The following is a 57,671-nucleotide window of genomic DNA, read 5'->3' as shown; positions in this document are numbered from 1 at the left end:
CCTATCGATAAGGACCGGCCACCCATGGATGGGGTGGCCGGTGTCTTTGTCCCCGTTTGGATAACCCTCATGCTGATCAATGCCGATTTCACGCGCCGCGCCATCGTGGCGTCCCAGCAGTGCCAATGGGTGGCTTCGCCGCAGGAGGGTGTCGAGCGCGTGATGCTGGATCGCGTGGGCGCGGAAAAAGCCCGTGCCACCAGCCTTGTGCGGTATGCCCCTGACTCCCGTTTTCCTCGCCATCCCCATCCCGGGGGAGAGGAAATTCTCGTGTTGTCGGGGACCTTCTCCGATGGGAGTGGGGACTACCCGGCGGGCTGGTACCTGCGCAATCCCCCCGGCTCCAGCCACCAACCCTCCAGTGCCGAAGGCGCTGTCATTTTCGTCAAGCTTCAACAGATGCAGGGAAGCGAGCAGCGCCCTGTGCGTATGGATACCCGTGACCCTGCCGCGTGGCGTCGGGAGGGCCAACGCGAGGTCTGTGCGTTGTTCTGTGATGACACGGAGCAGGTCAGTCTGCAACGCCTGGCACCGCGTGAAGCGATTTTCGAAACGCCGCCTGATGGCGCTGAACTGCTGGTGCTGACGGGCAACGTGACGCTGGATGGAGAAGCCTACGAGCGCGGCAGCTGGCTGCGCCTGCCTGCTGGCGAGTCTGCGAACCTCCACGCGGGCGATCAAGGCGCCACCGTGTACCTCAAAACGGGCCATTTGGCCGATGTAGCCGCAGAGGAATGAGCATGCACACCGTACGCATTGCTATCGTTGGCGCCGGGTTGAGCGGCCTGTATGCCGCTTACTTGCTGGAGCGCCAGGGCATTACCGATTATGTGTTGCTGGAGGGGAGGGAAGTCCTCGGCGGTCGTATTGCGTCCATCGACGCCACCGGCCAGACCGTGACCCACACTGCTGCGAACACCCACGCTATCGACCGCTTCGACCTCGGCCCCACCTGGTTCTGGCCTGGTTACCAACGGGAGCTTGACCGGCTAGTGGAGGCCTTGGGCCTGGAGCGGTTTGAGCAGTTCGAGGAGGGCGACATGGTGGTGGAGCGCTCGCCCGAGGCGCCCCCTGTGCGCATGCGTGGCTACGTAAATTCGCCGGCGTCCATGCGCCTGGTCGGTGGCATGGGGAGCTTGATCGAAGCCCTGCGCGACACGCTGGCCCCGGCAAACATCATCACCGGCCACACGGTGCGCCGGCTTCGCAAACACGACGGCCAGATCGAACTCGAAAGCGAAGACGCCGCAGGCCACGTCAGCGCCTGGCACGCCGAGCACGTCTTACTGGCGCTGCCGCCGCGCATGGTCGAAAGCACCCTGGTCTTCGAACCGGCCTTGCCTGCGTCCCTGGCCCTGCAATGGCGTGAAACGGCGACGTGGATGGCGCCCCAAGCCAAGTACGTCGCCATTTATGACACGCCGTTCTGGCGAGAACAGGGGTTGTCCGGCGAGGGCCGCAGCGCGCGTGGGCCGCTGGGTGAAATCCATGATGCCTCCATGCCCGGTGGCCGCGCGGCGCTGTTTGGCTTCCTGGGCGTGCCGGCGCACGTGCGCAGCACGGTCTCCGACGAGGTACTGCGCACCCATTGCCGTGCGCAACTCGTCCGGATGTTTGGTGCCCAGGCGGCGACGCCTAAGTCCGAGGCCATCAAGGATTGGGCGCAAGACCCGTTCACGGCCACTGCAGTCGATGTAAACGCGGCGCCCCAGCATGCCCGGGCGCCCTCGGCTACGGCAGCTTCGGGACCTTGGCAGGGGTGCCTGACAGGTATCGCCAGCGAATGGTCGCCGCAGTTTTCGGGCTATTTGGCCGGGGCCGTCGAGGCCGCCGGCCTGGGCCTGAAGGCATTGGCTGAACGTGCCGCCGCGCCTGGGTTGAATCCATCGAAGCGTTGACGTGAGATCGCGAGGCAAGGCGGCACTGATCAGCAGTGTCGGTATCTCCCGTTATTCATCATTTTTAGGAGCGGAGTCTATGAACGCTACATACCGTGCCATGCAAGTCACCCGACCGGGTGTTCTTGAACTGGTGGAACGTCCGACAACAGCACCCGGTATTGGCCAAGTGCTGATTGCCGTTGAGGCCTGCGGTATCTGTGGTGCCGATGTGGGTGACATCGAAGGGGCAGACCCTACGCAGCAGCCGCCGCGGGTGCCAGGCCATGAAGTGGTCGGCCGCATCGCTGGGCTAGGCGAGCACGTTCCCTCTCTCTGGAAGGTCGGCCAGCGTGTCGGCGTGGGTCGCCTGGGCGGGCCTTGCGGCGAATGTGTGCAGTGCCGCCAGGGGCATTTTCAGCTGTGCCAACACCAGCCCTTTGTCGGTGCCACCTGTGACGGAGGTTATGCCGAAAGGATGCTGGCACGAGCCTCCGGGCTGGTGTCGATTCCAGACGAACTCCTTGCCGAGGAAGCCGCGCCGTTGCTCTGCGCCGGTCTCGCCACGTTCAATGCCCTGAAGAAATGCGGCGCCCAGGCGGGCGATACGGTTGCCATCTTCGGTATTGGCGGCTTGGGGCATATGGCCCTGCAGTACGCGCGCCGCATGGGCTTTCGCGTGGTTGCCATCGGGCGCGGCAGTGATATCGCCGAGGATGCACTCAACCTAGGGGCCCATCTCTACATCGACACCCAAGCAGAAGACGCGGCGGCAACGCTCAAGAAAATGGGGGGTGTGCAGGCCATCGTGAGCACGATCAGTGCCCCTGTTGCCGTGTCGGCGCTCATGGCAGGGCTCGCGCCACACGGCCGTCTTGTGCTGCTCGGCGCGGGCAAGGACCCGTTGCCGGTGTCTGCCGGCCACCTGGTCGTGGGTGAGCGCAGCCTGCTGGGTTCGATCACCGGCTCGCCCTACGAAAACGAAAAGACCCTGGATTTCAGCGTGCTGGCCGGCGTGCGCCCAAGGATCGAAGTGATGCCGTTCGAGCAAGCCAATGAAGCCTACCAACGGATGAAGTCCGGCGACGTCAAATTCCGCATGGTATTGACCCTCGCAGTTGACCCCGCCAGTGCGCGCCCATCGACCCGTGATGACGACCTTGAGATGGGCACTCGACACCCATGAAGAACCATAACCTCAACACTGAGCCATCAAGCAGCGCATCCTCATTGCTGCCAGAGCGCGTGCAACGCGCGAACATAGGGCGACTGATGATCGCGCAGGCGCTGGCCGGGGCGAATGCCGTGGTGATCTACGCCACGGGAGCGATTGTGGTCAACACACTCGCGCCTGCACCGGCGCTGGCCACGTTGCCCATTTCCATCTTTGTGGTAGGCATGGCGGCGTGTATTTTCCCGATGGGCGCTCTGGCACGCAGGTATGGGCGGCGCGCGGCGTTCCTGGCGGGCGCGGGTGCGGGTGTACTGACGGGCGTGTTGGCGATGCTCGCGGTCATCGTCGGCTCATTCTGGTTGTTTTGCCTGGCGACGTTCCTGGGCGGGAGCTACGCGGCCGTGGTGTTGTCGTTCCGCTTCGCGGCCGCCGACGGTGTTGAGCCATCACGGCGCGCACGGGCCCTGTCACTTGTCATGGCGGGTGGCGTGGTCGCCGGCGTGGTGGGGCCGCAGTTGGTGACCTGGACGATGGACATTTGGCCGCAGTACCCGTTCGCCCCCACCTTTTTGGCGCAAGCCGCCGTCGCGGCGGTCTCGGCACTCGTCCTGCTGGGTGTGAAGCTGCCGATGCCGACGGCTGAAGCGCTTGGAGGAGGGCGCCCACTCGGGCTGATTGCGCGGCAACCGCGCTTTATCGCTGCAGCGACCTGCGGTGCGGTGTCCTACATGCTGATGAATTTCCTGATGACGGCAGCGCCGCTGGCCATGCACCTCTGCGGGCATTCGCAGGCCTCGGCCAATCTGGGCCTGCAATGGCATGTCATTGCCATGTACGCGCCCAGCTTCTTCACCGGCCACCTCATCACGCGGTTCGGTGCCGTTCGCGTTGCAGTGGTCGGCCTGGCGTTAACGGGGCTGTCTGCCGCCGTCGGACTTGGCGGGATCGACGTGATGCATTTTGACGGGTCGCTGATCCTGCTGGGGCTTGGCTGGAATTTCGGTTTCCTGGGCGCGTCCGCACTGGTGCTGGAATGCCATCGGCCCGAAGAGAAAACACGCGTTCAATCGCTCAACGATTTCATCGTGTTCGGCGTGATGGCGATCGGGTCTTTTTCGTCGGGTGGGCTGCTGTCGGCTTATGGCTGGAACACCGTACTGTGGGTGTCGTTGTTACCGCTGGTGCTGGCTGCCGTCGCGCTGGCATTGGCTGTGTCCAAGTACAAGCGCCTGTCGGTTTGATGTGGAAGGGCAAGGTACGCCAGCGATTCGAGTGCATGGATTGACTGCTTCAAACATAGAAGAGGTACACGCGTGGAGACAACGGATACCAACTGTGGGCTGCCGCCAGCTCGGGCCGAAGAAAAACTTAATGGGGTGTCCGGGATTGGTGGATCACTACACACAAGGCTTACCTGGTAGTCATAGCGAAAGAAATCAATTGGCCATTTACACGAAACAGAATTCGGTTCAGTATCGACATCAAGACAAATCACAAGAACAATCACATGACCACTCAAACAGAAAAAATGCTGCGCTTCGATGACCAAGTTGTGCTCGTCACAGGTGCCAGCCGCGGTCTCGGTCGCGCTTATGCAGACCTGTTCTCCCAGAGGGGCGCAATACTTGTAGAAAACGATCTTGATATCGTTGAGCCGCCTGAGCCTGAAACAACGCAAAGCCAACTCGCGTCGACCAGCAAAAAATTTGCGATTGCCGGCTCGGCCATTGATGGAGGCGCCTTGGTCGAGCGTGTTCTGGCGCTAACGGGCCGCATTGATTCGCTCGTGCTTAATGCTGGCTTTCTGCGAGACCGTAGCTTCGCCAAAGCCAGCGAAGCAGAACTGCACGAATTACTCGACGTTCATTTGATGGGCCCCTGGCGCGCTGCAAAGGCGGCTTGGCCAGCGATGGTCAAGCAGGGCTTCGGTCGAATCATCTTCACGACTTCACCCGCCGGACTCTACGGGGGGTTTGGCCAGTCAGCCTATTCGGCAGCCAAAGCGGGATTGATTGGTCTGACTCGCACGTTAGCGATTGAAGGCGAGAAACACGGGATTCTCGTCAATTGTGTAGCCCCCCTTGCGGCCTCGCGCCTTTCGATGGGCGTGCTGCCGCCGCCGATTGCCGAACGCCTGCCCCCCGAATCGATTGCAGCACTGGTCGCCTTTCTTTGCCATCCCTCATGCACCACCAGTGGCCAAGTTTATGAAGCCGCTGGCGGCACGATCGCTCGACAGATCATGCACCGCAATTTAGGGCTGCATCTTGGGCAGATTCCCAATCTGGAAGCGGTTCGCGACGCTTGGCAGGCGATCAACGACGCCAGCCAGGGCGAGGACCTTGTCTCTTCTACCGACGCCCTTTTACGGTTTGTAAGCCGCTGGCCCGATGCATCCCATTTAGGAGTAAATGTATGACTGAAGATCGCCGCCCCTTTGTCATCGGTGTAGGCATGACAACCTTCCTGCGTCCGAGCAGCAGTCAACCCTACGATGTCATGGCTGAGGAAGCCGGCAGGGAGGCACTTGCTGATGCGGGAATTGCCTATAGCGACGTGGGTGCAGTGTTTACTGGGTACGTTTATGGAGAATCTACCAGCGGCCAGCGAGCAGCGTATCGACTCGGCTTAACTGGCGTGCCGGTACAAAATATCAACAACAACTGCGCCACGGGCTCCAGTGCGCTCTATTCAGCACGTCAGGCCATCTTGGCCGGCGATGCCGAATGCGTACTGGTTCTCGGCTTTGAGCAGATGCCGCCGGGCGCGCTAAGCATGGTTTACAACGACCGTGTGCACCCGCTTGAACGTCATATCCAGGTACTTTCGCAGCACTTCGAACTGGAAGCCGCACCGCCCATGCCGCAGATGTTCGGCCAAGCGGCCCGCGAATGGTTGCGCGAACGCGAGCTCAGTGCTTCGGTGCTTGCCGACATTGCCGTCAAGGCCCGAAAGCACGCCGCCAACAACCCTCGTGCGGTGTTCCGCGATGCACTGACCCGGGAACAAATACTCGCTTCGCCGATGGTGTTTGATCCGCTCAACAAACTGCAGTGCTGCCCGCCGACCTGCGGTGCCGCCGCCGCAGTGCTCTGCTCGCCGGACTTCCTGCGCAAGCATGGTATTCAGGGGCGCGTTCAGGTGCGGCTCGCAGGGCAGGTAATGACGAGCGATACCGATAGTAGCTTTACTGGACGAGCAGATACGTTAGTTGGCTCACAGGTGACTGCAAACGGCGCCGACCGCCTGTACGCGGCTACAGGCATCGATCCTCGCGATGTAGACGTGGTTGAACTACATGACTGCTTCACTATTAACGAGGCGCTGGCCTATGAAGGTTTGAGATTGTGCACCGCTGATGGGCTGCCGGCTTTCATATCCGATGGCGAGGGAAGTTATGGTGGGCAGGTGGTAGTCAATCCATCCGGCGGCCTTCTCTCAAAAGGCCACCCGTTGGGCGCCACCGGCCTTGCCCAATGCGCCGAACTGGTTTGGCAGCTACGCGGCGAGGCCGGTGCCCGTCAGGTGGAGGGCGCTCGCATTGCATTGCAGCACAATATTGGACTCGGCGGCGCTTGCGTCGTTGGCCTTTACGAACGAGTGAGTTGACCCATGCTTGCAGTCATGTTCGATCAATACGGCACAGCGGACGAGTTGGAGCTGCGTGAGGTCGCACCTCCACTTCTCAAAGAGGGTCATGTGCTCGTACAGGTCATGGCTGCCAGCGTCAATCCCAAGGACACCTTTGTGCGCAAAGGCCGCTTCAGTCGGCTGACAGGGAAACGCTTTCCTCTCCCTTCCGGCTATGACGCCGCCGGCGTTGTGTTGTTAAGTTCCAACCCTGACTTCGCAACGGGAGACCGAGTCTTCGGCATGCTCAACGGGTGGCGTGGAGGAGCAGCTGCGGAAGTAGTCTCTTGGCCGGTCAAGGAACTGGCGCTGGCGCCTCGTTCCCTACCTCTTGCCGACGCCGCCGCTCTGCCAGTGGCTGCCTTGACTGCCCTGCAGGCGTTACGTGACCACCTGGCAGTGCTGCCAGGGCAGTCAATCCTGATCAACGGTGCCAGCGGCGGTGTAGGGTCGTTTGCGGTTCAAATCGCCAAGGCATTCGGTGCTCACGTAACCGCAGTATGCAGCACCGAACGAGCTGAATATATAAAAGACCTGGGTGCTGACACTGTGCTTGATTACCGCGCGGGGGCATTGTCAGGTGGGCCATATGACGGCGTCTTCGATGTGTTTGGTAACCTTTCTGCGCGCTCGGTTGCCGGCCTGATGAAACCACGAGGGCGATATGTCACCACCGTCCCCAGTCGAGCCACCGTGCTGGCAGCGCTTGCGGTCTGGAAGCGGCCACGAACGCACATTGTCAACGTTCGTTCCTGTACCAAAGACCTAAACGTTCTGGCCGCGATGGTAGATGCACAGCAGTTGCGCGTTGCGGTAGATGCACGGTTTCCCGCCACCGAGGCGGCTGCCGCACATCGGCACGTTGAGCTAAAGCACACCATGGGCAAAGTGCTGTTGATATTTGAAAATCTGCGCCCAAGGCTATTGGGCGGGCAGAAGGTGCCAACTAACTATGCCGTGCCTGTGATACTTCCTGAACTGCTGCGCCAGCGCTGTATGCGGTTCCACGACCGACCTGCGTATATCGCATTCGGCACCCGATTGAACTTCGACCGCCTGCTGCGCCATGCGGAAACATTCGCAGCCTGGCTCCAGACAGAGGGTGTTCAACCTGGTGACCGCGTGGCGCTTCTCTTGCCTAATTGCCTCGCCTTCCCCGTCGCCGCCTTTGGTTCATTGCTGGCTGGCGCTGTATTGGCACCCCTCAATCCGCTTTACACGCGACGGGAGGTCTCCGACAGCCTGCGCCGGCTTCAGCCAAAAATAATCGTAGCAAACCCCTTGCTTGCGAACTCGCTGCCAGAGGACCTTACCTGCCGTGTGGTCGCCGCCAGCTTGGGCGACTGTCACGGGATCAAGGCATGGCCTGTTCGGCGGTTGTCAGGTGAGCCAGCACCTCCTCACTTTTGGGTATCTCTCGCCCGTATTCTGCGCAGACCTGCCGTCGCAAAACATGTAAACATTGAGCCTGGCGACCTTGCAATGCTCCAGGCGACTGGCGGGTCTACGGGAACACCGAGATATGCTCGGCTCACTCAGGCAAACCTTTTGAGCGCGATGGAGCAATTGCTGAGCTGGTGCCAGAGCCGGCTACCACCGGCGTCAAGGCGCCAGGGAATGACCTCACTTGCGGCGCTCCCGTTGTATCACTCCTATGGGTTTGTGACTTGCGGCCTGCAAAACGTCGCAGTCGGCGGTTGCGCGATATTGATTGCGGACCCTCGCCGTCTTGCGGATATCGCTGCCGCATGGCGCCGGTACCCCATCGAGGTCTTTCCGGGGGTCAACACGTTGTTTCGAAGTTTGCTCGCGGAACCGAAATTCCAAGCCGCGCTCAACCACCGAAGTGCGAATACTCCGGTACTGGTTACAGCAGGCGGTATGCCGTTGACCAAGGCGACGGCTACCTCGTGGCGGTTTGCGGCCGGATACCCTATTTTGCAAGGGTACGGTTCGACGGAGACCACTTCTGCTGTCAGTTGCTCCGCACCGGGAACTGAATATGATGGCTGTGTCGGAGCGCCGCTTGCCGGTACTCAAGTCAGAATATGTGACGCGCAGGGCCTAACTCTTCCTGCTGGAAACGTGGGAGAACTTCAGATAAAAGGCGGCCAAGTAAGTCCCGGCTATTGGGATGGGGAACGGACGGAATCGAGCCTCATTGACGGCTGGTTCAATACTGGAGATTTGGCGCTCCTGGAGCCTGATGGACGGTTGCGGCTGATGGGGCGGTTGAAGGAACTGGTGATAGTCTCCGGTTTTAACGTCTACCCCATCGAAATTGAAGCCTACATTCAGCAGCACTCTGGCGTGGCAGATTGTGCAGTGGTCGGCGTACCCGATGAGCGCACGGGTGAGGCGATCATTTTGTTCGTCGTGCTGCGATCCGGTGCCACGATTCAAGACATTGAGCGTTTCGCTCGAGAAGGCCTCACAGCCTACAAGAGACCACGCCGTTATATCGCGGTGGATGCAATGCCAAAGACCCCCGTAGGGAAGATTGTCAAAGCAAAACTAATGCCCTTGGCCGTAGTGCCGGGCGGCGAAGATTTCAGGAATGGAACAACGTGATGAACGCGACAGGAGTTGGAAGCAAACGTCCGAAACGTGGCACTGCGTCGGAGCGAGTCATCGTTGCCGCCACACGCCTGCTGATCGAAAACCAGGGCTATCTGGAGATCAACGAACTGGCTCAGGCGGCCAGTTGCTCTACAGGGGCGATTTACCACAATTTCGGGTCTAAAACCGGGGTACTGACCGCCGTTATTGACCGTTATAACTCAAGCCTGGGGAAGATCATTCTTCCCGCTACCGTGGCAACCAACCGTGATACGTGGCTAGCGTCCGTAAAAGCATCGACTTACGCAACCGTTGCCTTTATGTGGGGCGAGCCGATGACGCCGGTGATCGTACGAGAGGCCATCAATGACACCGGAGCCGCCGCAGAAACCGAGCGCTGGCTGGGGCTCCACCTGGAAGCGTTGACCGCTTTCCTGAGCGAGGCAAAGAATAGCGGTTACTTGCCGCCTGCCTGCGACACGGAAGCCTTGGCGGCCGGCGTTGCGGGGGGTATGCGGCAGATTATGCGAGTTTTCGTGTCCCGCGCTGAGCCGCCCGAGATGGATCACGTGGCGCGCGAAATGTGGGAGTTCGTTGCTCGCCAGATTGATCAGCAGTCTGACGCTTGATCACTTGTGTCTGAATTTTCCGCCCCTTTGGGCGCCTACTACGGAGTTTACCCCATGACTTATTCCATCGAATCAAAACTCGGCGACCTGCTTGATAACGCAACAACAAACGCAATCCTGGAAACGTACTTGCCAGGATTAAGCAAACATCCACAAGTTGGCATGGCACGCGGGTTTACTTTGGCGGCGACAGCGCAGTTGTCAAAAGGGCTGATTCCTGCTGAAGCATTAGCGAAAATTGAGGTCGATCTTAAGTCTCTGGATAGCAAAGCCTGATTTCAAATTAGATACCTATGTCGGAGGGGTTCTCATAATTTCGCGAAGGGCCCAACCTATTCTGCCACAAGATATCTGCTTCTGATCGACAGCCTTTAAGATACGTTGGGTGCGTGAGGCCAATGCATTTTCCACTTTCGCCCAACCTCATAGGCGAAAGTCGGGGTCAAGGAGGAGGGTGGTCGTCTACTGCCAAGGAAGCGAGAAATTGGAGCCCTTGCGAAGCGCCTAACATGCATGCGCCTGTTGAGTAAGCGTCCGGCTAAGTCACCTACCGAACTCCAGCATTTAGGGCGATGGTGTCCGCGTATTTTTAGCGTACGCCATCACCCTTATCGCTGCATTGATGATATGGCTCTCAAAGCGCCGTTCAATGACGTCGGCGACATCTGCAACTACGACCTCAATGTTAGCCTGGGCGGTTGAGTTCCGGCGTGCGCGCGAAATGTAACGGGTGACGCACCAGGACAGATACCGCCTCAGCAACCGCAGGTACTGGCCACGGATACACGGGGCGATCTGAGGAAAAGCTGCCGTTTCGGCTTCGCCAACTCGGACGAAAAGGTTGTCGGCTTGACGGCCGCCAGAAGCGGATTTGTCGAATCAGTGGTTTGACACGCTCATGAACATATCTGACATAACAGATGATTTAACATAATATACATTATGCGTAATACAATGTTACGCTTCCAGGGTCAGTCCCCATTCGATTTCACGCAGCGCCCTCAGGTACTCGCAAGCCAATATCTGAAAACCTGAGGGGCTCTGCCGGTCAGATGTCTACAGGCAAAACCCCGGTGTGGCTCAAACCTGAGCAAAGCCTCCGTCGACAAACATTTCACTGCCCGTCATGAAGCTGCTCTCATCCGATGCCAGGAACAACGCGGCGGCTGCAACTTCTTCAGGCTTGCCGATACGGCTCAATGGAAGCTGCGCCGTCATGTCGTCGATGATTGCTTCCTTTTGTCCTGTGCCTGAAAGCGCCAGGTCCAGGCCGGGTGTCGAGATCGGCCCGGGTGACAGCACGTTGACGCGAATGCCCGTGCCTTTCAGATCCAGCGCCCAGCTCCTGGCGAAATTACGTACTGCCGCTTTTGTGGCGCTGTACACGCTGAATGCCGGCGTGCCCATGGTGCCGGTGGTCGAACCGGTCAGGATCACTGAGCTGCCAGCACTCATCAGTGGCAATGCTTTTTGCACGGTGAACAGTGTGCCTTTGACGTTGATGCCAAAGGTTCGGTCAAACGATTCCTCGGTGATCGATCCGATCGGCTGAAAATCCCCCAGGCCGGCGTTGGCAAACAACACGTCAACCCGACCCTTGGTTGCTTTCACCTGTGTGAAAATCCGCTCCAGATCGTCCAGATTTGAAATGTCACCCCGTATCGCGATGGCGTCGGGACCGATCAGCTGTAGCGCTTTATCCAGTGCTTCCTGCCGACGTCCTACGATCACGACCTGCGCGCCTTCAGCCGCAAAGCGAATGGCGGTTGCCAGGCCGATGCCGCTGTTGCCGCCGGTAACCACTGCAACTTTCCCGTTGAGCCTGCTCATTATGAACTCCAAAGAATAACGTTGAGGCTCAACTGTAGAACTGCGCTATTCTTTTGAATAGTATGCACCTTTTAGTAAGTACCACTCGGAGCCTGTACAACCATGGCCAACACCTCTTTCAACTGTGGTCTTGAAGCCGCTCTGGCGGTGATTGGTGGCAAATGGAAGCCCCTTGTGCTGTTCAACCTGGCGCAGAATGTCCACCGATATGGCGAATTAAGACGTGCGGTTGGCGGCGTGACCGATAAGGTGCTGATCCAGCAACTCAAGGAACTGGAGCGTGACGAGATCGTTACGCGTATGGATTTCCACGAAATACCGCCCAAAGTCGAGTACTCCCTGACGCCCTTCGGGCAATCCTTGGCCACCGCATTGGGCACGTTGTGTCAGTGGGGCACGGAACATATGCAAACGGTTGAACGCATCGCTGAACGACGCACCGCTGCCCTCTCCCAACCCTGAGCCCCCTGCCCTGATATCCAACTCAACTAAATGGATATTTAGTTGAGTTAACCTAATCAGGCCTGTACTTGTGTTAATACGTCCCTCTGATTTTTTAATCTGCCAACCATACGCAACCCATGAATAATTATTCATTAATGGCATTCTTTTATAATTCAGTGGTCAGTTGTCTCGACAACTTCGCCCCCCTGCCCAGTCATACTTGCGATATAAACTGAACGTACACTGAACCAAAAATGGAATATGTCTCAGCGGCCCGCTTATTCGCTTGACGGCATTTTAAGCCGCCTCTTATTGTCTGCAAACGCGTTACATTATTTCACTTGAAACCAGTAAAAATGCGGCCTTCAGGCGAAAATCCCGCTTTTATGAATATTCAGGCGTTTTTCAAACGGCATGGAATATTCATACGCCTGGTACGTCTAACCGCTGCAGGCAACGTTAAACCCCGCAACTTCCGCACGGTCACCCACGGGAGCCTTATTGATGATCCGATCAGTACGTATAGGGAGTAATCCAGAAGACGATTCGGTCTTCAAAGAAGGAATTATCGATCGTCCCAATGGCGCACGCGGTCATGCATTATTTCCTCACTGAAGGTAGCGCCCATGTCCAAAGCAAAAGTGTCCCGAACCGCCGACGTTGTGATGATTGGCGCCGGCATCATGAGTGCCACCGTCGCGACGATGCTCAAGGAGCTGGAACCGTCCCTTGAGGTGGCGATGTATGAGGCGTTGCATGACTGCGCCCAGGAGAGCTCGGATGGCTGGAACAACGCCGGCACCGGTCACGCCGCCAACTGCGAACTGAACTACACGCCGCTCAAGCCCGATGGCAGTGTCGATATCAGCAATGCCCTGGAGGTGAACGTCGAGTTCGATATCTCCCGCCAGCTCTGGACGTACCTGGTGCGCAAAGGCGCGATTGCCGACCCGGCGGCGTTTATCCATGCCTGCCCGCACATGAGTTTTGTCACCGGTGAAGAGAACCGCGAGTTTCTGCGCAAGCGCTTCCAGGCGATGTCGGCCCACCACTGCTACCACGGCATGGAATACAGCGAAGACCCCAAGGTGATCGCCAGTTGGGCACCGTTGGTGATGGAAGGTCGCGACCCCAATGAAATCGTGACGGCCACCCGCATGGCCAGCGGCTCGGACGTCGACTATGGCGCCCTCACCCACTTGCTGGTCGGGCAACTCGCCAGGCAGCCGGGCTTCACCGTGGAGTATCAGCATCAGATCGTCGACCTGTCGCGCAGTGACGACGGCCAGTGGCTGGTAACGGCCAAGGACCTGGCGTCCGGCACCCATGAAATCACCCAGGCCAGGTTTGTGTTTATCGGTGCCGGCGGTGCGTCGATCGAGTTGCTGCAAAAGTCCGGCATCCCTGAAGGGCATGGCTACGCGGGCTTCCCCGTCAGCGGCATCTGGTTGCGCTGTGATGTAGAAGACGTCGCCGCGCAGCACCAGGCGAAGGTGTATGGCAAGGCCCCCCACGGCTCGCCGCCGATGTCGGTGCCGCACCTGGATACGCGCATCATCGGCGGCAAGCGCTCGATGCTGTTTGGCCCGTATGCCGGGTTTTCGAGCAAGTTCCTCAAGACCGGCTCGTACCTTGACCTGTTCAAATCGATCCGCCCGGCCAACCTCGCGCCGATGCTTGATGTGGCGGTGCACAGCTGGGACCTGGAAAAGTACCTGATCAGCCAGGTCACCCAGACCGCCGATCAGCGCTTTGCCTCGCTCAAGGAATTTTTCCCCGGCGCCAACCCGACCGACTGGCGCGAAGCCGTCGCCGGCCAGCGTGTGCAGATCATCAAGCCGACCGGCCATGGCGGCGGGCAACTGGTGTTCGGTACCGAGCTGATCGCCGCCGAAGACAAGTCGATCGTCGCGCTGCTGGGCGCGTCCCCCGGGGCGTCGACGGCGGCGCATATTGCCCTGGAGGTATTGCGCAAATGTTTCGCCGACAAGCTCACGCCCGACGCGTGGCTGCCGCGCCTGCAACAGGTTATTCCCACCTTCGGGATTGACCTGAAGACCGACGCCGACGCCTGCCGCCAGTCCCGTGCCGATACCGCGCCGGTACTGGGCCTCAAGAATGTCTGAGGTGGCGCTGGAGCGCGTGGCGCAGATCACCGCGCGCATCGGGCGGATCTTGCTGACCCATGGCGCCGATACCCGGCACACCCAAGGCACCCTGACCGAGGTGGCCCGCGCACTGGGCCACACCGTGCAAGTGGTGGTCACCGCCGACGCGCTGCTGATTACCGCCGGCGCCGACGCACAGTTCCAGACCACCACCGCCCATGTATTGGGTGGAATGACCGTGGACATGGGCACGCTGATAGCCCTGCAACACGTGATCGACGCCATCTGCGACGGCTCGCTGGCGCTGCCGCTCATCGATGCCCGACTCGACGGCGTGGAGCGGGCCACGCCCCAGCATTCGGCGTGGTGCATGGCCGTGGGTGTGGCCATCACCGCCGGGTCGCTGGCCCGTCTGTTTGGCGCGGAGTGGTCGGTGGTCGCGGCAGCGTTTGTCGCGGGGTTGTTCAGCGCGCTGCTGCGTCGGGTGCTCGGCCGCTATCCGCTGAATGCGGTGGCCGTGGTGTTTATCACCGCCTTGCTCAGCGGGCTGTGCAGCATTCTGGTGCTGCATGGGTGCTTCGGTGGGGTTTCACCGGTGCTGTGCCTGACCGCCGCCGGGATGATCCTGGTACCGGGTGTGCCGTTGATCAACGGCGTACGCGACCTGGTCAGCGGCCACCCGGGCAACGGCCTGGCGCGTATTGGCGGCGGTTCGATGACCGTGCTGGTGATCGGCTTTGCCGTGTTTCTGGCGGCGGCCGTGGCGGGTGACAGCCTACCCATCGACAGCGGGCCAGGTGCGTTGCCGCTGGGCTACGACATGCTGTTCGCCGCCACGGCCGCGGCGGGTTATGCGCTGTTTTTCAACGTGCCCTGGCGCCTGCTGTGGGTCTGCATGCTCTGCGGGGTCGCCAGCCATGGCGTGCGTACGCTGTTGCAGCAACACGGCTTCGACCTGGCCATCGCGTCTTTACTCGGTGCCTTTGCCGCTGGCGTGGTGGCGCTCATCGTCGGATTGCGCCTGCGGGTACCGGCCGTCGCGTTTGCCTTCCCCGGCATTGTCGCACTGGTGCCTGGCTCCTATGGGTTCCGCGCCAGCGTCGGCAGCCTGGAATTGATGTCGCAAGGGGCGAACTCGACCTTACCGCTGATTGCCACCACCACATCGCTGGTCATCACCACGGTGATCGTCAGCGCCGCCATCGCCGTCGGATTACTGCTCGCGCTGGCTGTTCAACCTAAACGCCCTTCAACTGAGAGCTAGACCATGACCGATTCCACTGCACACCCTCCTACCCTGCAGAACATCGCCATCGGCCTCGACGCCGACGGCAAGCGCAGCGAATTCGACAGCATGGGCACGGTCGATGTGCCCGCGGACAAATACTGGGGCGCCCAGACCCAGCGCTCTCTGCAACACTTCTCCATTGGCAATGACCGCATGCCCAAGTCGGTCTACCACGCTTATGGTGTGGTGAAAAAAGCCTGTGCCCTGGTCAACGCCGAGGCCGGGCGCCTGGCGCAATGGAAAAGCGCCGCCATCGTGCAGGCCGCTGACGAAGCCATTACCGGCCAACTCGACGCGCACTTCCCGCTGTATGTCTGGCAGACCGGTTCAGGCACCCAGTCCAACATGAACGTCAACGAAGTGCTGTCTAACCGCGCGATCCAATTGCTCGGCGGCACCCTCGGCAGCCAGCACCCGGTCGGGCCCAACGATGATGTGAACATGGGCCAGTCATCCAACGACAGTTTCCCCACGGCCATGCACATTGCCGCCATCACCCTGATTGATGAACGACTGGTGCCGGAACTGGACCGGCTCGCCGAGACCATCGAGAACAAGGCCCAAGGCTGGATGGACGTGATCAAGGTTGGCCGCACCCACCTGGAAGATGCCACGCCGTTGTCGGTGGGCCAGGAATGGAGCGGCTGGGCGGCACAGATCCGCGCGTGCAGCGCCGAGATCCAGCATAGCCGCAAAGGCCTCTACGAATTGGCCCTCGGCGGTACGGCTGTCGGCACCGGGCTGAATGCCCCCGAAGGGTTTTCGGTCAACATTGCGGCGAAGATCGCCGAGCTGACCGGCAAGCCATTCGTGACCGCGCCGAACAAGTTCATGGCCCAGGGCTCCCTCGATGCGATGGTGCGCGCCAGTGCCGCGCTGCGTGGCGCCGCAGTGGCGCTGATGAAGATTGCCAACGACATGCGCTGGCTGGCCTCGGGCCCGCGTTGCGGGTTGGGCGAACTCAAGCTGCCGGCCAACGAACCGGGGTCGTCGATCATGCCCGGCAAGGTCAACCCGACCCAGTGCGAAGCCATGGTGATGATCGCCATCCAGGTGATCGGCGACGACACGGCCGTGGCCTTCGCCGGCAGCCAGGGCAACTTTGAGCTGAACGCGATGCGCCCGATCATCATCAACAACGTCCTGCACTCGGCCACCCTCCTGGCGGATGGCTGCGAGAAATTCCGCACGTATTCCGTGGAAGGCACCGAGCTGGATCGCGAGAAAATCCAGAGCTACCTGGACAACAACCTGATGCTGGTAACGGCCCTGTCGCCGGTGATCGGCTACCAGAACTCGGCGCACATTGCCGAGGATGCCCAGGCCACAGGTTCGACGCTCAAGGCCGCGGCGCTCAAGTCCGGCAAGGTCAGCGAGCAGGACTATGACCGCATCATCGTGCCGGGGCACATGGTGGGCAACGGTGTCGGTGGCGCATGATCGGCTGAGTCAGCCTGTGCCGGTGCGCCGGCACAGGCTGCTGCCACTCAGTAATTGACGCTGGGATTGCCCACCGGTATGTAGCCGTTCTTCGGCGCAATAATCACGTCCAGCGGCGGCGGGGTCAGCCCGAAGCCACCGAGCTGATCGGTCAGCCCCTTGTACCAATCCGCCTCTTGCTTCTGGCGCGCATTGTCGGCCTTGATATCGGCGATGATCGCGTAGATCAAGCCACCCACTGCCGCAACGCCGCCCACCGCGCCGGCCAGGGCGCCCGCGGCACCACCGATGACGCCGGCCGCCTCCGCCACGCCTGCGGCGACGGTGGTAATGCGCGGCACCACATAGGTGGCGACCTCCACCGCACCCGCCACTGCCGACAGGCCATTGAGGCCAGCAAAGGTGCCCTGGAAACCGGCGGCCACCTTGTCACCGCTCTGGGCCGAGTTCTTCGCCGACAGTGCGCCCGTGACCAGACCCAGTACGTTACCGGCCACGCCACCGAGGCTTTTGCCAACGTTCTCCACGTCTTTTACGTACTTGGGGGCGTCGAATTTGTAATCGCCCTGGCTGGCCCGGGTGAACTGATCCTGGACAAACTTGGACCCGCCTTCCATGAACAGGCCGGCCGCCTGGAACGACTGGCCAACCGTCTGCGCCGTGCTGCCGCCCTTGCCATTGGCAATGCGTGTGCCGATCGCGCCGGCCAGCAACACGCCGGAGACCCCGTGCATGACCCCGGCCTTATACGCCGCGCTGACGCCCGACGGCAGCTTGCCGCCCCAGGTGCTCTCGACTTTTTTGATGGCATCGTCAAACTTGGCGCCGCCGCGCATGGCGTCTTCCACCGCGCGGATGCCGCTGATGATATCGGCGGTCTTCGGCGGCGCTTCGCCGGGCACGGTAAAGCTGGCTATGTTGTCGTTGATCACTTGCTCAAGGCGCGGGTCGTTCGCGCCGGTGACGCCCAGGCCGCGATAAAAATCATCGATGGTCTGGCCCTTGAGCAAGTCCTCACGGCCAAGCTTGGCGGTCGCATCGTTGAACGTGGCGCTACCGGCCTGCACGGTCTTGTCGTCAAGTACCGCGTCGAAAATCGCCTTGTTGACGCCGGACTGAATCACCGCTTTGTCCGGTGCCACACCGCTGGCGATCAGGTCGTTGATCTCTTTGCCGGAGCTGATGTGTTCGTACTCGGCCTTGACCTTGTCCTTGATGTCTTGCGGCGCGTTTTCCAGGGCTTTTTTGTAGTCCGGCTTTTTGCCCAGCGCCTGGGCGTAGAAGTCCGGGTGCTTGATAAAATTCGACAACGCCTCGGTGGTGCTCACCGGGTTGCCGTTGGCGTCCTTGGCGGCAAACGCGCTTTCCAGGGCATCGGTGCTGGACGAAGCGTCCAGGCGGCGTTCCATTTCCGCTTTCAATGCAGGGTCGGCGGCGACCCCTTTCTGTAACTGCTCAGTGCCCTGGGTATTGAGGAACTGCTGTAAGTCCGGGTCTTGGCTGAGTTTATCGATGCGGCTCTGCACATCCTTGGTGAAGTCCTCGCGTTGCTGGCCGGGTGATTTGCCCTCACCGGACCACGATGTGTCTGAGTCCGGCCCCTGGTGGGCAAAGGCATCGGCGCCGGCCTGGAAGTTGGCCAGCCCGGTAGACAACTGGATGATCGCCGCGACTTTATCCGCCCCGCTGGCGCTGCTCTTGCCGCTGACAAAGTAGTCCGCGCCGACTTTGGACGCGTCACCGCCGGCGGCCTTGACCGCCGCCTCCGTTGCCTGGGCGTTAAGGTCCTTGATCTGGTCGTCGGCACTGTTGCCATCCAGGCCCTTGAGGTTGTCGTAGCCGTATTTGCCAAAATCCTGTAGGCGCCCGGCCTCTGTGCCGTGGCGTGCCTCGCCGTCCTTGGTGAAGCCGTCGATGCGGCCATTGCCCGCGCTGCCGCCATCAATGTGCTTGCCGGTTTCGTCGTAGTTTTCCACGTAGTTGAGCACCTGGGCCGCACGCCAGGCCGCATCCGGGTCGTGCTCAAAGTCACCGACCCGCTCGCGCAGCTTGTCCTTGACCCCGCTCTGGTTGCCCAGGTTTTTCAATAAAGGGTTGTCGTCGATGATCTGCTGGGCACTGCGAGTGTCGCCCATGGGCCGCCCCTCACCCGGCAACGGCAAATGGTTGGAGGGCGCATCACCCTTGGGCGGCGACATCGGCGCCGGTACAGTCAACGGCAGGTTGCCCTTGAGGCTGTCCCAACCGTACTTGCCAAAGTCCTGCAGACGCCCGGCCTCGGTCCCGTGCCGCGCGTCGCCGCCCTTGGTGAAACCGTCGATCTTGCCATTGCCGGCATCGTTGCGTTCGGAAAGGCGGGTGGTGATCAACTGGCCGTTTTCATCGAGTTTTTCCACGTGTTCCAGGACCTTGGAGGCTCGGTACGCCGCGTCCGGATCGTGCTCGAAATCGCCGACACGCTCCTTGAGTTTATCTTTCACACCGCTCTGGTTACCCAGGTTCTTGAGCAATGGGTTGTCGTCGATGATCTGCTGGGCACTGCGAAAATCACCCTCAGGTCGCTTCATGTCCGGCCCGAAGGTGTTATCGGCAGGTGGATTGTCCACGGCCTTGGAAACGGCCTTGTTCCAGTTGGCGTTGGCACCTTTGCTGGGGATGTTATCGACCGGGATGACCTGCATAGCGATACTCCTTGGGACTGGGCGGCGGAGACAGGAGTATTGGATACAAATTGCAACAATCAGGTTACACAACGTTGATCATCTGAGTTTTTGGAGCCTGGCACTTTGCCTCTATCTCACACCCAGCGGGGCTTGGCATCGCGGCGATGGCTTGTAAGCGTCGGGGTCGATCACTAAGCTGGCCCCTCTTTTTACCGCCGCCTGGTCGCCCCATGTCTCGAAGTATCGCCCACCTCGCCCTGCTACTGGGTTTGATCACCGCCGTCGGCCCGTTTGCCATCGACATTTACCTGCCGGCCTTGCCGACCTTGGGCGCCAGCCTGCACGCTTCGCCTGCTGCGGTGCAGATGAGCCTGACGGTGTTCTTCCTGATCATCGGTGTGTGCCAGTTGTTCTACGGCCCGATCAGCGACGTGTTTGGGCGCAAGCCGCCGATCTATGCCGGCCTGGTGATTTTCATCGTGGGCAGCATAGGTTGCGCCCTCGCCCCCTCCATTGAGGTGCTGATTGGCTTCCGGGCGTTGCAGGCCTTTGGCGCCTGTGCCGGGATGGTGATTCCCCGGGCGGTGGTGCGCGACTTGTACACCGGCCATGAAGCCGCACGCTTGATGGCGTTGTTGATGCTGGTGGTGAGTATTTCACCGATTCTCGCCCCGTTGGCCGGCAGCCTGATCATTGCGGTGTGGAGCTGGCGCGAAGTGTTTTTAGTGCTGGCTGTGGCCGCCGTGTTGTGCCTGATCATGACCATCGTGCAACTGCCGGAAACCCACCCCGCCGAACGCCGCCTGGGCAAAACCCTGGGCAGTGCGTTCGGCAGCTACGGCGCGTTACTGCGCGACCCGGTGTTTACCGGGTTGTCGGTGGTGGGCGGTTTTGGCCTGGCGACGTTCTTTGTGTTCATCGGCAGCGCGCCGTTCGTGTACATCGAGTATTACGGGCTGACACCGACCCAATTCAGCCTGTGCTTTGCCCTCAATGCCGCGTCGTTTTTTGCCCTCAGCCAACTGACGGCGCGCTTGAGTGCCCGTTTCGGCCTGGCGCCGTTGATTCGCGGGTCCGTGCTCGGCGTGGCCACGGTCATGAGCGTGTTGGCCCTCACCACGCTATGGGGCAACAGCCTGCCGTGGATGATGGCGCTGCTGTTTATCGGTTTTGGTTTCCTTGGCCTGCTGTTGCCGGCGGCCGGGGTGCTGTCCCTGGAAGATCATGGCGCCGTGGCCGGCTCGGCGTCGGCGCTACTGGGGGCGATCCAGATGATCACCGCCGCCGCGGCCATGTCCCTGGCCGGCTTGTTCGCCGACCACACCCCGGCGCCGATGTTGGTCGGCATCGCCCTGAGTGCGGTGGCGGCGATGCTCACGGTGTGGTGGACGCTGCGCCGCTTGCCGGCGCACTTGCAACCTCAGCCGCGCACTTAACCCACGGGGTCGAGGGTCCACTCCCCCGTCACCAACCGCTTGATACCCAGGGGGTTGGCGTTCTGCAACGCGGCGGGCAACAGGCTGTCCGGGTAATTCTGATAGCACACCGGCCGCAGGAACCGATCAATCGCCAGACTGCCCACCGAGGTGCCTCGGGCATCGCTGGTCGCCGGGTAAGGGCCGCCATGCACCATGGCGTCGCACACTTCGACGCCAGTCGGATAACCATTGACCAGGATGCGGCCGACCTTCTCCTCCAGCAGCGGCACCAGCCATTGGTAGTGGTGCAGGTCGCTCGGTTCACCGATGAGGGTCGCCGTCAATTGGCCGCGCAACGCCTGCACCGCTTGCTCGAGCTGCCCATCGTCTGCCACTTCGATCAGCACGGTGGCAGGGCCGAAGACTTCTTCCTGTAGCAAGGCATGCCCTTCCAGCAGCAACGCCAGGTCGGCCTTGAACAGGTGCGCCTGCGCCTTGTTGCCCTCCTGCGACGGCCCTGCCAGGTGCGCGACACCCGGGCACGTCTTCAAGGCATTGACGCCCTTCTGATAACTGCGCAGGCCCCCGGCATTGAGCAAGGTCTGCGGTGCCTGTGCCTGCAGGTGCGCCTGGAGCTGTTGAGTGAACGCGGTGAAGGCCGGGCCACGGATCCCGAGCACCAGGCCAGGGTTGGTACAGAACTGCCCTGCCCCCAGCACCACCGACCCGGCCAGCTCGCCCGCGAGGGCTGCGCCACGGGCTGCCAGCGCATCGGGCAGCAGGATGACCGGGTTGATGCTGGACATCTCGGCAAACACCGGTATCGGCTGCGCCCGTTCGGCGGCGATCTTGCACAGGGCGTTGCCACCGTGCAGCGAACCGGTAAACCCCACCGCCTGGATCGCCGGGTGCCTGATCAGGTCCGCACCGACGCCCTCGCCGAAAATCATGTTGAACACGCCCGCCGGCATGCCCGTGCGTTTGGCCGCGCGCTCGATGGCGCAGCCCACCTGGTCAGCCGTGGCCATATGACCACTGTGGGCCTTGACCACCACCGGGCAACCGGCCGCCAGCGCCGAGGCCGTATCGCCACCCGCCGTGGAGAACGCCAAGGGGAAATTGCTCGCACCAAACACCGCCACCGGCCCGACACCAATGCGGTACTGGCGCAGGTCGACCCGTGGCAACGGTTGGCGATCCGGCAGCGCCAGGTCAATCCGCGCACCGAGGAAGTCGCCCCGGCGCAGCGTCTGGGCGAACAGGCGCATCTGATGACTGGTGCGCAGGCGTTCGCCCTGGATCCGCGCGGCGGGCAGCGCGGTTTCCCGGCACACGGTGGCCACGAAGTGCTGGTCCAGCGCCTCCAGTTCCTCGGCGATCGCTTCAAGAAATTCCGCGCGCCGCACCGGGCTCAGTTGGCGATAAACACCGAAGGCATTTTTTGCCGCCAGGGCGGCTTGCCCGACTTCGTCCAGCGTGGCCTGGTGGAACGCCCACGGCAAGGCTTCGCCCGTGGCGGCATCGACGCTCCGGTGACGGGGCTCGCCGAGGCCGCTACGGCCCCCCGCGATAAACTGTTGGCCGAGCACAGGGGGCATGTTCATATCTTCGTCCATCGGGTCTCAACCTCGGCCATAGGCGGTCAGGACTTTGCGAATCGCCTGGGCGATGCCTTGCAGGTGTTGCTCCTCGAAACGGTCGGTCCACCACATGCACACCGTTTCCTTGCAGGCCTTCTCTGCCACCGGGCAAACGCTGCCGGAAAAGTCCTGCGGGGTGACACCCGGCAAGGTAAAGGGCAACCCCGAGGTGCCGAAGGTCTTGCGTTCGCGGATCACCGGGTAGCGGTACAACGGCACCTCGCCCGGGTAACCGATAAAGCCATCAATCCCTTCGGCCACCAGCGCTTTCATCACGTCCGGCATCGGCACCGTCAATTGCGCCGTGTCCACACGGAACGAATAGAAAAAGTACACCCCAAGGGTCCCCGGCAGCGGCAACACCGGCTGGATGGCCAAGCCGTCCAGCAGTTCGGTCAGGCGATCAGCCGACGCGACCCGCGCGTCGACAAACTGCTGCAGTTTCTCGACCTGCGCCAAACCCACCGCCGCCTGCAATTCGGTCATGTGGTAGTTGGGTGCCAGGAACAAGTGGTCGCGGCCACCGCGCTCCCGTGGCCAACCCTTGTCGCTGCAGGCGCGCAGGCCCCGGCCGTGGTATTCGCTGCGGTTACTGATGACCATGCCGCCATCGCCGGTGGTCATGTGCTTGGATTGCTGGAAGCTGAAGCAGCCCACATCGCCAAACGTGCCGCACAACTGGCCCTTGTAGTAAGCCAGGTGCGCCTGGGCGCAGTCTTCGATGACAAACAGGTTGTGCTTGCGGGCGATCGCCATGATCGCGTCCATGTCTGCCGGATGGCCAAACACATGGGTCACGATGATCGCGCGGGTGCGTGGGGTGATGTTCTTTTCGATGGAGGCCGGGTCGAGGTTCTGCGTCAGCGGGTCGACATCGGCGAACACCGGCACCGCCAACTGCGCGAGCACCGGAATCACCGTGCCAATGTCGGTGACCGGCGACAGGATGATCTCGTCGCCCGGTTCCGGGTTCAGGAAGATCACCGCGGTATGCAGGGCTGCCGTGCCATTGGCGACGGCGACGGCGGTCGATACGTCATACAGTTCGGCAAAGCGTTGCTCGAACTGTCGGGTCTTGGGGCCGACCAGAAAGGACAGGCTGCCGGAGCGGATCACTTCCAGCAGCAACCGTTCTTCCTCGGCACCGAAGGTGCGCCCGGACGCGTCACGGAAGCTTGGCAACGTCCCCTCGATAGCGCGGGGCCCGCCGTGGATGGCTAATTCGTTCATGATCAATCCTTCTTGCGAAATGAGTATGGCCGGTTACAGGCCAAGGAAGTCCGCCATCAACTGCACCTGGTGCTCCAGCATATGGCGCCCCAGGTGCACCCGGCAGCCGAGGTGTTCAGCCGCGATCAGCAGCGCGGTGCGCTCCGGTTCCTGGACCACTTCCGCCACGGTCATCTGTGGGGTCAGTCGGGTTACATCCAGAGGCAACGGGTCTGCGGCATGCATGCCCAGCGAGGTGCCATTGATGATCAGTTGGTGGCCGCCCGGGTCTTGGGTGCCGAGGGACACCTCCAGGGCCGGGTAGTGACGCAGCAGGCGCTCCTTGAGTTCGGCACTCTTGTGCTCACTGCGGTTGGCCAGGGTCAGGCGGCCGATGCCGGCCTGGGCCAGCGCAAACGCCACCGCATTCGCCGCACCGCCGGCACCCACCAGGTACACCGACTGGCCCGCGACGTCGATGCCGGCATGCTCCAGACCACGGAGGAAACCCACGCCATCCAATTGATCCCCCACCAGACGGCCATCGGCCATGCGCCGGATGACGTTGGCCGCCCCCACGGCGGCGGCCTGCTCACTGAGTTCATCGCACAACGGCAAGATGGCTTGCTTGAACGGCACCGTGACGATGGCCCCGTCGAAGCTCAGTAAGGTTCGCAGGCCATTGACGAAGGGTTCGAAATCTTCCGGCGCCACATTCATCGGTACCATGATCGCGTCACTGCCCCGCTCACGGGCAATCCGGTTGATCTTGGGCGGCGCTTTTACATGATCAGTGGGGTGGGCAAGAATGCCCAATACCCGGGTTTTGCCCGTCACTTCTGGCGTGTTTTCTGGCCGGTCAGGCATGTACGTGGCTCCTGTTCTGTAAAACAACCCGAATCGTTTTGCGGTGTGGACGACGCACTTGAAAACGCCGCCAAACCCGCTGGATGAAAAGTACTGCACTTCCTGGCGCACGAGTAATGACAACTGCACCCCCTGCCGATAACCACTGGCTATCCCCGCCCGCCGGTGGCTAGCGTTTTGGCGCCTGCTGATGCCTAATGCCGGGCACCTCCTCTAAAAAAAGCGTCTGCCTGATGACGATGCCAACCCTGGAAACGCTCTCCTCGCGCCTTCGTCTCAAGCAGTTGCGCCTGTTGGTTGCACTGGACGATCACGGCTCCATTCACCGGGCCGCCGAGATCATCGGCATCACCCAGCCCGGCGCCACCAAGGCCCTGCACGACGTGGAAGAAACCCTCGGCGCGACGCTGTTCGAGCGCACCAGCAAGGGGCTGAACGCCAACGCCATGGGCCGCTGCGCGATTCGCTACGCGCGACTGATCCTGACGGACCTGTCCCATCTGCGCCAGGAGATGCACGGGATCTTCCAGGGCCACGGCGGGCGCCTCACCGTGGGTACGATCATGGGGGGCGTGCCCCTGCTCACCGCGGGTGTGTTGCGCCTGCGCAAGCGTCAACCCCAGGCAACCATCGAGATCGTCGAAGACACCAGCGTCAAGCTGCTGAGCCTGCTGGACCAGGGGCGCCTGGACATGGCGCTGTGTTACCCCAGCGTGAGCCCGCGCCCCACGGCCTACGACAGCATCAGCATGAAACCCGAAGCACTGGTGGTGATGGCCAACCCCAACCACCCGCTGGTGGGACGCGAATCGCTGACCCTTGAGGAGCTGGCAGACTCAGGCTGGGTGATCTTCTCGGCGAATATGCCGTTGCGCCAGACGCTGGAGCGCGAGTTCCACGAGTCAGGGGTGAACTTCCCCGCCCACCCCATCGAAACCTCGTCCACCTTCGCCACCCTGTTGTTGCTGATCAGCGACCCGAACCTGGTGGCGGTGTTGCCCACCGATGTGGCCGAGCTGCCGTTGTTGCAAGCCATGCTGACCGCCCTGCCCTGCACCATCACCCCCAAGAGCGAGCCGTTCGCCATTGTCACGCGCACCCAGGTGGAACTCTCGCAACTGACGCACTTGTTGATCGAGGAACTGACCACGTAAGCCTTGCACCGCCGTCACGCCGATAACGCGCAGTTATCCCAGGCCGCCGGATTTTCATTACCCCCACGATCGGGCCGGCGTTAGGATCGCGCCATACCGCTGCATCCGCGTTTCCCACAGTAAGGTGCCGTAATGGAACTGATTGCCAAAACAAGTGCGCAAAGCCAGATTGCCGCCGCCACGATCCGCCTGGACCCCCATGACGATGTACTGATCGCCCGCCAGCCACTGCCGGCGGGGCTGGTCCTGGAAGAGAACGGCGTGGTGGTGCAGCAGGCGATTCCGGCCGGGCACAAGGTCGCGGTGCGCCGGATCGAGGCCGGTGAAAATGTACGGCGCTATGGCCAGATCATCGGCGTCGCGTCGGTGGCGATCGAGGCCGGTGCCCACGTCCACAGCCATAACCTCGGCATGGCGCACTTTTCCCGCAGTCACGCATTCGGCGTCGATGCCAAACCAACGCCCCACCGCGAAGCGACGTTCATGGGCATCGTTCGCCCGGACGGCCGCGTGGCCACGCGCAACTACATCGGCGTGCTGACCTCGGTGAATTGCTCGGCCACCGTGGCGCGAGCGATCGCCGATTACTTCCGGCGTGACATCCACCCCGACGCCCTCGCCCCCTACCCGGGCGTGGATGGTGTGGTGGCCCTGACCCACGGCATCGGCTGTGCAGTAGACCCCGGTGGCGAAGCCTTGGCCATGTTGCAGCGCACCCTGGGCGGCTATGCGGTGCACGCCAACTTCCATTCGGTGCTGATGATTGGCCTGGGTTGCGAGACCAACCAGATCGACGATTTGCTCAAGGCCCAGCACCTGGAAGCCGGCGCGCACCTGCGTGTGTTCACTATCCAGGGGGTGGGCGGTACCTCGAAATCCATCGCCAACGGCATTGAACAAATCAAGGCCCTGCTGCCGGCCGCCAACCAGGTACACCGCCAGGCGGTCAGCGCCAAACACCTGGTGGTCGGCCTGCAATGCGGCGGTTCGGACGGTTACTCCGGGATCACCGCCAACCCGGCCCTGGGCAATGCAGTCGACCGCCTCGTGGCCGCTGGCGGCACGGCGATCCTCTCCGAAACACCAGAGATCTATGGTGCCGAACACCTGTTGACGCGGCGTGCCGTCAGCGACGCAGTCGGTGAAAAACTCATCGCCCGTATCCGCTGGTGGGAAAGCTACTGCCAGCGCATGAATGCCGAGCTCAACAACAACCCGTCGGCCGGCAACAAGGCCGGCGGGTTGACGACCATCCTCGAGAAATCCCTGGGCGCCGTGGCCAAGGGCGGCTCGACCAACCTGGTGGATGTCTATGAATACGCCGAAGCCGTCACCGCCCACGGCCTGGTGTTCATGGACACCCCCGGCTACGACCCTATTTCCGCCACCGGCCAAGTGGCAGGCGGTGCCAACCTGCTGGCGTTCACCACCGGCCGGGGCTCGGCCTTCGGCTGTGCGCCCTCCCCCTCGATCAAGATCGCGACCAACTCCCACATGTTCAACCATCAGGAAGAGGACATGGACGTGAACTGTGGTGGCATCGCCGACGGCACCGACACGATTGAAGAGCGCGGTATGTATATCTTCGAGATGATGCTGCGGGTGGCGTCCGGCGAGCCCAGCAAGAGCGAAACCCACGGCTATGGGCAGAATGAGTTTGTACCTTGGCAGATCGGTGCGATCACCTGATCACACACCGCAAAAAAGGGGACCCGAAGGTCCCCTTTTTTATGTGCCCGGCCGGCGTCAGTTACCGCCCAGGTTCACCGTGCCTTTGCGGATGATCACGTTGCCGTAGAACAAGGTTTCACCCGTGGCGATCACCGCAAACGCGTCCTTGGCGCGCTCGTAGAACGCAAAACGCTCGATGCGGCTCAGCGTCGGCGAGTCGCCGGGCAGCGCGTCCAGTGCATCCTGGATCACCGTGTGCGCCGTGACAATCGTGGCCGGCTCATCGATCACTTCCATCCCCACCACTGGGTCGGGTTCGGACTCATCGACCGGCATCACCGACAGCACGGCCTTGAGCATGCGCGACAGGTCGGCCGCCTCCATGCGAATCAACCGCTTGGCCACCGTTTGCGCAGGGAAACTGCCGTCTGCGATGACGATCTCGTCACCATGCCCCATGGCGCGCAGTGTGAACAGGATGTCGGCGTTCAGGATCGGGTCAATACCAATCAGCATAGGAAGTCCTCTAGCTCAAGTCGTGGAGGTTTTTGGTGGTGGCCGGGCCAATGGAGAACTCTGAAAAACCAATGGTCAGGCCGCTTCGTTCCGGGGTGCAGGCTGTCGGCCCCACCTGATAGCTGGCAGCTTCCGGGAACGGCGCCAGGCGCAACAGCGGCCAGAACACACCGTCGCGGGACGCCTGGATACGCATGGCGCCATTGCCCACGGTGACTCGCAGGTAGAAGTCCTCCAGCTCTTTGAAAGGCTGGGACACCGACCAGTCAGACTGCCCGTCGGTGATGACCGTACTCAGGAACAACTCACCGTCGGTGAACTCCACCCCGGTTTTCATCCAGCGCGTTTCATCAATCCGCACCATCAGGCCTGCCTGATCGTAAAGCGTACGGAACTCACCCTGGATACGAATCTGCGCGGTGAACCCGTTCGCCGCCGGGAAACCCAAAAAGTGCCCGGTGTCGCGGATGAACCCGTAATGGGTCTTGCGCCAGAAGTCGGTGTTTTCATCGGTGGTCAGGGTCAGGGCGGTACCATCCGCTGCCCAATCGGCGGGCGGGTTCAGCCAGGTTCCGGTACTGAAGTCGATGCTCATGGGGTTGTCCTTTGGGTGCAGGGCGTCAGCCCAGGTTATAGGCGTCGATCGCGTTAAGGTGGAAAAACCGCGCCGCCAGCTCCGGGCGGGTCGCGACGAGTCGTTCAGCGATGGCCTTCACCTCAGCGTAAGTCGCCGCCAGGGTGCAGACGGGCCAGTCCGAGCCGAACAAGAGCCGCGCCTCGCCGAAAACGCTCAGGGCCATGTGTGTGTAGGGGTCAAAGGTGTCGACGCTGGCGCCGGGCGCGGCCTCGGTGACCAGGCCCGAGACCTTGCACCAGACGTTGTCGCTCTGGGCAAGCGCCTCAAGGGCTTGATGCCAGGCGGGGCTGAACCCCTCGGCGATGGGCGGCTTGGCCAGATGGTCGAGCACAAAACGACCTTGGGGATAGCGCCGCACCAGCCCCGTGGCCGCCGGCAACTCCCTGCTGCGCACCAGCAGGTCAAAGGTCAAGCCGGCGCTGATGACCGCTGCCACGCCGGCCTGTACCCCTGGCCGGCACAGCCACTCACCGTCGGGCTCGTCGTGGACGTTATGGCGGATGCCCACGAGCTTGTCGCCACCGGGCAAGGCACGCAAGGCGGCGATTTGCCCGGGTACGTCGACGGCTTCCAGGTCGACCCAACCGACAACGCCGATTACAACGTCATAGGCCGCAGCGATCGCCAGCAGGTCACGGGTTTCCGCCAGGTCATGCCGGCATTGCACAACGATCGTGGCACTGATGCCATTTTCAACCAGCAGTGGCTGCAGGTCCTGCGGGCCAAAATTGCGCCGCAGCGGGCGCATCTCATCGCCGGCCATCCAGGGATAGGTGCCGGTGCTCAGGTCCCAGAAGTGCTGGTGGGTATCGATGATGGGGCTCGACATGATGGCCTTCACGCTGTGGGCGCGTCGGCAACGATCAGCCCTTGGGCCTTGAGATCCTGCCACAGGGCACTGGGGATCGGCGTGCGAAACAGTTCGGCGTTTTCAAGCATTTCTGCCGGGGTTCTGGGGCCCGTGAGCACGCTGGCCACCGCAGGATGTGCCAGTGGAAACTGGATGGCCGCGGCTTTCAACGGCACACCATGGCTCAGGCAGACTTTCTCGAGTTTCAAGGCGCGGTCGATCAGGGCCCGGTCGGCGTCTTCGTAATTGAATTTTGCGCCGGCACGGGGGTTGGCCAGGATGCCGCTGTTGTAGACCCCGCCAATAATGATCGAGATGTTTTTTTGTACGCACAGCGGCAGCAGTTCGGCCAGGGCGCCCTGCTCCAGCAAGGTGTAGCGGCCCGCCAGCAGGAAGCAATCGAAATGACCATGGCGGGCAAATTCGGCGAGCATGCTGCTCTGGTTCATGCCGGCGCCGACCGCGCCAATGGTGCCGTCAGCACGCAACCGGTCGAGGGCTTTATAGGCACCCTCGATGGCCTGCGGGTAATGGTGGTCGGGGTCATGGATGTGCAACACGTCAATGCGATCGAGACCAAGGCGGGCCAGGCTCTCCTCCACTGAGGTCATCACACCGTCATAGCTGAAATCGAACACCGGCCGCTCCGGTGGCGTGCCTTTGTAGTAGCCGTCGACCACCGGCGTTTCAGGCACCCGCAGCAGGCGACCGACCTTGGTGCAAACCACGTACTCATCCCGGGGCTTGCGCTGCAAAAAAGCGCCCAGGCGCTGTTCAGCCATGCCGTTGCCGTATTGGGGTGCAGAATCAAAAAAGCGCACCCCCGTGTCCCAGGCCGCCTGCATCGTCTCTTCGGCGCTGGTGGCGCTGGTCGGCGAATAGAGGCCACCGATTGCCGTCGTGCCGACCCCCAGCCTGCTCGCTCGAAGGTCAGTAAGACCCAGCGGCACAGCCTCGAATAGTGCTTTCATGTACTGATCCTTTTACGGCTTGTTTTTGTCGGTAGGGCAACGTCATTAAACTGAAGTTGCTTTAATCTCGTTCCACAACTCGATGCGGCGACCGAAATCCTCAGGCGCCTGCAGGAACACCAACTTGTCGGAATACGTCAGGCCAATCTTGATATTCGCGTCTTCATTGGTGGAGTTGCCGTAGCCGGTCTTCTCGCTGATATACGTGCCCACGTCTTTTTCAAGCATGGCATCGACCCAGGCGTGGGCCAGCCCCACATCCCGGGCTTTAACACTGATGCACCAGCAGTCGATCCAGCCGATCGCGCCTTCTTTGGGAATGGTCAGTTCTGCATTCACATTGCGCTTCTTGAGCATGGCGGCTTGAGGCTCACCCATGGACATCATGAAGTCGATGCCGCCTTGGGCAAAGATGCTCACACCGTCGTCGAACCCGGAGTAATAACTGGCGATGTTTGATTTTTGCGCAAGCAACTTGGTCTTGATCAAACCGAATTGTTCATCGGTCAAGTTGAACGGGTCTTTAATGCCCAGGGTCAACGCCGCCGTCACAATGGCATTGTTGGCGTCGTCCACGATGATCATCCGGCCTTTGTATTTTTCATCCCACAGGACTTCCCAACTGTCAGGCGCGACTTTAAACACGTCGGCGTTGTAGATCAGCGGGATGGAGCCCCAGGCGAAGGGGGCGGCGTAAGTCTTGCCATCAAACGTAATGGCCGACACGTCCTGGAACGTCGGCATCAGGTTCTTGGCGTTCTGCAACTTGGCCACGTCCAGGGGCTGGATCAGCTTTTCCTGGGTCAGGCGTTTGTACGACGATGTCTCGATGGCGATCACGTCATAATCGGCGCCTTGGGACGCCGTCAGTTTGGCGAAGATCTCATCCACACTGGCCGCGTACGTGACGGACACCGACGCGCCGGTCTTTTTCTCGAACGCCTTGACCCACTGGTCGTCCGCGTAACCTTCCCACGTCAACACCCTGAGTTCTTTGCTCGCCGCCCCCGCCGTGCGCATGAAACTGGGCGTTATCAGCGCGCTGGCCGCAACGACGGTGCTTAAAGCCAAAAAATCACGTCTTTTCATGTCGTTCTCTCTCGATACTTTTAAATTATTATGTGCCAACTAGTTGGGCGTATTTATCCGCCCACTGAGTGATCACTCTTTGTATACGACACCTGCTCAGCAGTAGAAAATGATTCAACGTCGGTGAAGCCGTGTTGTTGTTATGCCTTGCGTTCAATACTTTGACGTAGGGACAGTGCGCCCATCGCCGCACAAATAAGCGTGACACACAGCACCACCGAAACCAGTGCATTGATTTCCGGGGTGAAGCCGGTTCGCATCATTGCCCACAACCGCATCGGCAAGGTGCTGTCGCCTCCGACCAGGAAGAACGTCACCAGTGTTTCGTCAAACGAAAGTGCAAACGCCAGTAGAGAGCTGGTCACTAACGCGGAACGCAACTGAGGGAAGACGATATAGATAAACGTCTCGAAACCATTGGCGCCCAAGTCCAGGGAGCCTTCAATCTGTGACTCTTCGAGTGTGTCCAGCCTGATCATGATCATGCGGTAGATCACCGCCAGTATCAGGACCACGTGGCCGATGGTAACGGTCACCAGGCTACGTTCCAGGCCAACTTCGCGAAACGCCACCAGCAATGAAATACCGGTAATGATCGCCGGCAATACGAACGGCAAAAATATAACGAACTCAATATATTTTTGACCTTTGCGCGCCCCCGTCTTCATGTAGTAGGCCAGCGCCAGCGAAATAATAGTTGCACCCACTACCGCGCAGGCACCCACCCATAACGAATTACCCAGTGAATCCAGCAACTGCGAGTTTTCAGCAAACTTGCCGTACCACTGCAAGCTGAAATCCGACCAGTCAATCTGATGACTTTTAATACTGAAGAACGACAGCGTTACCACAATGGCTGCCGGCGCATACAGCACGGCAAACGCCAACACACCGATCGCCCACAACACCGTGAGCGTGACACGTTCCATGGGGGTCATTTCACTCTCCCAATCCGGGAAACAAGGGACGCCAGCCCGATGATTGCGATCACCGCCACCAGCAACACAACCGCCAGTGCAGCCCCCAGGGGCCAGTTGAACGCCATACCGAACTGGCTCCAGATCGCGCGCCCAAACGTGAAGCCTTCGCTGCCGCCGACCATTTGCGGCGTGAGGTAGTCGCCAATGGCGATCACCATCACGAACAACGCACCGGCAATCGACCCGGGCAAACTCAAGGGCAGGACGATGGTGAGAAACGTCCAGCCAGGCTTGGCCCCCAGGTCGGCAGCGGCGGCAATCAGTGACGGTGGAATGCGGTCCAGTGCCAGGAAGATCGGCAAGATGCCAAACGGCAGGTAGATCACCGCCATCGCAATCATCACGGCGGTCTGGTTAAAGATAAACAGCCGGCTGGGCGCGTCGATTATCCCCAGGGATAACAACAGCGAATTCAAAAACCCGCTGTACCCCAGAATGCTGCGCATCGCGTAAATCTTGACGACGTAGTTCATCACCAGTGGCAAGGCACTGAGCAACAGCAGCAAATAGCGCGCCGAGCCCTCCAGGCGCCAAATCAGGTAGGAAATGATATAGCCGAACACCAACGCAACCAGGGCCACGAAGAACGCCAGCTTCAACGTGCCAAGAAAAACCTTGAGGTAGCTGCCGGCAAAAAAGCCTGCATAGTTCGCCAGGGTCAAACTACCCGTCAGCACACCGTTTTTCTGTTCCAAAAAGCTGTACGCCAGGAACGATATCAGCGGGACTAAAATCATCACCGTGGGCACGCCATAGACCATCAGTTTCACAATGATCCGGGTGAGCTGCAGCCGTTTCGGGCTGGCGGGTTCCATTTCCAGAGTCAGGGAGGTCATCAGGCTTCTCTCGGCACAAAGCTGACATCGGACTCCGACCAGCGCAGCGAAACCTGTGCCCCCACACTCAGATCATGGGCACACAGCGCCGTCGGTAAACGGACTTTGATTCGATGAACCCCCGCGCTGCCCAGGGACAGTGATAACTGCGTGGTGGGCCCGAGGAAGGTCAGCCCTTCCAGCTTCGCGCGGGTGACCTGCTGCCCCGGCGTGCATTCGGAACCATCATGCAGGCTGAAACTTTCAGGGCGGATGGCGATTTGCAGTGCTTTATCCATGACCCCGGGTGCGGCGTGTTGGCCCAGCGGGCTCTCAATGAACGCGGCGTTCTTGGGGGTGGTTGGCAGCAAGTTGTTTTCCCCAAAGAACTTCGCGACAAACTCGGTTTTGGGTTTGTAGTAAATCTCTTTGGGGGTGCCCACCTGAATGAGGCTGCCGTGATCCATCACCGCGATGCGATCCGACATGGCGATCGCCTCTTCCTGGTCATGGGTGATGAACACAAAGGTGGTGCGAATCCTGCGCTGCAGGTCCTTGAGAAAGTCCTGCATCGAGCGACGCAGTTCGGCATCCAGTGCCGCCAGGGGTTCGTCCAGCAGGATCACTTGAGGTTCGCAGACGATGGCCCTGGCCAGGGCAACGCGTTGGCGCTGGCCGCCGGACAGTGCGGCCGGATAACGGTCAGCCTTGTCTGCCAGGTTGACGGTCTCGAGCACGGCCTTGACCTTGGCCTTGATCTGGTCGGCGGGCAGGCGGCGAATACGCAGCCCGTAGCCCACGTTGCCCGCCACGGTCATGTGGGGAAAGAGCGCATAGTCCTGAAACACCGTATTGAACGGCCTTTTGAAAATCGGCAGGCTGACAATGTCAGTGCCGCGCAATAACACCTGGCCTGAAGTCGGCGCGGTAAACCCGCCGATCATGCGCAAAATAGTGGTTTTACCGGATCCGGACGGACCCAGAATCGTCAGAAACTCGCCGTCTTTAATGTCCAGATTCACCGGCTTTAATACATTGATACTGCCGTATGACTTCGTCACATCAACCAGACGAATCAATTCCGATGTCACCGTGGAAAAAACAGCCTTCGCTAAAACAGTCATTTTTCTTGTTCTCACCCGAGCCCTAGACAAATACCCACAGACTTCAGACACCTTATCCCAGCCGCCTTCACGCCGTCGATTGACGCCGGGCGCCCGGTTACCGGCCCCATTGCAACGCAATCGGATTGGCCGCACTGGCCAATTCCAACAGGCCCGCACGGGTCTGCGGATGCAGGGGTTCCAGGGGATGGCGCACGGTGTCGGACTTGATCACACCGCCCTCCTTCATCACCGTTTTTGCCGCCCGCAGGCCGCATTGACGGTTCTCGTAATTGATCAGCGGCAAGATCCGCTCATACGCCTGGATGGCGTCTTGGCGACGACCTTCGGCGTGGGCGGCCATCACCGGCCGAATCAGGTCAGGAATCATCGCGCTGGCCATGACGCCACGCGCACCGGCATCCAGATCGGCCATGAGGGTTATCGCCTCCTCACCATTGAACGGACCCACAATGTTGGCGCCGCCCAGTTCAATCAGGTGACGCAGCTTGGCGGCGGTGCCTGGCACTTCGATCTTGAAGTAACGCACCAGCGGCAAGGTGCGTGCCACTTCAGCCAGAAACGCGGTGGAGAGCGTGACGCCACTGAGTGGCGCGTCCTGGATCATGATCGACAGTTGGCACGCCTCGGCGACCCGTGCGAAATGCTCGCTGATCAGCCGCGGCTCCAGCTTGATGCCGGCGCCGTGGTAGGGAGGCATCATCATGATCAGGGCCGCGCCGTGGTCTGCGGCATGACGTGCGCGCTGGCCGGCGACCTGGGTGCTGAAGTGGCTGCAAGTCACCATCACCGGCACACGGCCCTGGACATGTTCCAGGCAGAACTCCGTCAACTGCCGGCGCTCTTCATCCGAGAGCAGAAACTGTTCCGAGTAGTTGGCCAGGATGCAGATGCCGTCGACGCCCTGGTCGATCATGCAATCAAGTACGCGCCCCTGCCCCTCGAAATCCAGCGCACCGGCGTCGGTAAACGGCGTGGGAGCAACAGGAAAAAGCCCCGAGTACGGCCCAGTTGTTTGCATTGCAAGAACCTCTTCCATTGGGGGGATCAGCCACGGCTATTGGCCGTTATGACGCTGTGGTTGGCTGCCGAATGAAAAGTACTGCACTTGATGCGGGACGAGTAATGAGAAGTGCGCCGCGGCTGATAACCGTTGGCTATCCCCGGCTGAAACTGAGGGTCTGGTAGAGCGCCTGCCCCGAGTGGCCAATGCCCGCTACCGCCAACGCCAGCAGCGGGTTTATCGTTTTCGCTGATGAATGCTATTGGCCTGAACCCGTTCAGCCTCGCGCAGCATGCTTTGTAGAATGCCAACCATCGTCAAGCCGCCTTCGTGGCGCGGGAGGTTGTCATGCGTTACCTGCTTATTGCCCTGCTGGGCCTGTTCAGCACCCTGGCATTCGCCCAAGGCGAAACACCGGCGCCCACTACGGGCACCGCGGCAACAGCTGCCAGCGAGACCTACGATTATTCCCAGGACCTGGACATCGCCAAGGTGGTACGGGTCAGCAGCGAATCGTCCACCGAGTGCGGCCCGGTCAAGGGCCACATGGTGTACATCGACAGCCACGGCGTGCGGCATGAGCTGGACTACATGCGGCTGGGTGATGCATGCCAGCACGGCTGATCAGGCACCGCCTTGGCTACAGGTCAAACCGATCCACCGCCCGGCGCCGTTCATTGTCGTCACGCACGTCATAGTTGGCAGTGGTCTGGATATTGGTGTGGTGCGCCAGTTTCTGGGCGATGGACAGGTCGTACTCTTCAATCACCCGGGTGATGAATGAACGCCGGAAGTCGTGGGGCATGATCTTGACTCCGACTTGTTCCCCCCGCTGGCGGGCGATGTAGTAAATCGCGTGCTTGGTGATGCGCTCCCGGGTGATATGGCTGCCCCGGCGGATGCGGTTGAACAGGAAGGTGTCGTCCTGCTCGCCCTCTTTCAACTGGCTGCGACGAAACGCCAGCCACGCCTCCAGCTTGGCCAGCGCCCAGGCCGGCGCGTACTTGATCAGTTGTTTGTTGCCCTTGCCGGTGACCTGCAGGCTGCGCTCTTGGAAGTCGACCTGGCTCAACTCGATGTTCACTGACTCCGACTTGCGCATGCCCGAGCCATACAGGATCCCGATCACCGCCGCGTCCCTCAGGCCCTGTGGTCGCGGGTCGGCGGCACAGACGTCCATCAATTCCCGAATCAACGTGCGCCGCAGGTTGCGGCCCTGGCTCAACCGCGTGCCCGCCATGGCCTTGACCGAGCGCATCTTCAACAGATGATCCTGGGTGATCAGGCTCATGCGCCAGGCTTCGTTCATCACCCCGCGCACTGCATTGACGTACAGCGACGAGGTATTCGGCGCGTAGCCGTCCTCACGCAGCACGGCCACCAGGGCCATGACCTGCTCGGGTTGCAGCAGGTGCCAGTCGATGTCTTCGAGGTTGATGTCTTCAAAGCCCAGGCGGTCGGCGGCGTCCTGCAGCACGTAGCGCATGGTCAGTTGGCTGGAAGGTGCCAGGCGGGTGAGGTAGAGGGTCAGCGGGTTGCGGGTAGACTCAGTCAAGGTAGATCAGCCTTTGGATTAAATAGATCGACTAACCAATTGTTTAATCGACCTATTTAGTGAATTGGCGAGCGCCGAGTCTAGCGCAGGCCAATCCGCGGGGCTATTCCTGATCGTCTTCTGCCGGGGCCGGCGTCTGTTGCTGGCTCCAGTCGGTGTCCTGCTTTTGCATCAAGGCAAACCAGTGCTGGCGCATGAAGTCCAGGTAGGGTTTGGGGGCCTTGGCAAAGTCTTCCTCGTCGCCATAACAGCCAGGAAGCGGCAATTCAGTGCCCTGCTCCTTGAACTGGCTCACCAGCGCCTGCTGCGCCGCCACGCTGCAATCCTTGGGCAACGGCATGCCCTGCAGGGCGCCGGCGTCTTCATCCCACCAACTGGCGCCATAGCGGTCGATGCCGCGCAGGCGGTACTTCTGCGACTTGCCGATGTGCATGATCAGCTTGAAGTCATTGGGGCTGACATCACTGGTGCAGGTGCGGCCATAGCCCACCGTGACCTGGCTGATGCCATCCCCCAGCAGGTCGGTGACCTGGGTGGCGTCCCTATTGAAGTGCGCGCCGGCATCGAACTGGCAATGCTGCACATCGTCGTAGAGCATCCACAGCCGCTTGAGCCGGTCGCCATCGATCAGGTACTGGGCGGCATAGACAAAGGCCGACTGTGTGCCGTCGTCATCGCGCTCGCTGACTTGCTCGGCAAGCACCAGCAGGTTTTTGCCCTGCTTGTCACTCCAGGTGTAGGCGCCGACCTGCTTGCCCCGCACTTCTACGCCATCGGGCAACTGGTCAATGGCTGTCAATGCCACACCGTCCTCGGCCCGTACCATCGTGGCCCACGCCACCGTCATCAACAACACCATCAACATTGGCCGTAAACGCTGCACGCTATTCATCCGACTGCCCTGGCAAGAGATGGCTTACTTTACCGGCACTTGCGCGGCAATGCCGAGAATATTCGTCAGGAATGAACTAGCGTGTGGGAAAAGGCTACTCCCCTTCCACCCCGAGCAAAGACGGCGTTGTCCGTCTTCCTGTTGTTTACCTGAACCCTAGCTGTCTACCTGCCAAAAAAACGACTTTTTCATCTGCGTTTCATATTCGTTATACATTTTTGCGCTTAATCTTGGCGGCACGACTTGAGAACGAACCGCACTTTGCAGGTTAACTCGTTGATTCCGCTTTACCTTTGAGCGTTTTGGTCTTTACTCACGTAAGCCATGGAAGACCCACTGCTACCTGTCAGGACTGTCGAATGAATGCCATAAATCAACACTATCCTTGATCGGATGCCCGTCATCCCAGGCTATTGATAACTGCTGTCTTTACGCTCCAAGTTGCTCTAACCCCCGAGGTAATGAATCTTTGAAACCCTACCCAATTCATTGCGTGTCGATCGTTATCCCGGTCTACAACGAACAAGAAAGCCTTCCCGAGTTGCTGCGTCGCACCATGGCCGCCTGCAAACAGCTGGCTTATGAATACGAAATCGTCCTGGTGGATGACGGCAGTCGCGACAATTCTGCCCAACTGCTGGAAGACGCCGCCGCCCTCGAAGGCAGCAACGTGGTCGCGGTGATCCTCAACCGCAACTACGGCCAGCACGCGGCGATCATGGCCGGCTTCGAGCACTGCCGCGGCGACGTCGTGATCACCCTGGACGCCGACCTGCAGAACCCGCCGGAAGAAATCCCGCGCCTGGTCGAGCAGGCCGCCCTGGGCTACGACGTGGTTGCCACCGTGCGCAACAATCGCCAGGACTCGGCCTTCCGCCGCTGGCCGTCGCGCCTGATCAACCTCGCAGTGCAACGCTCCACCGGCGTGGCCATGAGCGACTACGGCTGCATGCTGCGCGCTTATCGCCGCACCATCGTCGACGCCATGCTGGCCTGCCGCGAGCGCAGCACCTTTATCCCGATCCTGGCCAACAGCTTCGCGCGTCACACCACGGAGATCCTGGTGCATCACGCCGAGCGTGAACACGGCGAATCCAAGTACAGCCCGATGCGCCTGATCAGCCTGATGTTCGACCTGCTGACCTGCATGACCACCACGCCATTGCGCCTGTTGAGCATCGTCGGCTTCAGCCTGGCGGCGCTGGGCATGCTGTTTGCGGTCGCATTGATCGTGCTGCGCCTGGCCTTCGGTTCAGGCTGGGCCGGTGACGGCATGTTCGTGCTGTTCGCCGTGCTGTTCGTGTTCACCGGTGGCCAGTTCATCGGCATGGGCCTCCTGGGTGAATACCTGGGCCGCATGTACAGTGATGTGCGGGCCCGCCCACGGTTCTTTATTGAAAAAGTGCTGCGCAACCAACCCGCCGCACCGGCCGAGACCTTTACGGTCGATGGCCTGACGTCCTCCCACACCTCTACTTCTCCTTCCGATCAGGTTTCTTCATGAATTCAAAAGCTGTTGTCTTCGCTTACCACGATATTGGCTGTGCAGGCATCGAAGCCCTGCTCAATGCGGGTTACGAAATTGCTGCCGTGTTCACCCATGCCGATGATCCCAAGGAAAACAATTTCTACGGTTCCGTCGCCCAACTGTGCGCCCGCAACGGCATCCCGGTGCACGCTCCGGAAGACGCCAACCACCCGCTGTGGATCGAGCGCATCGCCAAGCTGAACCCGGACTACATCTTCTCGTTCTACTACCGCAACCTGCTGAGCGAAGCCTTGCTGGCCACCGCCAAAAAAGGCGCGTTCAACCTGCACGGCTCCCTGCTGCCGCAATACCGTGGCCGCGCACCGGCCAACTGGGTGCTGGTCAACGGCGAAACCGAAACCGGCGTGACCCTGCACCGCATGGTCAAGCGTGCCGATGCCGGCGCGATCCTGGCCCAGCAGAAAGTCGTGATCGACCGCACCGACACCGGCCTGACCCTGCACGCAAAACTGCGTGACGCGGCCACCAACCTGCTGCGCGACGCCCTGCCGCAACTGGCCCAAGGCAAGCTGGCAGAAAGCGCCCAGGACGAAAGCAAAGCCACCTACTTCGGTCGTCGCACCGCAGCGGACGGCAAGCTGGACTGGAAAAAGCCGGCTGAAGACCTGTTCAACCTGGTGCGCGCTGTCACCCAGCCATACCCGGGCGCGTTCTGCGCCGTGGGCGAGCACAAGCTGATTGTCTGGAGCGCTGAAGTCGTCAAAGGCAACGAAGGCCTGGCACCCGGCCGCGTGATCAGCGTCAACCCGCTGCGCATCGCTTGCGGTGAAGATTCCCTGGTGGTCAAGTTCGGCCAGCGCAACGAAAACGGCCTGTACCTGGCCGGCCCGTCCCTGGCGGATGAACTGGGCCTGGTGGACGGTTCCGTGCTGCGCGGCGCCGAGTCCGGCCGCAAGCCACGCCGTACCCGCGTATTGATCCTGGGTGTGAACGGCTTTATCGGTAACCACCTGTCCGAGCGCCTGTTGCGTGACGACCGTTACGAAATCTACGGCCTGGACATCGGCTCCGATGCCATCGAGCGCCTGCGCAGCCACCCGAACTTCCACTACGTGGAAGGCGACATCAGCATTCACTCCGAGTGGATCGAGTACCACATCAAGAAGTGCGACGTGGTCCTGCCGCTGGTGGCCATCGCCACCCCGATCGAATACACCCGCAACCCGCTGCGCGTCTTTGAGCTGGACTTCGAAGAGAACCTGAAGCTGGTTCGCTACTGCGTGAAGTACAACAAGCGCGTGATCTTCCCGTCGACCTCCGAAGTGTATGGCATGTGCCAGGACCAGTACTTCGACGAAGACACCTCCAACCTGGTGGTGGGCCCGGTCAACAAGCAGCGCTGGATCTACTCGGTCTCCAAGCAACTGCTGGACCGCGTGATCTGGGCTTACGGCGACAAAGGCCTGAAGTTCACCCTGTTCCGTCCATTCAACTGGATGGGCCCGCGCCTCGACCGCCTGGACTCGGCCCGTATCGGCAGCTCCCGCGCCATCACCCAGCTGATCCTGAACCTGGTGGAAGGCACGCCGATCCGTCTGTTCGACGGTGGCGAGCAGAAGCGTTGCTTCACTGACATCGCCGACGGCATCGAAGCCCTGGCCCGCATCATTGATAACGACAACGATAACTGCAACGGTCAGATCATCAACATCGGCAACCCGGAAAACGAAGCCAGCATCCGTCAGCTGGGCGAAGAACTGCTGCGTCAGTTCGAAGCTCACCCGCTGCGCGCCAACTTCCCTCCGTTCGCCGGTTTCCGCGACGTGGAAAGCAAGGCGTTCTACGGCACCGGTTACCAGGACGTGGCACACCGCAAGCCAAGCATCCAGAACGCCAAGCGCCTGCTGAACTGGGAGCCTACCGTTGAGATGAGCGAAACCATCGGCAACACGCTGGATTTCTTCTTGCGCGAGGCCATGCTCGAAATCGCGGATCACTCTACCGAAAAAGCATGCTGATGCAGGCAGGTCTACGCATCGACGTCGACACCTACCGAGGCACCCGTGAAGGGGTGCCAAGGTTGTTGGAGTCGCTGGATGAAGCCGGGGTCAAGGCGACCTTTTTCTTCAGCGTCGGGCCGGACAACATGGGGCGCCACTTGTGGCGCCTGATCCGTCCGCAATTCCTGTGGAAGATGCTGCGCTCCAATGCTGCCGGTTTGTACGGCTGGGACATTTTGCTGGCCGGCACCGCGTGGCCGGGCAAACCCATCGGCCGCGACCTGGGGCACCTGATGCGCCAGGCCAAGGCCGCTGGGCACGAAGTGGGCCTGCACGCCTGGGATCACCATGGCTGGCAGGCCAACACCGGACGCTGGAGCGACAAACAGCTGGTGGAGCAGATTCGCCGTGGCGTCGACACCTTGAGCGACATCCTCGGTGAGCGCATCGACTGTTCAGCCGCCGCCGGCTGGCGTGCCGATGAGCGCGTGGTGCAAGCCAAGCAACCGTTCAACTTCCGTTACAACAGCGATTGCCGTGGTACCAGTCTGTTCCGGCCCACCCTGGCGGACGGCAGTGCCGGTACGCCACAAATTCCGGTGGACATGCCGACCTTCGACGAAGTCGTGGGCCCGGTGGTGGCCGCCAAAGATTTCAACACGTTCATCCTCGACCGCTTCAAGCCGTCGAAGCTCAACGTTTATACGATCCACGCAGAAGTAGAAGGGATTCTGATGGCCAATGATTTTCGCCAGTTGCTCGCCCAGGCAGGGCAGCGCGGCATTCAGTTCAAACCGTTGGGCGACCTGTTGCCCGCCGACCTGGCCACCCTGCCCCAGCAACAACTGGTGCGCGGTGTACTGAGCGGCCGTGAAGGCTGGCTCGGAGTGCAAAAGGCATGATCCGGCGCTGGGCCCTGCCCCTGCTCCTGTTGGCTTTCGGGGTGTTCTACCTGATCCCGTTGACCACCCACGGGCTGTGGATTCCCGACGAAACCCGCTATGCGCAGATCAGCCAGGAAATGCTGCTGACCGGCAAATGGGCCTCGCCGCACTTCATGGGGATTCGCTACTTCGAAAAACCGGCGGCCGGGTACTGGATGATCGCGCTGGGCCAGGCGATCTTTGGCCAGAACCTGTTCGGGGTGCGTTTCGCCTCGGCCCTGAGCACCGGCCTGAGCATCCTGCTGGTGTACTGCGTGGCCCGGCGGTTGTGGAACGACCCGCGCAAGAGCCTGGTCAGCGCCGTGCTGTACATGAGTTTTGTCAGCGTGGCGTTCCTGGCGGGCTATGCCAACCTCGACCCGCAGTTCACCTTCTGGGTCAACCTGACCGGCGCGGCGCTGTGGTTCTGCGTCGACAGCACCACCCCCCGGGGCCGCCTGGGTGCCTGGGCCTTGCTCGGGTTCGCCTGCGGCATGGGCTTCATGACCAAGGGTTTCCTGGCCTGGCTACTGCCGGTGTTGATCGCCCTGCCCTACATGGTCTGGCAAAAACGCTTTCGTGAACTGCTCACTTATGGCCTGGTGGCCGTGGTGGTAGCAATTGTCGTGAGCCTGCCGTGGGCCCTGATGGTGCATGCCCAGGAACCGGATTACTGGAACTTCTTCTTCTGGCACGAGCACATCCAGCGCTTTGCCGGCGACGATGCACAACACGCCGAGCCGTTCTGGTACTACCTGCCGTTGCTGGTAGCGTTCAGCCTGCCGTGGATGGCGTTGCTGCCGTCCACCGTGAAACAGGCGTGGCTGGAAAAACGCAGTGCCAAAATAGCCTTCCTGCTGCTGTGGCTGCTGATGCCGCTGGCGTTCTTCAGCCTGGCCAAGGGCAAGCTGCCGTCTTACATCATGCCGTGCCTGCTGCCCCTGGCGTTGCTGATGGGCCATACACTGGCCGACAAACTGGCCCAGGCCCGTGGCCGCGTATTGCGCATCAACGGCTGGCTGAACCTGATCATCGGTGTGCTGGGGCTACTGGCCCTGACCTGGTTCCAGTTGAAGAAGCCGGTGTACGAGCACGGCCAGGAAACCCTGAGCCTGGTGCTGGTGTTCATCTTCCTGTTCGGCTGGATCATCGCCAACCTGCTGCAAGCCGCCCGCCCGCTGCACCTGTGGGCCGCGCCGGTGATCGGCAGCTGGTTGCTGGTGGCGCTGGTGCCGGCCGCGTTGCCGCACTCGGTGGTTTATAACAAGACCCCCGACCAATTCATCATCGATCACCTGCAGGAACTGCAGCCCACCACCGCGTTGCTGAGCAACGACCTGGGAGCCGCCTCGGCGTTGTCGTGGCGCCTGCAGCGTCCCGAAGTGATGCTGTACAACACCGTTGGCGAAGTGAAATACGGCATCGCCTTCCCCGACACCGCTTACCGCAAGATCGATGCCGCCCATGTCCAGCAATGGATGACCGACGCGCGCAAACAGGGCTCGGTGGGTGTAGTGATGCGGGTCAAGGGTGACGACGAGCGCCAGGAAGTGGAGCTGCTGCCCAAAGACGGCAAGCGCTACGAGCAAGGCAATATCGTGATTCTGATTTTCCCGCAGAGTGCGCCATGACCACACTGCTGCTGTTGTTAGGCGCGTGCCTGCTGACCTGTATGGGCCAGGTCTCCCAGAAGTTTGCCGTAGAAGGCTGGCGCGACCAGCCCGACGGCTGGGCCCTGAAGCTGCGCTCGCCGTGGCTGTGGTCGGCGCTGGTGTGCCTGGGCCTGGGTTTGCTGGTGTGGCTGCTGGTGCTGCAACGCCTGGAAGTCGGGATTGCCTACCCGATGCTCAGCCTTAACTTTGTATTGGTCACCCTGGTGGCGCGTTTTGTGTTCCACGAACACATCGACGGGCGCCACTGGTTCGGCGTGTTGCTGGTGATTGCCGGTGTGGTGCTGCTGGGGCGACAGGTATGAGTCGCGCTCGCGGTTTTGCCCTGGCCCTGGGCAGCGTTGCCCTGGTGAGCGGCGCCCAGTTGGGCATGCGCTGGAGCATGACGCGCCTGCCGTTGCCCACCGAATGGCTGACAGCGCTCAACACGGGCGCCATCGACTTCGGTGCACTGGGCGTGGTGATCCTGGCGATCATCGCCTACGCCCTGTCGATGCTCTGCTGGCTTGGTGCGCTGAAAGACCTGCCGCTGGGGCGCGCCTACTCGCTGCTCAGCATCAGCTACGCGCTGGTGTACCTGCTGGCCGCCAGCCTGCCGGTGTTCAACGAACATTTTTCACTTTCAAAAACTGCGGGAGTGGCCTTGGTCATCCTCGGAGTCCTGACTATCAACTCTCGTCGTGCTAGCACTACAAGTCCCAGGAATGCCCCATGAAAATCAGTGTATTTGGTAGTGGTTACGTCGGTCTGGTGCAGGCCACCGTATTGGCCGAAGTCGGTCACGATGTCATCTGCATGGACGTAGACGAGAACAAGGTCAAGTTGCTGCAACAGGGCCACGTGAGCATTTTCGAGCCGGGCCTGGCGGCGATGGTCAAGGAAAACCTCGAAGGCGGCCGCCTGACGTTTACCTATGACGAAAAACTCGCGGTCGAACACGGCGAAGTCTTGTTCATCGCCGTGGGTACGCCTTCGGATGAGGACGGCTCGGCCGACCTGAAATACGTGCTGTCGGTAGGCGATGCCGTGGCGCGCCACCGGGTACACCCGGTGATCCTGGTGGAAAAATCCACCGTGCCCGTGGGCACGGGCGACACCTTGCGCGCCCACATGGAAAAAGCCCTGCACCTGGCCGGCCGCCATCTGGATTTCGATATCGTCTCCAACCCGGAATTCCTCAAGGAAGGCTCGGCCGTTGCCGACTGCCGCCGCCCGGACCGTATCGTGATCGGCTGCGAGCGTGAAGAAGTGCGTGACGTGATGCGTGAGCTGTACGCGCCCTTCAACCGCAACCACGACCGCATCATCTTCATGGACCTGCGCAGCGCCGAACTGACCAAGTACGCCGCCAACTGCATGCTGGCCACCAAGATCAGCTTTATCAACCAAATCGCCGAGCTGGCCGAGCACCTGGGGGCCGACATCGAAGCCGTGCGCCTGGGCATTGGCGCCGACTCGCGCATTGGTTATCACTTTATCTACCCGGGCTGCGGCTATGGCGGCTCGTGCTTCCCCAAGGACATGCGCGCCCTGATCCACAGCGCCAAGGCCGCCAACTGCTCCAGCGACCTGCTGGAAGCCGTGGAAGCCATCAACCAGCGCCAGAAGAGCAAGCTGTTCGAACGCGCCAATGCCTTCTTCAAGGGCGACCTCAAGGGCAAGACCTTCGCCTTGTGGGGCCTGGCGTTCAAACCGAACACCGACGACATGCGCGACGCACCCAGCCGGGTGCTGATGGAAGCCCTGTGGGCCGCCGGCGCCAATGTGCGCGCGTTTGACCCGGAAGCCATGCAGGAAACCCAACGCATCTACGGCGATGACCCGCGCCTGATGCTGATGGGCACCCCGGAATCCACCTTGAGCGGTTCCGACGCCTTGATCATCTGCACCGAATGGCAGCAGTTCAAGGCGCCGGACTTCGACCTGATCCAGCAGCGCCTGAAAACCCCGGTGATCTTCGACGGCCGCAACCTGTACGACGGCGAACGCCTGGCGCGCAAAGGCATCCAGTACTTCCCGATGGGCCGCGGCGACTCCTGCAACTTGCCGATCCCCCAGCAAAACTGGGTACCTCAGGCCGAGGAAGCCTAAGACGTGGACAAAGCTCATCCGCCCTTGCTCAGCCCGACGATCCGCCGACACTCATGGGTGCTGGGGCTCCTGGCGCTCGTCCTGTTCATCGCAGGCAACTGGAACCAGGCAATCATCGGCTTTGATTCGCGCTTCGTGCTGTTCGCCCAGGAGATGCTGCGCCATGGGCCAGGGTTCTTCCCGACGACGTACGGGCAACCGTATGCCGATTACCTGGCGACCTCGACGCTGCTGACCTGGTTGCTGTCGTTGCCCCTGGGGCACGTCAGCAGCTTTACGGCGTGGTTACCCACGGCCATCGCTTCGGCGCTGATCGTGGTGCTGATCTACCGCCTGACGGCGCCCTACTCCCGGCGCTGGGCGCTGCTGAGCATCGCCGTGATGCTGCTCAGCAGCACTTTCATCAGCGAAACCCGCGCGGTGTCCCTCGACCAGATGCTGGCGGCCGTGGCCCTGGCGGTGTTTTACCTGGGGTATGCCCATGACCACTTCGGTGCCGGCAAACGCCTGCACTGGCTGTTTCTGCTGCTGATCCTGGGGTTCGCGATCCGTGGGCCAATCGGCCTGGTGATTCCTACCGGCATGCTGTGCAGCTACTACCTGATCAATCGCCAATGGCGGCAGTTGTTCAGTTTTGGCCTGCTGGCACTGGCGTTGCTGGCCGCGTGTGTCGGGCTGCTGTTGCTGCTGGCCAAGCTCAGTGGCGGCGAAGCGTTCATGCAGGACGTGATCCGCATGCAGTTCCTCGGCCGCATGGACGGCACGGAAGGCTCCAGCAGCGTGGTGTATTACTTCAGCAGCTCCCTCGGCAACTACGCCCCAGCGTATCCGCTGGCAATACTGGCGCTGATTGCCATCGTTGCCGGGAGCCGCGACGACAAAGGCCCAGCGCTGAAACTGGTGCTGTACTGCCTCGCCGCGGGCTTGATCGTGATGATCGGCTTATCGGTGCCCCAGGCGAAAAAGGCCCGTTATGTGCTGCCGATGCTGCCCATGGCGGCAATCATCGCCGCGTACCCGTTCCAGGTATCCCGGGGCAAGCTGTTCGCCGGGCTGCGCGGGCTGATGCTGGTGCTTTGGGCAGTCATTCCGGGCCTGTTGATCGCCGGTTTGTTCGTGGCGCGTCATCGCTTCCCCGACCAGATCGGCAGCCTCAATCCGGTGTTCGGGATCCTGATCGCCCTCCAGACGCTGACCCTCGGGCTACTGTTCAACCGGCGCCTGCGCTACTTCGGCCCGGCTTTCGCCGCCGTATTGGCGGTGTGGCTGGTGTATATCGTGATGGTGGAACCGCTGGAGCGCCGTCTGTATGACACACGCACCTTTACCCTCCAGGCCCACGCACTGACCCAGCAACAACCGGCGCCGCTGGTGCTGCACGCACTGGGCAAGGACGCAAAAGCCATCAAGTTCATGGTCAACCTCGATTGCGACCGGGTGCCGCTGTTTACGCAGCTGCCCGCCGAACTGGCGCCCATCCAGGCACCTGCCTGGCTGATCATGAGCCAGGCGGACTATGAAGGCTTGACCGACCCACGGTTTCGCTCGCTGGTGCCGGTACTGACCGGGGAGTTCGACAAAACCCCCTATGTGCTGCTGCATTTGATCAAAACAGCGCAGCCTTGAGCCCTGAGAATGGGATAAGCGGGCAACCCGCTTATCCCCTCTCAGCAGCGTCCGTAGTTCCAAACCACAGTGTATGTAAGAATCTTCTTTATCCAATAATTTGCGCAACTTCTCAGACTGTAAGCGCAGAGAAAAATCCTACGCATCTATCCGTAACCACCGATGCAACTCCCCTTCCCGCTCAAAGTCCCCGACTGTAGACTCGCGTTCCAAGTGAGTTAATTAATTACTACCTCCCCACTATTTCATTAGCGCCAAAGGCTTGACCTAGGGCTTTGCGGGTATTTTTAAAAAATTCGAACGCACCGTTGTACGCCCCGTTATAGAAAGAGCCGCAATAATAATAAACAAGTTTAAACAGCACTTAATCCTGCCGTTTATTTACTCTAGAGGAATGCTCCGTGTCCGACCAACGATTGTCCGCCCCCTCTTCTGCGACAGGTTTATCCTCCACTCACCCGGCCACGCCGTCACAGGTCAATGTGGGCTATGTCCCGGTGCCCAAGCTGGATCGTTTGATGGAGCTGCGTGATGCACTGGTGGTGCTCAAAGGGCCGCTGGCCAACGACCCGTCATTACGGGAAAACGTGCAGAACCTGCTGATTAACGAGGAAACCAATGATCGGGTGCTGGGCAAGGTCAGCGCCCCGCTGCCCGCACTGACCCGGCTGATTCCTTTTGGCTAAGGCGGCCTAACTGCAAAAAAACTGCACTTGACCTGCATTAATATGCATTGGCGGCAACTTTCGCCGATGGGCACACTGCGCAGGTTCCTCCCCCAAATGCAGGAACTTTTTGAAGGGCTTTTCCGGGAAACCAGACAAGCCTTTTTTTTCGCCCGTTTTTCATGGACTGTCTGTCAATGCTCGCTCGCTGGTTACCTGCTGCCATCAATACCCGCCCCGCTGAATGGAGCCGTGCCGCCATCGGCATGGCCCTGGGCACACTGTTCAGTGTCTGGGTGTGTGCCCAAGTGTTTGGCATGGAGGCGGCCTTGCACCTGATCGGCCCGCTGGGGGCATCGGCGGTGCTGCTGTTTGCCGTGTCTTCCGGCGCCCTGGCCCAGCCCTGGTCGATCATGGGCAGCTACCTGTGCGCCGGGGTCGTTGCACTGTTGGTGGCCCGGGTGCTGGGACGCACCCTGGGCAGCGCGTGCCTGGCGGCCGGGATGACGGTCATCCTGATCTGCTGGCTGCGCTGCCTGCACCCACCGGCGGGCGGGCTGGCCATGAGCCTGGTGCTGGCCGATCCCGCCTCGATCGCCCTGGGTTGGCAGGAAATCGGTGCCGTCATGCTCGGAGCGGCCGCCTTGCTCGCGTGTGCGCTGGCCTACAACAACGCCACACGGACGCGTTATCCCAAGGGCGCCCGCGAACCTGCCACGCCGAGTTTTATGCCAACCGCCATCGAAAACCCCGGTATCAGCGCCGAAGACCTCAAGCAGGCGCTGGCCGAGCGCGAGCAGTTCCTTGACGTCACCCAGCAAGAACTGGAAGAACTGATCCAGGCCAGCGAACGCTACGCCCGGCGACGCACCATCGGGGCCGTGTTCCAGCGTTAGCGCCGGCGGCGCCCCCAGGGTAAAAATGCAAAAACGACCTGCATGATTCCGACTTGTACTGGGCAAATTTGCACTGGTACGATCACGAGAGCGTTCGCCCACGAACATCTTGATAAAGAATAATAAAAGCAGGGAGTTAGAGATGACTGCTCAGGTTTCAACCGAGGCAAGCAGCGCCGGGATTCTGCACCATGAGGTCCTGGCTGAAGTACGCAACCACATAGGCCACCTGACCCTCAATCGCCCCGCCGGCCTGAATGCCATTACCCTGGACATGGTCCGCAGCCTCAGCCGGCATTTGCAGGCCTGGGCAGACGACCCCACGGTGCACGCCGTTGTAGTGCGTGGTGCCGGTGAAAAAGCCTTCTGCGCCGGGGGCGACATTCGTTCGCTGTACGACAGCTTCAAGCACGGCGACACCCTTCACGAAGACTTCTTCGTCGAGGAATACGCCCTCGACCTGGCCATTCACAACTACCGCAAACCAGTACTGGCGCTGATGGACGGCTTTGTCCTCGGCGGCGGCATGGGCCTGGTGCAAGGCGCCGACCTGCGGGTAGTCACCGAACGCAGCCGCCTGGCGATGCCGGAAGTGGCCATCGGGTACTTCCCTGACGTGGGCGGCAGCTATTTCCTGCCGCGCATTCCCGGGGAACTGGGGATCTACCTCGGCGTGACCGGCGTGCAGATTCGCGCCGCCGACGCCTTGTATTGCGGGCTCGCCGACTGGTACCTCGACAGTGCCAGGCTGGCCGACCTTGACCATCAACTCGACCGCCTGCAATGGAACGACTCGCCGCTCAAGGACCTGCAAGGCCTGCTGGCCCGCCTCGCGGTGCAGCAATTACCCGACGCGCCACTGGCAGCGCTGCGCCCGGCCATCGACCACTTCTTTGCCCTGCCGGACGTGCCGAGCATCGTCGAGCAATTGCAGCAGGTCACCGTTGCCGACAGCCATGACTGGGCACTCACCACCGCCAGCGTGATGCAAACCCGCTCACCCCTGGCCATGGCCGTGACCCTGCAGATGCTGCGCCGCGGTCGCCACCTGCCACTGGAGCAGTGCTTCGCCCTGGAGTTGCACCTGGACCGCCAGTGGTTCACCCGCGGCGACCTGATCGAAGGCGTGCGCGCCCTGCTGATCGACAAGGACAAAACCCCTCGCTGGAACCCTCCGACCCTCCAGGCGTTGGAGGCTGGTCATGTCGAGAGCTTCTTCCGCGACTTCGACAAGAACGGGAACTAAGCCATGCAAGATATTGAATTTACTGAAGAACAAGTGATGATTCGCGACATGGCCCGGGACTTCGCCCGAGGCGAAATCGCGCCCAACGCCCAGGCTTGGGAGAAAGCCGGCTGGATCGACGATGCCCTGGTGGCCAAGATGGGCGAGCTGGGGTTGCTGGGTATGGTCGTGCCCGAAGAATGGGGCGGTACCTACGTCGACTACGTGGCCTATGCCCTGGCGGTGGAAGAGATTTCTGCCGGTGACGGCGCCACTGGAGCGCTGATGAGTATCCATAATTCAGTGGGTTGCGGGCCAATCCTCAACTACGGCTCACAAGCACAAAAGGAAACCTGGCTGGCTGAACTGGCCAGCGGCCAGGCCATCGGCTGCTTCTGCCTGACCGAACCCCAGGCCGGTTCCGAAGCCCACAACCTGCGCACCCGGGCCGAACTGCGGGACGGCCAGTGGGTGATCAACGGCGCCAAGCAGTTTGTCAGCAACGGCAAGCGCGCCAAGCTGGCGATCGTGTTTGCGGTGACCGACCCGGACCTGGGCAAGAAAGGCATCTCGGCGTTCCTGGTGCCCACCAACACCCCGGGCTTCGTGGTGGACCGTACCGAACACAAGATGGGCATTCGCGCCTCGGACACCTGCGCCGTTACCCTCAACCAATGCACGGTGCCCGAAGCCAACCTGCTGGGGGAACGCGGCAAAGGCCTGGCCATTGCCCTGTCGAACCTGGAAGGCGGGCGCATCGGGATTGCCGCCCAGGCTCTGGGCATCGCTCGTGCCGCGTTTGAAGCGGCGCTGGCCTATGCCCGTGACCGGGTGCAGTTCGACAAGGCGATCATTGAGCACCAGAGCGTGGCCAACCTGCTGGCCGACATGCAAACCCGCCTGAACGCCGCGCGGCTGCTGATCCTGCACGCCGCCCGATTGCGCACGGCGGGCAAACCCTGCCTGTCGGAAGCCTCCCAGGCCAAGCTGTTCGCCTCGGAAATGGCTGAGAAGGTCTGCTCCTCGGCGATGCAGATTCATGGGGGGTATGGCTATCTGGAGGATTACCCGGTGGAGCGTTACTACCGGGATGCGCGGATTACCCAGATTTACGAGGGCACCAGCGAGATTCAGCGGATGGTGATTGCCCGGGAGCTGAAGCACTATCAGCTATAAGAGGCACACTGCGGAACCCGTGTGGAAGCGGGCTTGTGTGGGAGCGGGCTTGCTCGCGAAAGCGGTGTTTCAGTTAGCACATGTATTGGCTGACACTCCGCCTTCGCGAGCAAGCCCGCTCCCACATGTTTGATTTTCAGCGTATTCAGGACAGCGTTTACTTGTCCTTGAACTCCGGCGCACGCTTGGCCACAAACGCCGCCATGCCTTCCTTCTGATCCAGTGTGGCAAATGCCGCATGGAACACCCGGCGCTCAAAGCGCACGCCTTCCGACAGGCTCACTTCAAACGCGCGGTTGACGCTTTCCTTGACCATCATGCTGATGGGCACCGATTTGCTGGCGATCAAGGTCGCGACTTTCAGCGCTTCATCCAGCAACTCATCCGCCGGCACAATCCGCGCGACAATCCCGCAACGCTCCGCTTCCACCGCGTCGATAAACCGCCCGGTCAGGCACATTTCCATGGCCTTGGCCTTGCCCACGGCGCGGGTCAGGCGCTGGGTGCCGCCCATGCCCGGCAGCACGCCGAGGTTGATTTCCGGCTGGCCAAACTTGGCAGTGTCACCGGCCAGGATGAAGTCGCACATCAAGGCCAGTTCACACCCGCCGCCCAGGGCAAAACCGTTAACGGCCGCGATGATCGGCTTGCGGCGGTTGGCCACGCGGTCGCTGTCGCTGAACAGGTCGTCGAGGTAGATCTGCGGGTAGGTCAGCTCGGCCATTTCCTTGATGTCGGCACCGGCAGCAAAGGCTTTTTTCGAGCCGGTGAGCACGATGCAGCCGATTTCCGGGTTGGCTTCCAGGCTGTCCAGCGCCTGGTTCACTTCGCTGACCAACTGGGCGTTCAAGGCGTTCAGCGCTTGCGGGCGATTGAGGGTGATCAGCCCCACACGGCCCTGCACGTCCAGCAAAATGGTTTCGTAACTCATAGATGCTCCTCAGAGATTGCGTGAAATGACCATGCGTTGAATATCGCTGGTGCCTTCGTAAATCTGGCAGACCCGCACATCGCGGTAGATCCGCTCCAGGGGAAAGTCGCTCAGGTAACCGTAACCGCCGAGGGTTTGCAAGGCCGCCGAACAGACCTTTTCGGCCATTTCCGAGGCAAACAGCTTGGCCATGGACGCTTCCACCAGCGCCGGCTTGCCGCTGTCCCGCAGGGCGGCAGCGTAATGCACCATCTGCCGGGCGACGGCGATTTGCGTGGCCATGTCTGCCAGGCGAAACGCCACGGCCTGGTGCTCAATGATCGGTTTGCCAAAGCTCTCGCGCTCGCGGGCGTAATCCCGCGCCGCTTCAAACGCGGCCCGGGCCATGCCCACCGCCTGGGAGGCAATGCCGACGCGGCCGCCTTCGAGGTTGGCCAGGGCAATCCGGTAGCCTTCGCCCTCCTCGCCCAAACGGTTGGCCACCGGCACTTTCAGGTCCTCAAACAGGATCTGGCAGGTGTCCGAGGCGTGCTGGCCGAGCTTGTCCTCGACCCGCGCCACGCTGTAGCCCGGCGAGTCGGTGGGCACGATAAACGAGCTGATGCCCCGCTTGCCGGCGGCCGGATCGGTGACCGCAAACACAATCACGATCCCGGCGTTTTGCCCGGAGGTGATGAACTGCTTGCAGCCATTCAACACGTAGTGATCGCCTTCCAGCCGGGCCCGGGTTTTCAGGCCGCTGGCGTCAGAGCCGGCCTGGGGCTCGGTCAAGGCAAACGCGCCAAGCATTGCGCCGCTGGCCAGGGGCTTGAGGAACCGTTCTCGCTGTTGATCGTTGCCGAACTTAAGGATCGGCACACAGCCCACCGAGTTGTGCACGCTCATGATGGTCGAGCAGGCGCCGTCGCCGGCGGCGATTTCTTCCAGGGCCATGGCGTAGGCCAGGTAACCGGTGTCGCACCCGCCCCATTGTTCCGGAACCAGCATGCCGAAAAAGCCCAGCTCGGCCATTTCGCCGATGGCCTCCTTGGGAAAGCGATGCTCACGGTCCCACTCGGCGGCGAAGGGCTTGAGCCGTTCCTGGGCAAATTGCCGGGCGGCTTCGCTGATCTGCAGTTGTTCGTCATTGGGGAGCATAGGTGTTCCTTAGTACAGGCATTCAACGGCCATGGCCGTGGCTTCACCGCCGCCGATGCAGATCGCTGCAACGCCGCGTTTGAGGCCTTTCTGGCGCAGCGCCGAGAGCAGGGTCACCAGGATCCGTGCGCCGGACGCACCGATCGGATGGCCCAGGGCACAGGCGCCGCCGTGGATATTGACCTTGCGGTGGGGAATCTCCAGCTTGCTCATGGTCACCAGGCTGACCACCGCGAAGGCTTCGTTGATTTCAAACAGGTCGACGTCGTCGAGGTTCCAGCCGGTCTTGGTCATCAGTTTGCGGATCGCCCCCACCGGCGCGACCGGGAACAGGCCTGGCTCGTCGGCAAAGGCCGCGTGGCCATGGATCACCGCCAACGGCTTGAGCCCACGCTTTTGCGCTTCGGACTCACGCATCAGCAGCAGCGCCGCCGCACCATCGGAAATCGAGCTGGAGTTGGCGGCCGTCACCGTGCCGCCTTCGCGGAAGGCCGGTTTCAAGGTGGCGATCTTGTCCAGCTTGGCTTTGGGCGGCTGTTCGTCGTGGGTGATGGTTTTCTGTTCCTTGCCCACGGTGACCTGCACCGGGACGATTTCGGCGATGAAGTTACCGTCAGTGATCGCCTGCTGCGCGCGGGTCAGGGAGGCAATGGCGAACGCGTCCTGGGCCTCACGGGAAAACCCGTTGTGTTCGGCGCAGTCCTCGGCAAAAGTGCCCATCAGGCGGCCCTTGTCGTAGGCGTCTTCGAGGCCGTCGAGGAACATATGGTCGAGCACCCGGCCGTGGCCCATGCGGTAACCGCTGCGGGCACGGTCCAGCAGGTACGGCGCGTTGGACATGCTCTCCATGCCACCGGCGATGACCACGTCCACACTGCCCGCCAGCAGCGAGTCATGGGCCAGGATGGTGGCTTCCATGCCCGAGCCGCACATCTTGTTGAGGGTGGTGCAGCGAGTCGATTTGTCCAGGCCCGCACCCAGTGCAGCCTGGCGCGCCGGGGCCTGGCCGAGGCCGGCGGGCAGCACGCAACCGAACAGCACTTCATCCACGGCATCGGTGGCGATACCGGCCCGCTCGACGGCGGCGCGTATTGCCGCAGCGCCCAGCTGTGGAGCGGTCAGGCCCTTGAGGTCGCCCTGAAAGCCGCCCATGGGCGTGCGTACCGCGCTGACAATAACGATTGGATCAGTCATGAAAAATCTCCTTATTTGGCCGCCATGCGCAAGGCACCGTCGAGACGGATCACCTCGCCGTTGAGCATGCTGTTTTCAATGATATGCCGCACCAGCGCGGCGTACTCGCCCGGCTTGCCCAGGCGCGGCGGAAATGGCACACCGGCGGCCAGGGACTCACGGACTTCCGGGGTCATGCCGGCCATCATCGGTGTTTCGAAAATGCCGGGAGCAATCGTCATCACCCGAATCCCGTAGCGCGCCAGTTCACGGGCCGCCGGCAGGGTCAGGCTGGCAATCGCGCCCTTGGAGGCGGCATAGGCTGCCTGGCCGATCTGACCGTCAAAGGCCGCCACCGAGGCCGTGTTGATGATCACGCCGCGCTCGCCGTCGGCATTCGCCTCGCTTTGCGCGATGGCCGCTGCAGCCAGGCGCAGCAGGTTGAAGCTGCCGATCAAATTCACGTTGATCACTTGGGCGAAGTTGGCCAGTACATGAGGCCCGTTTTTGCCAAGGATTTTCTCGCCCCGCACCACACCGGCGCAGTTGACCAACCCGTGCAAACCGCCGAAGGCGGTCACCGTGGCCTGCACCGCGGCTTCGGCAGCGGCTTCCTGGCTGATATCCGCGACCACGCTGCGGGCCTGATCACCGAGCTTCTGCGCCTGGGCGGCGACTGCGTCGGCGTTCAGGTCCACCAGCATCACCTTGGCGCCCGCCGCTACCAGCATCTCGGCCGTCGCCGCGCCGAGGCCTGAAGCGCCGCCGCTGACCAGAAAAACCTTGTTCTCAATCTGCATCACTGTTTCCTTGAAAAAGGGGTCACGCCGTGGCCGCCTGGGCCTTGGCAATTTCCTGATTACGCAAAATAAAGCGTTGCAGCTTGCCGCTCGGGGTCTTGGGCAGCTCGCTGACAAATTCGATTTCCCGTGGGTACGAGTGGGCCGCCAGGCGCTTGCGCACATGCTGGCGTAGCTCTTCGGCCAGGGCCGGCTCGGCGCGGTACTGCTCGCTGAGTACCACAAAGGCTTTGACGATCTCGGTGCGTTCCGGGCAGGGCTTGCCCACCACCGCCGCTTCCACCACCGCCGGGTGCTCGATCAAGGCACTTTCCACATCAAACGGGCCGACCCGGTAGCCGGAGGTGGTGATCACATCGTCGCTGCGCCCCACGAAGCTGATGCTGCCGTCGGGGTTCAACTCCACCGTGTCGCCGCTGAGGTAGTACTTGCCGACGAAGGCTTTGGTCTTCACGCCGTCGTAGCCGGCGAACCAGCACATCGGCGATTGGTCACGGTCGATGGCCAGGATGCCCGGGTGGCCGGCCGGCAATTCCTGATGGTTGTCGTCCAGCACCACGATGCGATGGCCGGGCGAGGCGAAACCGGCGGAACCGACGTGCACCGGGTGCTCCAGGCCGTGGTGATTACACAGCACCATGCCCAGTTCGGTCTGGCCATAGTGGTCATGGATAGTCACGCCGAGGTTATCGGCGAACCAGCGGATCACCTCCGGGTTCAACGGCTCGCCGGCGCTGCTGACAATGCGCAGCTTGCCCTTGATCGACTGGGCGAACTGCTCGCCGCCAGCGATCAACAGGCGGTAGGCCGTCGGCGATCCGGTGAGGTTGGTGATCCCGTACTTGTTGATGACCCGGCAGGTGCTTTCGAGGGTGAACGGGCCGTCGTAGAAGGTGATCGGGTGGCCCATGGACAACGGGCCGGTGACGCCGAAATAGATGCCGTAGGCCCAGCCCGGATCGGCGACGTTCCAGAAGGCATCTTCGGGGCGCAGGTCCACGGCGTCGCGGGTATAACTCTGGAACGCGACGATCGCCTTGAGCGGGACCGCCAGGGATTTCGACGGGCCGGTGGTGCCCGAGGTGAACATCAGCAGGAAGGGGTCTTCGGCGCCCAGTAATACGGGTTCGCAGACGTTGGAACAGTGGGGCAACTCGGCCCAGAAGCTGAAATCGCCTCGCACGATGCCTTCGCCGTTGGGGCCGGCGACGGTGACGATGGTTGGGCAGTCGGCCACTTCATTGAGTTTGGGGCGGTTGACGGCGTCCGTCACCACCAGTGCGGCGCCTGAGCTGTTCAGGCGGTGTTCGATGGCCTTGGGGCCGAAGGCGGTGAACAGTGGCTGGTAGACCGCGCCGATGCGCCAGGTGGCGAGTACGACCACCAGTAACTCGGCGGTGCGTGGCAGCAGGCCGGCGACCTTGTCACCGCGTTTGACGCCCTGGGCCAGGAGGAAATTGGCGAAGCGGGCGGCCTGGTCCTGCAATTGGGTGAAGGTGGACGTGGCGCTGCGGCCGTCCTTGCCCTCCCAGAACAGTGCGATGCGACCGGGCAGTGCGTGGCGGTCGCAGCATTCGACACAGGCGTTCAGGGCCTGCAGGTTGCCCGACAGGGCGGTGTCGACGGTGTGTTGGTAGTTGAACTGGGTGGTGGCAGCCGAGTAATCACGCATCGCTTCAAATCCCTGTGTGTTTTTTTATTTTCAGGATGGGTACGTAGACCGGTGAAATAGTCGCTCTAGAGCGGTGGGTGGGCAATGGTCAAAGCTTTCAACTTGGTTGACTGGTTTGGCCAATGGGTTGGTTTTTTGGGTGGTTGTGTACATATCCGTTGCTG

50 protein-coding genes are annotated in these 57,671 nt (G+C 61.4%); 29 read left to right on the top strand and 21 right to left on the bottom strand.

Annotation, left to right across the window (positions count from 1 at the left end; all coding sequences use genetic code 11):
• Positions 1 to 69: 69 nt before the first annotated feature.
• The 9 genes from HX855_RS21695 (at position 70) to HX855_RS21655 (ending at position 10,145) form a co-directional block, all read left to right on the top strand.
• Complete coding sequence (locus HX855_RS21695; RefSeq protein WP_177085882.1) at positions 70 to 738, top strand: cupin domain-containing protein; 669 nt, start codon at positions 70 to 72, stop codon at positions 736 to 738.
• A gap of 2 nt (positions 739 to 740) precedes the next feature.
• Positions 741 to 1,898 carry an FAD-dependent oxidoreductase gene (locus HX855_RS21690; RefSeq protein WP_218175830.1) on the top strand — a complete coding sequence of 386 codons (1,158 nt, stop codon included), beginning with the start codon at positions 741 to 743 and terminating at the stop codon, positions 1,896 to 1,898.
• 79 nt (positions 1,899 to 1,977) lie between these two features.
• A complete protein-coding gene (locus tag HX855_RS21685) occupies positions 1,978 to 3,063 on the top strand; it encodes an alcohol dehydrogenase (protein ID WP_177085878.1) in 1,086 nt (361 codons plus the stop codon).
• On the top strand, positions 3,060 to 4,292 hold the full coding sequence (locus HX855_RS21680; protein WP_177085876.1) for an MFS transporter: 1,233 nt from the start codon (positions 3,060 to 3,062) through the stop codon (positions 4,290 to 4,292). The genes HX855_RS21685 and HX855_RS21680 overlap by 4 nt, the downstream gene beginning before the upstream one ends.
• A 266-nt stretch (positions 4,293 to 4,558) precedes the next feature.
• Entirely contained in the window at positions 4,559 to 5,470 is a 912-nt protein-coding gene (locus HX855_RS21675; protein ID WP_177085874.1) for an SDR family NAD(P)-dependent oxidoreductase, read from the top strand.
• Positions 5,467 to 6,660, top strand: a complete 1,194-nt coding sequence (locus HX855_RS21670; RefSeq protein WP_177085872.1) for a beta-ketoacyl synthase N-terminal-like domain-containing protein — start codon at positions 5,467 to 5,469, stop codon at positions 6,658 to 6,660. The genes HX855_RS21675 and HX855_RS21670 overlap by 4 nt, the downstream gene beginning before the upstream one ends.
• 3 nt (positions 6,661 to 6,663) lie before the next feature.
• Positions 6,664 to 9,252, top strand: coding sequence for an AMP-binding protein (locus HX855_RS21665; RefSeq protein WP_177085869.1), 2,589 nt, complete (start codon positions 6,664 to 6,666; stop codon positions 9,250 to 9,252).
• Positions 9,252 to 9,869, top strand: coding sequence for a TetR/AcrR family transcriptional regulator (locus tag HX855_RS21660; protein ID WP_177085867.1), 618 nt, complete (start codon positions 9,252 to 9,254; stop codon positions 9,867 to 9,869). The genes HX855_RS21665 and HX855_RS21660 overlap by 1 nt, the downstream gene beginning before the upstream one ends.
• Positions 9,870 to 9,923: 54 nt before the next feature.
• Positions 9,924 to 10,145, top strand: coding sequence for a hypothetical protein (locus tag HX855_RS21655; protein WP_177085865.1), 222 nt, complete (start codon positions 9,924 to 9,926; stop codon positions 10,143 to 10,145).
• A gap of 804 nt (positions 10,146 to 10,949) precedes the next feature.
• Here HX855_RS21655 and HX855_RS21650 read toward each other — a convergent pair.
• Positions 10,950 to 11,699, bottom strand: coding sequence for an SDR family NAD(P)-dependent oxidoreductase (locus tag HX855_RS21650; RefSeq protein ID WP_177085863.1), 750 nt, complete (start codon positions 11,697 to 11,699; stop codon positions 10,950 to 10,952).
• A 102-nt stretch (positions 11,700 to 11,801) separates the two neighbouring features.
• Here HX855_RS21650 and HX855_RS21645 point away from each other — a divergent pair, with 102 nt between their 5' ends.
• From HX855_RS21645 to fumC, 4 genes are all read left to right on the top strand, one after another.
• Positions 11,802 to 12,161, top strand: coding sequence for a helix-turn-helix domain-containing protein (locus HX855_RS21645; protein WP_177085861.1), 360 nt, complete (start codon positions 11,802 to 11,804; stop codon positions 12,159 to 12,161).
• 593 nt (positions 12,162 to 12,754) lie between these two features.
• Entirely contained in the window at positions 12,755 to 14,269 is a 1,515-nt protein-coding gene (gene mqo, locus HX855_RS21640) for a malate dehydrogenase (quinone) (RefSeq protein ID WP_256353007.1), read from the top strand.
• Positions 14,262 to 15,515, top strand: a complete 1,254-nt coding sequence (locus HX855_RS21635; RefSeq protein ID WP_177085857.1) for a threonine/serine exporter ThrE family protein — start codon at positions 14,262 to 14,264, stop codon at positions 15,513 to 15,515. Before mqo ends, HX855_RS21635 begins: the two co-directional genes overlap by 8 nt.
• 3 nt (positions 15,516 to 15,518) lie before the next feature.
• Positions 15,519 to 16,979, top strand: a complete 1,461-nt coding sequence (gene fumC / locus HX855_RS21630; protein ID WP_177085855.1) for a class II fumarate hydratase — start codon at positions 15,519 to 15,521, stop codon at positions 16,977 to 16,979.
• 47 nt (positions 16,980 to 17,026) lie between these two features.
• Here fumC and HX855_RS21625 read toward each other — a convergent pair whose 3' ends face one another.
• Positions 17,027 to 19,660 (bottom strand): hypothetical protein, encoded by a 2,634-nt coding sequence (locus HX855_RS21625; RefSeq protein WP_177085853.1) that lies wholly within the window; start codon positions 19,658 to 19,660, stop codon positions 17,027 to 17,029.
• A 212-nt stretch (positions 19,661 to 19,872) separates the two neighbouring features.
• On the opposite strand from HX855_RS21625, the gene HX855_RS21620 reads away from it, so the two are divergent.
• The gene (locus HX855_RS21620) at positions 19,873 to 21,078 is read left to right on the top strand and encodes a multidrug effflux MFS transporter (protein ID WP_177085851.1); all 1,206 of its coding nucleotides are present in this window, start codon (positions 19,873 to 19,875) and stop codon (positions 21,076 to 21,078) included.
• Here HX855_RS21620 and HX855_RS21615 read toward each other — a convergent pair.
• From HX855_RS21615 to HX855_RS21605, 3 genes are read right to left on the bottom strand one after another with little or no spacing between them, the layout of a single operon-like run.
• Positions 21,075 to 22,658, bottom strand: a complete 1,584-nt coding sequence (locus tag HX855_RS21615; RefSeq protein WP_177086163.1) for an aldehyde dehydrogenase (NADP(+)) — start codon at positions 22,656 to 22,658, stop codon at positions 21,075 to 21,077. The two genes, HX855_RS21620 and HX855_RS21615, sit on opposite strands and share 4 nt — an antisense overlap.
• A 24-nt stretch (positions 22,659 to 22,682) precedes the next feature.
• The gene (locus tag HX855_RS21610) at positions 22,683 to 23,930 is read right to left on the bottom strand and encodes a DegT/DnrJ/EryC1/StrS aminotransferase family protein (protein ID WP_177085849.1); all 1,248 of its coding nucleotides are present in this window, start codon (positions 23,928 to 23,930) and stop codon (positions 22,683 to 22,685) included.
• Between the two features lie 33 nt (positions 23,931 to 23,963).
• A complete protein-coding gene (locus HX855_RS21605; RefSeq protein ID WP_177085847.1) occupies positions 23,964 to 24,776 on the bottom strand; it encodes a shikimate dehydrogenase in 813 nt (270 codons plus the stop codon).
• Between the two features lie 233 nt (positions 24,777 to 25,009).
• Between HX855_RS21605 and HX855_RS21600 the strand changes: the two genes are divergently transcribed.
• Both HX855_RS21600 and HX855_RS21595 read left to right on the top strand, forming a co-directional pair.
• On the top strand, positions 25,010 to 25,930 hold the full coding sequence (locus HX855_RS21600; protein ID WP_256353000.1) for a LysR family transcriptional regulator: 921 nt from the start codon (positions 25,010 to 25,012) through the stop codon (positions 25,928 to 25,930).
• Positions 25,931 to 26,062: 132 nt separating this feature from the next.
• Positions 26,063 to 27,619: a UxaA family hydrolase gene (locus HX855_RS21595; protein ID WP_177085845.1), complete on the top strand. Its 1,557-nt coding sequence runs from the start codon at positions 26,063 to 26,065 to the stop codon at positions 27,617 to 27,619.
• A 57-nt stretch (positions 27,620 to 27,676) separates the two neighbouring features.
• On the opposite strand, the gene HX855_RS21590 is transcribed toward HX855_RS21595, so the two are convergent.
• The 9 genes from HX855_RS21590 to HX855_RS21550 all read right to left on the bottom strand — a co-directional run bounded on the left by HX855_RS21590 (position 27,677) and on the right by HX855_RS21550 (position 35,604).
• Positions 27,677 to 28,117, bottom strand: coding sequence for an RbsD/FucU family protein (locus tag HX855_RS21590; protein ID WP_177085843.1), 441 nt, complete (start codon positions 28,115 to 28,117; stop codon positions 27,677 to 27,679).
• Positions 28,118 to 28,127: 10 nt separating this feature from the next.
• Entirely contained in the window at positions 28,128 to 28,712 is a 585-nt protein-coding gene (locus HX855_RS21585) for a DUF1349 domain-containing protein (RefSeq protein WP_177085841.1), read from the bottom strand.
• Between the two features lie 25 nt (positions 28,713 to 28,737).
• The gene (locus HX855_RS21580; RefSeq protein ID WP_177085839.1) at positions 28,738 to 29,583 is read right to left on the bottom strand and encodes an amidohydrolase; all 846 of its coding nucleotides are present in this window, start codon (positions 29,581 to 29,583) and stop codon (positions 28,738 to 28,740) included.
• A gap of 8 nt (positions 29,584 to 29,591) precedes the next feature.
• Positions 29,592 to 30,575, bottom strand: a complete 984-nt coding sequence (locus HX855_RS21575; RefSeq protein WP_177085837.1) for an aldo/keto reductase — start codon at positions 30,573 to 30,575, stop codon at positions 29,592 to 29,594.
• Between the two features lie 45 nt (positions 30,576 to 30,620).
• Positions 30,621 to 31,664 (bottom strand): ABC transporter substrate-binding protein, encoded by a 1,044-nt coding sequence (locus HX855_RS21570; RefSeq protein ID WP_177085835.1) that lies wholly within the window; start codon positions 31,662 to 31,664, stop codon positions 30,621 to 30,623.
• A 140-nt stretch (positions 31,665 to 31,804) separates the two neighbouring features.
• Positions 31,805 to 32,602, bottom strand: coding sequence for an ABC transporter permease (locus tag HX855_RS21565; protein ID WP_177085832.1), 798 nt, complete (start codon positions 32,600 to 32,602; stop codon positions 31,805 to 31,807).
• Positions 32,599 to 33,480 carry an ABC transporter permease gene (locus HX855_RS21560; protein ID WP_218175829.1) on the bottom strand — a complete coding sequence of 294 codons (882 nt, stop codon included), beginning with the start codon at positions 33,478 to 33,480 and terminating at the stop codon, positions 32,599 to 32,601. Before HX855_RS21560 ends, HX855_RS21565 begins: the two co-directional genes overlap by 4 nt.
• A complete protein-coding gene (locus tag HX855_RS21555) occupies positions 33,480 to 34,481 on the bottom strand; it encodes an ABC transporter ATP-binding protein (protein ID WP_218175828.1) in 1,002 nt (333 codons plus the stop codon). Before HX855_RS21555 ends, HX855_RS21560 begins: the two co-directional genes overlap by 1 nt.
• 199 nt (positions 34,482 to 34,680) lie before the next feature.
• Positions 34,681 to 35,604, bottom strand: a complete 924-nt coding sequence (locus tag HX855_RS21550) for a dihydrodipicolinate synthase family protein (protein WP_177085828.1) — start codon at positions 35,602 to 35,604, stop codon at positions 34,681 to 34,683.
• 330 nt (positions 35,605 to 35,934) lie between these two features.
• Here HX855_RS21550 and HX855_RS21545 point away from each other — a divergent pair, with 330 nt between their 5' ends.
• Positions 35,935 to 36,210, top strand: coding sequence for a DUF2790 domain-containing protein (locus HX855_RS21545; RefSeq protein WP_177085826.1), 276 nt, complete (start codon positions 35,935 to 35,937; stop codon positions 36,208 to 36,210).
• Between the two features lie 16 nt (positions 36,211 to 36,226).
• On the opposite strand, the gene xerC is transcribed toward HX855_RS21545, so the two are convergent.
• Together xerC and HX855_RS21535 are read right to left on the bottom strand one after the other, a co-directional pair.
• On the bottom strand, positions 36,227 to 37,141 hold the full coding sequence (gene xerC / locus HX855_RS21540; RefSeq protein WP_177085824.1) for a tyrosine recombinase XerC: 915 nt from the start codon (positions 37,139 to 37,141) through the stop codon (positions 36,227 to 36,229).
• 103 nt (positions 37,142 to 37,244) lie between these two features.
• Positions 37,245 to 38,033, bottom strand: a complete 789-nt coding sequence (locus HX855_RS21535) for a M949_RS01915 family surface polysaccharide biosynthesis protein (RefSeq protein WP_177085822.1) — start codon at positions 38,031 to 38,033, stop codon at positions 37,245 to 37,247.
• Between the two features lie 469 nt (positions 38,034 to 38,502).
• Between HX855_RS21535 and arnC the strand changes: the two genes are divergently transcribed.
• From arnC to HX855_RS21475, 12 genes are all read left to right on the top strand, one after another.
• A complete protein-coding gene (arnC, locus tag HX855_RS21530; RefSeq protein ID WP_177085820.1) occupies positions 38,503 to 39,537 on the top strand; it encodes an undecaprenyl-phosphate 4-deoxy-4-formamido-L-arabinose transferase in 1,035 nt (344 codons plus the stop codon).
• Positions 39,534 to 41,540 carry a bifunctional UDP-4-amino-4-deoxy-L-arabinose formyltransferase/UDP-glucuronic acid oxidase ArnA gene (arnA, locus tag HX855_RS21525; RefSeq protein WP_177085818.1) on the top strand — a complete coding sequence of 669 codons (2,007 nt, stop codon included), beginning with the start codon at positions 39,534 to 39,536 and terminating at the stop codon, positions 41,538 to 41,540. The genes arnC and arnA overlap by 4 nt, the downstream gene beginning before the upstream one ends.
• Entirely contained in the window at positions 41,540 to 42,424 is an 885-nt protein-coding gene (gene arnD / locus HX855_RS21520; RefSeq protein ID WP_177086157.1) for a 4-deoxy-4-formamido-L-arabinose-phosphoundecaprenol deformylase, read from the top strand. The genes arnA and arnD overlap by 1 nt, the downstream gene beginning before the upstream one ends.
• Complete coding sequence (arnT, locus tag HX855_RS21515) at positions 42,421 to 44,076, top strand: lipid IV(A) 4-amino-4-deoxy-L-arabinosyltransferase (protein WP_177085816.1); 1,656 nt, start codon at positions 42,421 to 42,423, stop codon at positions 44,074 to 44,076. The genes arnD and arnT overlap by 4 nt, the downstream gene beginning before the upstream one ends.
• The gene (arnE, locus tag HX855_RS21510) at positions 44,073 to 44,420 is read left to right on the top strand and encodes a 4-amino-4-deoxy-L-arabinose-phosphoundecaprenol flippase subunit ArnE (protein WP_003217625.1); all 348 of its coding nucleotides are present in this window, start codon (positions 44,073 to 44,075) and stop codon (positions 44,418 to 44,420) included. Before arnT ends, arnE begins: the two co-directional genes overlap by 4 nt.
• Entirely contained in the window at positions 44,417 to 44,830 is a 414-nt protein-coding gene (gene arnF / locus HX855_RS21505) for a 4-amino-4-deoxy-L-arabinose-phosphoundecaprenol flippase subunit ArnF (RefSeq protein ID WP_177085814.1), read from the top strand. Before arnE ends, arnF begins: the two co-directional genes overlap by 4 nt.
• Positions 44,827 to 46,206: a UDP-glucose/GDP-mannose dehydrogenase family protein gene (locus tag HX855_RS21500; protein ID WP_177085812.1), complete on the top strand. Its 1,380-nt coding sequence runs from the start codon at positions 44,827 to 44,829 to the stop codon at positions 46,204 to 46,206. The genes arnF and HX855_RS21500 overlap by 4 nt, the downstream gene beginning before the upstream one ends.
• Positions 46,207 to 46,209: 3 nt before the next feature.
• The gene (locus HX855_RS21495; RefSeq protein ID WP_177085810.1) at positions 46,210 to 47,832 is read left to right on the top strand and encodes a glycosyltransferase family 39 protein; all 1,623 of its coding nucleotides are present in this window, start codon (positions 46,210 to 46,212) and stop codon (positions 47,830 to 47,832) included.
• A 506-nt stretch (positions 47,833 to 48,338) separates the two neighbouring features.
• Complete coding sequence (locus HX855_RS21490) at positions 48,339 to 48,518, top strand: type VI secretion system contractile sheath small subunit (RefSeq protein ID WP_256353006.1); 180 nt, start codon at positions 48,339 to 48,341, stop codon at positions 48,516 to 48,518.
• Between the two features lie 176 nt (positions 48,519 to 48,694).
• Positions 48,695 to 49,393 carry an HPP family protein gene (locus HX855_RS21485; RefSeq protein ID WP_177085808.1) on the top strand — a complete coding sequence of 233 codons (699 nt, stop codon included), beginning with the start codon at positions 48,695 to 48,697 and terminating at the stop codon, positions 49,391 to 49,393.
• Between the two features lie 142 nt (positions 49,394 to 49,535).
• On the top strand, positions 49,536 to 50,639 hold the full coding sequence (locus HX855_RS21480; protein WP_177085806.1) for an enoyl-CoA hydratase/isomerase family protein: 1,104 nt from the start codon (positions 49,536 to 49,538) through the stop codon (positions 50,637 to 50,639).
• Positions 50,640 to 50,642: 3 nt separating this feature from the next.
• Positions 50,643 to 51,794 (top strand): acyl-CoA dehydrogenase family protein, encoded by a 1,152-nt coding sequence (locus HX855_RS21475; RefSeq protein ID WP_177085804.1) that lies wholly within the window; start codon positions 50,643 to 50,645, stop codon positions 51,792 to 51,794.
• Positions 51,795 to 51,951: 157 nt separating this feature from the next.
• On the opposite strand, the gene HX855_RS21470 is transcribed toward HX855_RS21475, so the two are convergent.
• Genes HX855_RS21470 through HX855_RS21450 form a run of 5 tightly spaced genes read right to left on the bottom strand, consistent with a single transcriptional unit; the run spans position 51,952 to position 57,507 of the window.
• A complete protein-coding gene (locus tag HX855_RS21470) occupies positions 51,952 to 52,725 on the bottom strand; it encodes an enoyl-CoA hydratase (RefSeq protein ID WP_177085802.1) in 774 nt (257 codons plus the stop codon).
• Between the two features lie 9 nt (positions 52,726 to 52,734).
• Positions 52,735 to 53,862 carry an acyl-CoA dehydrogenase gene (locus HX855_RS21465; RefSeq protein WP_177085800.1) on the bottom strand — a complete coding sequence of 376 codons (1,128 nt, stop codon included), beginning with the start codon at positions 53,860 to 53,862 and terminating at the stop codon, positions 52,735 to 52,737.
• A 9-nt stretch (positions 53,863 to 53,871) separates the two neighbouring features.
• A complete protein-coding gene (locus HX855_RS21460) occupies positions 53,872 to 55,056 on the bottom strand; it encodes an acetyl-CoA C-acyltransferase (protein WP_177085798.1) in 1,185 nt (394 codons plus the stop codon).
• An 11-nt stretch (positions 55,057 to 55,067) separates the two neighbouring features.
• Positions 55,068 to 55,835, bottom strand: a complete 768-nt coding sequence (locus HX855_RS21455; RefSeq protein ID WP_177085796.1) for an SDR family NAD(P)-dependent oxidoreductase — start codon at positions 55,833 to 55,835, stop codon at positions 55,068 to 55,070.
• Between the two features lie 22 nt (positions 55,836 to 55,857).
• Complete coding sequence (locus HX855_RS21450; protein ID WP_177085794.1) at positions 55,858 to 57,507, bottom strand: AMP-binding protein; 1,650 nt, start codon at positions 57,505 to 57,507, stop codon at positions 55,858 to 55,860.
• Positions 57,508 to 57,671: the final 164 nt, after the last annotated feature.

The organism is Pseudomonas sp. IPO3778 (assembly GCF_013386825.1).
In the GTDB taxonomy this organism is placed as follows: Bacteria; Pseudomonadota; Gammaproteobacteria; order Pseudomonadales; family Pseudomonadaceae; genus Aquipseudomonas.
This window is presented reverse-complemented; position numbering and strand designations above follow the sequence as displayed.

Excerpts from the sequence above, each read along its gene's own strand:
- HX855_RS21695 (WP_177085882.1), top strand. The coding sequence starts at position 70 with ATGCTGATCAATGCCGATTTCACGCGCCGCGCCATCGTGGCGTCCCAG.
- HX855_RS21690 (WP_218175830.1), top strand. The coding sequence starts at position 741 with ATGCACACCGTACGCATTGCTATCGTTGGCGCCGGGTTGAGCGGCCTG.
- HX855_RS21685 (WP_177085878.1), top strand. The coding sequence starts at position 1,978 with ATGAACGCTACATACCGTGCCATGCAAGTCACCCGACCGGGTGTTCTT.
- HX855_RS21680 (WP_177085876.1), top strand. The coding sequence starts at position 3,060 with ATGAAGAACCATAACCTCAACACTGAGCCATCAAGCAGCGCATCCTCA.
- HX855_RS21675 (WP_177085874.1), top strand. The coding sequence starts at position 4,559 with ATGACCACTCAAACAGAAAAAATGCTGCGCTTCGATGACCAAGTTGTG.
- HX855_RS21670 (WP_177085872.1), top strand. The coding sequence starts at position 5,467 with ATGACTGAAGATCGCCGCCCCTTTGTCATCGGTGTAGGCATGACAACC.
- HX855_RS21665 (WP_177085869.1), top strand. The coding sequence starts at position 6,664 with ATGCTTGCAGTCATGTTCGATCAATACGGCACAGCGGACGAGTTGGAG.
- HX855_RS21660 (WP_177085867.1), top strand. The coding sequence starts at position 9,252 with ATGAACGCGACAGGAGTTGGAAGCAAACGTCCGAAACGTGGCACTGCG.
- HX855_RS21655 (WP_177085865.1), top strand. The coding sequence starts at position 9,924 with ATGACTTATTCCATCGAATCAAAACTCGGCGACCTGCTTGATAACGCA.
- HX855_RS21650 (WP_177085863.1), bottom strand. The coding sequence starts at position 11,699 with ATGAGCAGGCTCAACGGGAAAGTTGCAGTGGTTACCGGCGGCAACAGC.
- HX855_RS21645 (WP_177085861.1), top strand. The coding sequence starts at position 11,802 with ATGGCCAACACCTCTTTCAACTGTGGTCTTGAAGCCGCTCTGGCGGTG.
- HX855_RS21635 (WP_177085857.1), top strand. The coding sequence starts at position 14,262 with ATGTCTGAGGTGGCGCTGGAGCGCGTGGCGCAGATCACCGCGCGCATC.
- fumC (WP_177085855.1), top strand. The coding sequence starts at position 15,519 with ATGACCGATTCCACTGCACACCCTCCTACCCTGCAGAACATCGCCATC.
- HX855_RS21625 (WP_177085853.1), bottom strand. The coding sequence starts at position 19,660 with ATGCAGGTCATCCCGGTCGATAACATCCCCAGCAAAGGTGCCAACGCC.
- HX855_RS21620 (WP_177085851.1), top strand. The coding sequence starts at position 19,873 with ATGTCTCGAAGTATCGCCCACCTCGCCCTGCTACTGGGTTTGATCACC.
- HX855_RS21615 (WP_177086163.1), bottom strand. The coding sequence starts at position 22,658 with ATGCCCCCTGTGCTCGGCCAACAGTTTATCGCGGGGGGCCGTAGCGGC.
- HX855_RS21610 (WP_177085849.1), bottom strand. The coding sequence starts at position 23,930 with ATGAACGAATTAGCCATCCACGGCGGGCCCCGCGCTATCGAGGGGACG.
- HX855_RS21605 (WP_177085847.1), bottom strand. The coding sequence starts at position 24,776 with ATGCCTGACCGGCCAGAAAACACGCCAGAAGTGACGGGCAAAACCCGG.
- HX855_RS21600 (WP_256353000.1), top strand. The coding sequence starts at position 25,010 with ATGACGATGCCAACCCTGGAAACGCTCTCCTCGCGCCTTCGTCTCAAG.
- HX855_RS21595 (WP_177085845.1), top strand. The coding sequence starts at position 26,063 with ATGGAACTGATTGCCAAAACAAGTGCGCAAAGCCAGATTGCCGCCGCC.
- HX855_RS21590 (WP_177085843.1), bottom strand. The coding sequence starts at position 28,117 with ATGCTGATTGGTATTGACCCGATCCTGAACGCCGACATCCTGTTCACA.
- HX855_RS21585 (WP_177085841.1), bottom strand. The coding sequence starts at position 28,712 with ATGAGCATCGACTTCAGTACCGGAACCTGGCTGAACCCGCCCGCCGAT.
- HX855_RS21580 (WP_177085839.1), bottom strand. The coding sequence starts at position 29,583 with ATGTCGAGCCCCATCATCGATACCCACCAGCACTTCTGGGACCTGAGC.
- HX855_RS21575 (WP_177085837.1), bottom strand. The coding sequence starts at position 30,575 with ATGAAAGCACTATTCGAGGCTGTGCCGCTGGGTCTTACTGACCTTCGA.
- HX855_RS21570 (WP_177085835.1), bottom strand. The coding sequence starts at position 31,664 with ATGAAAAGACGTGATTTTTTGGCTTTAAGCACCGTCGTTGCGGCCAGC.
- HX855_RS21565 (WP_177085832.1), bottom strand. The coding sequence starts at position 32,602 with ATGACCCCCATGGAACGTGTCACGCTCACGGTGTTGTGGGCGATCGGT.
- HX855_RS21560 (WP_218175829.1), bottom strand. The coding sequence starts at position 33,480 with ATGACCTCCCTGACTCTGGAAATGGAACCCGCCAGCCCGAAACGGCTG.
- HX855_RS21550 (WP_177085828.1), bottom strand. The coding sequence starts at position 35,604 with ATGCAAACAACTGGGCCGTACTCGGGGCTTTTTCCTGTTGCTCCCACG.
- HX855_RS21545 (WP_177085826.1), top strand. The coding sequence starts at position 35,935 with ATGCGTTACCTGCTTATTGCCCTGCTGGGCCTGTTCAGCACCCTGGCA.
- HX855_RS21535 (WP_177085822.1), bottom strand. The coding sequence starts at position 38,033 with ATGAATAGCGTGCAGCGTTTACGGCCAATGTTGATGGTGTTGTTGATG.
- arnA (WP_177085818.1), top strand. The coding sequence starts at position 39,534 with ATGAATTCAAAAGCTGTTGTCTTCGCTTACCACGATATTGGCTGTGCA.
- arnD (WP_177086157.1), top strand. The coding sequence starts at position 41,540 with ATGCAGGCAGGTCTACGCATCGACGTCGACACCTACCGAGGCACCCGT.
- arnT (WP_177085816.1), top strand. The coding sequence starts at position 42,421 with ATGATCCGGCGCTGGGCCCTGCCCCTGCTCCTGTTGGCTTTCGGGGTG.
- arnE (WP_003217625.1), top strand. The coding sequence starts at position 44,073 with ATGACCACACTGCTGCTGTTGTTAGGCGCGTGCCTGCTGACCTGTATG.
- arnF (WP_177085814.1), top strand. The coding sequence starts at position 44,417 with ATGAGTCGCGCTCGCGGTTTTGCCCTGGCCCTGGGCAGCGTTGCCCTG.
- HX855_RS21500 (WP_177085812.1), top strand. The coding sequence starts at position 44,827 with ATGAAAATCAGTGTATTTGGTAGTGGTTACGTCGGTCTGGTGCAGGCC.
- HX855_RS21485 (WP_177085808.1), top strand. The coding sequence starts at position 48,695 with ATGCTCGCTCGCTGGTTACCTGCTGCCATCAATACCCGCCCCGCTGAA.
- HX855_RS21480 (WP_177085806.1), top strand. The coding sequence starts at position 49,536 with ATGACTGCTCAGGTTTCAACCGAGGCAAGCAGCGCCGGGATTCTGCAC.
- HX855_RS21475 (WP_177085804.1), top strand. The coding sequence starts at position 50,643 with ATGCAAGATATTGAATTTACTGAAGAACAAGTGATGATTCGCGACATG.
- HX855_RS21470 (WP_177085802.1), bottom strand. The coding sequence starts at position 52,725 with ATGAGTTACGAAACCATTTTGCTGGACGTGCAGGGCCGTGTGGGGCTG.
- HX855_RS21465 (WP_177085800.1), bottom strand. The coding sequence starts at position 53,862 with ATGCTCCCCAATGACGAACAACTGCAGATCAGCGAAGCCGCCCGGCAA.
- HX855_RS21460 (WP_177085798.1), bottom strand. The coding sequence starts at position 55,056 with ATGACTGATCCAATCGTTATTGTCAGCGCGGTACGCACGCCCATGGGC.
- HX855_RS21455 (WP_177085796.1), bottom strand. The coding sequence starts at position 55,835 with ATGCAGATTGAGAACAAGGTTTTTCTGGTCAGCGGCGGCGCTTCAGGC.
- HX855_RS21450 (WP_177085794.1), bottom strand. The coding sequence starts at position 57,507 with ATGCGTGATTACTCGGCTGCCACCACCCAGTTCAACTACCAACACACC.